The following is a 57671-nucleotide window of genomic DNA, read 5'->3' on the forward strand; positions in this document are numbered from 1 at the left end:
GCCCGGTGATCGAGCACGCCGACGCCCTGGAGGAGGCGGGCCACAGCGTCCTGCGTCTCAACACCGGCAACCCCGCGCTCTTCGGGTTCGAGGCCCCGGAGGAGATCCTCCAGGACATGATCCGGATGCTGCCGAGCGCACACGGCTACACGGACTCGCGCGGTGTCCTCTCCGCGCGCCGCGCCGTCGCCCAGCGCTACCAGACCATGGGTCTGCCCGAGGTCACGGTCGATGACGTCTTCCTCGGCAACGGCGTCTCCGAGCTGGTCTCGATGGCCGTCCAGGCGCTCCTGGAGGACGGCGACGAAGTCCTGATCCCGGCCCCCGACTTCCCGCTCTGGACCGCCGTGACGACGCTGGCGGGCGGCCGTCCCGTGCACTATCTCTGCGACGAGTCCGCGGAGTGGTACCCGGACCTGGCCGACATGGCGTCGAAGATCACCGACCGTACGAAAGCCGTCGTGATCATCAACCCCAACAACCCCACCGGCGCGGTCTATCCGCGCGAGATCGTCGAGGGCATCCTCGATCTCGCCCGCCGCCATCAGCTCATGGTGTTCGCGGACGAGATCTACGACCAGATCGTCTATGACGACGCGGTCCACCACACCGCCGCGGCCCTCGCCCCCGATCTGGTGGTCCTCACCTTCAGCGGGCTCTCGAAGACCTATCGCGTGGCGGGTTTCCGCTCCGGCTGGCTCGTCGTCTCCGGACCCAAGCAGCATGCCCGCAGCTACCTTGAGGGCCTGACGATGCTCGCCTCGATGCGGCTCTGCCCCAACGCGCCCGCGCAGTACGCCATTCAGGCCGCGCTCGGCGGCCGGCAGTCGATCAAGGACCTCACCGCGCCGGGAGGCAGGCTGTACGAGCAGCGCGACCGCGCCTGGGAGAAGCTCAACGAGATCCCCGGGGTCTCCTGTGTGAAGCCGAAGGGCGCGCTGTACGCCTTCCCCCGGCTCGACCCCAAGGTGCACAAGATCCATGACGACGAGCGGTTCGTGCTGGATCTGCTGCTGCGGGAGAAGATCCAGGTCGTGCAGGGAACGGGGTTCAACTGGCCGCGTCCCGACCACTTCCGGATTCTGACGCTCCCTTACGCGGACGATCTCGACGCCGCCATCAGCCGGATCGGCCGCTTCCTGAGCGGCTACCGCCAATGAGAAAAGGAGCGGACCCGGGGGCGTAGCCGGCCCCCGGGCCCTGAGATGCCGCCCATCGGGCACGCCGGCACGTTTAAGAACCCAGGTCAGTGATGAAGTCGCCGCGTCCTGCCTTTGGACCACCGCGCATCGAGCTGCGCAGGCCGGACTTGAACCGGCATTTCGACGTCCGGGGCCTGGGCCCGTTCGATCCGGCGATCGGCGGCGAATGCTGAGTCTGGAGCAAGAGTCTGAGATTGATCGCGGTCTGCCTCTGCCCGTTGGGCTACCGCGGCCCGCCCATCCTTGTGGATGTGCCGCGGGGAGGACTCGAACCTCCACTGGAACCACGCCATCACGACAAGCCTCAGTTTCAGCTTGCGCTCCTCGCGCACCCCGGCCGCCCTCAAGGGCAGGCCGGGGAGTCATTGAGGCTACCCGAACAGGTAGCCGAACACCGCGTCCCCCACCCGCTGGTCGGTGACCTCGGCGCCATTGGCCTCCTCACGGGCGAACTTGACCGCCTGCTGGAGCTTCTCGACCCGGTCGAGCAGCTCGTTCACCCGCCGTGCCGGCAGCGCGCCGCTGAACTTCACCGTGGTCCAGTACCCGACCGGTATGTCCTCGTAGTACACCTCGACCTGGGCCGGGTGCTTCTCGGTCGCCTCGGCCTTCACATGGTTACGGGGGACCTTCTTCGTACGGAGCGTCCGTACCGCCTCCGTCTTCCACGCGTCGGTCGACGGGTCCTGGCTCCAGGACTCCGAGGCGTCGAGGACCGGCAGCTTGCGCACAAAGGTGTTCAGGTCCGTCAGCTGCTTCTCAAGGAAGAGCAGATAGGCCACGGGTACGTCGCTCACCAGCACCCGTCCGTCGACGGTGACATCGGCGCGCGCCGTGCAGTTCGCCCAGTCCTTGGTGGCGGTCACATCGAACAGCCGCGTCAGGGTCTTCGCGGTCTCGCGCAGTACGTCCTCGGCCTTGACCTGGACCCGGGTGGACTCGGGCGGAAGCTGCTCGCCCTCCTCGTCCTTCGTCTGGTACGTACGCGAGATACCGGCCAGCAGCGCCGGCTTCTGGAGGCCGTGATGAGCCGCCGTCAGGTCCTGATGCGCCTTGGACTTGACGCCCTTCTCCACTGCGATGATCTGATTGAGTTTCGCCACAACAGGGACGTTAGCAAGGCGGACACCCGCCATCGAACGAATTACCGGGTCGCCGGACGGCTCCGCGTTCCGTCCGGACGATCGGCCAACTTCTCATAGTTCGATGGGGAGATGGCGGGGCCCGCGCAGCATGGCGTTGCGCCGGTAGGGGGGCGGGTCCTGGAGGAGGCGCGCGGTGCCGAGGCGGGGGATCAGCGCGCCCAGGGCGATCTGGGCCTCGATCCGGGCCAGCGGTGCGCCGTAGCAGAGGTGGATACCGCTGCCGAAACCGAGATGCTGGTTGTCCGGGCGGGCCGGGTCGAAGCGCTCGGGGTCACGGAACCGCTGGGGATCCCGGTTGCCGGCGGCCAGCGCGAGCACGACGGTGGTACCCCTGGGGATGGTGGTGCCCGCGACCTCGATATTGGCGAGGGGGATGCGCTCACGCATGTGGACCGGAGGCTCGTAGCGCAGCAGTTCCTCCACCGCGTTCGGCAGCAGGCCGGGGTCCTGGCGCAGGCGGTCGAGTTGGTCGGGGTGGCGCAGCAGGGTGAGCACCCCGTTGGTGATGAGGTTGACCGTCGTCTCATGGCCGGCGATGAGCAGCAACACGGCCGTGGCCGCCAGTTCCTCGTCGGTGAGCCGCTTGGCCGGGTCCGGCTCGTTGACGAAGGCGGAGAGCATGTCGTCCGTCGGGTGGCCGCGGCGCTGCTCGGCGAGGTCCACGAGGTATCCGCCCATCTCCGCCCGCGCCTTTGAGCCCGCCTGTTCGCGTGGGGTGGAGTCCTCCTCCGACCTGACATCGGCGGAGGCGACGATCGCGTCGGACCATTCCCGGAACAGCGGCTCGTCCTCGCGCGGCACACCGAGCAGCCGGCAGATGACCGTGACGGGCAGCGGGTAGGCGATGTCGTCGACGACATCGATCTGACCGTGATCCTTGAGCGTCTCGATCAGCTCTTCGGTGATCCGGGAGATCTCGCCGCGCATCGCGTCGATACGGCCCGGGCTGTGCGGTGGGCCGAACGGTCGCATGGCCAGACCGCGCAGCCTCTGGTGTTCGGGGTCATCGAGCCGGAGGAACGGCGGCTTCGGCCCGTCCTCGGCCCAGCCACGGGACGGGGCGGTGTGATTGCGGGGGTCCGCGCTGATCCGCGGGTCGTGGAGCAGGGCAGCGATGTCGTGGTACGTGCCGACCAGGTAGCTGCCGTCCTGCTGCCGGGCCACGCCCGCCTCGCGGAGTTCCGCGTACAGCGGGTAGGGGTCGGGGCGGTTGGCGTAGTCGGTGATCCGCTCCAGCAGGTTGTCGACGGCCATGCGGGGGCTCCTTGTGGACGGGCAGGGGACGGCGGGGACAACGGGGACGACGTGGACGGGCAGAGACGAGACGGGAACGGGCAAGGGGCAACGGCGAGGGCGGGGAACGGCGGGTTCAACGGGCGGGCCGCACCACCGTCAGCCGGCGGTCCAGCAGATGACCGGTGAGCGCGACGGTGGGACCGTGGGAAAGCCCCTTGGGGTCAGGCACGTTGGAGGGGACCGGGAACTGGGTCAGCGGCGCGAGACCGTCGGCCGCGCCGGGACCTGGCGGGAACGGGGCGGCGGTCTCGATCAGGTTCTGGTAGTACTCAAGCGACTTGGCCATGTCGACGGTGACCGCGGCGGTCACACGGCCCTGGTAGCCGTAGACCATCGCCAGCCGGCGTTCTTCGAGTGAGCCCTGCGCGATGACCACCTGGTCGGAGAGGGTGGGGACGCCGACGGACTTGATGCTGAGTCCGAACTGGCTCGACCAGAAGACCGGGACCGCGAGGTGCGGCAGCCGCCGCGGCCCGGGGTTGACCATGTTGTGCGCGGCCACCCTGGCCTGCTCGACCGCGTTGCCCCAGTGCTCCAGGGCGATCAGCTGGTACTCGAAGAGCGGATGCGGGAAGCGCGCCACATCGCCGGCCACGAAGACGTCGTCGGTGACGATCCCGTACATGTTGAAGACGCGGCACCCGGCGTCGCAGGCGACCCCGCGCGGGCCGGCGGCCAGCCCGGAATCCGCGATCCACTCCGTGTTGCGCACCGCACCCATGGCGACGACGCACACGTCGGCGTCGACGCGGCTGCCGTCCGACAGGTCCGCACCGGTGAACCGGCCGTTCCCGCGCAGCGCGGTCACCGTCACCCCGCAGCGCAGGTCCACGCCGTGGGCGCGTTGCAGGCCGGCCGCGAGCTTCGCCAGCGTCCCGCCGAGCGCGCCCACCAGCGGCGCGGGGCCGCGTTCCGCGACCGTGACCTCGATCCCCCGCTCCCGGCAGGACGAGGCGATCTCCGAGCCCGTGAAGCCCCCGCCGATCACCAGCACCCTGCGCGGACCGGCGGCCAGCCGCTCGGCCAGGAGAGCGGCGTCGTCGCGGGTGCGCAGGGTGAACACCCCGTCCAGGGCGGCTTCCTCCGGGTTGTGCCAGGGCCGTGCCCGAGTCCCGGTGGCGATCAGCAGCCGGTCGAAGGGCAGTGACTCGCCGTCGGCCAGCAGCACCCGCTTCCCGACGGCGTCGAGCCCGGTGGCACGTACCCCGAGCCGCCACTGTGCCTCCGGGTCCCGGTATGTCGGCAGCCCGGTGGCGTCCGCGGCCACCTTGCCGAGCAGTACCTGCTTGGACAGCGGCGGCCTGTCGTAGGGCGGATGGGTCTCGTCCCCGACCATGGTCAGTGAGCCGGTGAAGCCCTCCTCGCGCAGCGCCTCGGCGGCGCGTAACCCGGCCAGCGAGGCGCCGACGATGACGATCCGCCCGTGCCACAGGTCATCGGGCACCGATACTCGCCTCCTCTCCCACGAGGATGGCCTGGACGGGGCATGCCGCCGCTGCCTGACGTACGCGTTCGAGCTGGTCGTCGGGGATGGTCGGGTCGTACAGCAACGCCTCGTCCCCGTGCAGCTCGAACACCTCCGGCGCGAGAAACACGCACTGCGCGTAGCCCTGACAGCGCGTGAGGTCCACCACCATCCGCATCCCGAGCCGCTCCCTTCAGCGCGCCGGCGTCCAGTCCCTTTCTAGCCGCGGGAAGGACAGGGCGCTCGGCCGACTACGCCACCGGGGTTCCGGCACGGCGCGACGGACTCGGAGGGTTTCCGGAACGGACCACTCGGCTCCGGACGACTGGAATCGGGCGGCTTGACTCCGGGCGGCTGGAATCGGGCGGCTCGGCTCGGGACCGCTCAGAACCGTACGGGCAGCGCGACCAGGCCCCGGGCACGGGTCGAGGGGCGCCACCGCAGTTCCTCGTACGGCACATCGAGCGCCAGCCTCGGAAAGCGTTCCAGCAGCGCGTTGAGCGCGATCTCCGTCTCCAGCCGGGCGAGCGGTGCGCCGAGGCAGTAGTGGATGCCGTACCCGAGAGCCACCTGCCCCGCCGTGTCCCGGTCGAGGTCGAGCCGGTCCGGCTCGGCGCGCAGCGCAGCCAGTTGCTCGGGGTGCCGTAGCAGGGCGCGGACGGCGTTGCCGCGGGATCGGGGGCGATCAGGGCGTCCGTCCGCCGCGCGGTGAACGCCCGGGCGACAAAACGCCGGATACGGGTGTGATCCGGCGGATCCATGTTGAGCAGGTTGGCGTCGAGGGCGGGCGGCAGCCCGAAACCCCGGTAACCCCCGGGCAGCGCACGGCTCTTGTCGAGGGAGAGCCGCGGGTCGGCGAGCAACCGCCGTACGTCCTCGTAGCGCGTGACGATCCAGGCGGGCCGCCCGTCGGGCCCGACGATCCGCTGTACGGGCGCGGTCTCGCGCAGCCTCGCGTACACCTCGTACGGGTCCGCCAGCAGCTCGTTCGTCGGATCGTGGAGCGCCCGCGATGACGCGCCGGATGCGGTGAGTGCCATGATCCCATCCTGAACAGCCCGAAGAGGAACGGCTGTTGACGACGCGTGGCGATGACGGCACCCCGCGTCGCACCGGCCAAGGGCGCCGACCGGCGAGGATCCCTGGATCCTTCCGCTTGGCATGGACCTGCTCATGATCCTCGGCTACGCTCCGGCTGGCACCGCCTGAGAGCGCTCTCAGTCGCCTGCTGTTCCACCCCCACCATGCTGGAACACAGAAGGGCCACATCCCTTGAGACGTACGACAGTGATACGCACCGGTCTGTCCGCACTCCTTCTCCTCGGCACCTGGGCCGCCGCCGGGCTCGCACCGGCCGCCGCGGCCCCCTCGCCCACCGCCGAGGCCCCGGCCTCCGCCGGTCTGCTCACCGCCATGCAGAAGGACCTGGGGCTGACGGAGAGCCAGGCCAAGGCGCGGCTGGCCGCGGAGAAGACAGCGACGGCTGTCGAGAGCAAGGCGAAGCACGTGGCGGGAGCCTCCTACGGAGGCTCCTGGTTCAACCCGGACAGCGGCACGCTGACCGTCACGGTCACCAGCGCTCAGAAGGCCGACGCCGTACGGGCGACCGGCGCGACCGTGCGGCTCGTCGAGCACAGCGCGCGGCAGCTCGACGCGGCCAAGGAGCGGATCGACGAGCTCTCCGCGCCGGCCGGTGTCAGCAGCTGGCATGTAGACCCCAAGGCGAACCGCGTCGTGGTCAATGTCGTCGCGGCGCAGAAGAACGACAACGATGTCCGTGACTTCCTCGACCGCGCCAGGCAGGCCGGCCCCGTCACGGTCAAGGAAACCGCCCAGGCTCCCCAGACCTTCGCCGCGGGCACCGTCGGCGGCGACCCGTACTACACGGGCAACGTCCGCTGTTCCATCGGCTTCTCCGTCCACGGCGGCTTCGTCACGGCCGGCCACTGCGGCCAGGCCGGCGCCTCGGTGAGCGGCTGGGACGGCTCGTACATCGGAAACTTCCAGGGCTCGTCCTTCCCTGACAACGACTACGCGTGGGTGAACGTCGGCAGCGGCTGGTGGACCGTCCCGGTGGTCCTCGGCTGGGGCTCCGTCTCCGACCAGCTCGTCCGCGGCTCCAACGAGGCCCCGATCGGCGCCTCGATCTGCCGTTCCGGCTCCACGACACACTGGCGCTGCGGCAACCTCCTGGCCAAGAACGAGACCGTCAACTACAGCCAGGGCGCCGTCCACCAGATGACCAAGACCAGCGTCTGCGCCGAGGGCGGCGACTCGGGCGGCTCCTTCATCAGCGGCGACCAGGCCCAGGGCGTGACCTCGGGCGGCTGGGGCAACTGCAGCGGTGGCGGCGAAACCTGGTACCAGCCGATCAACGAAATCCTGGGCCGCTACGGCCTGACACTCCACACAGCCTGACCCACTACGAGATGTGACCGCCAACTCCGCCTGCCCGGCGGGAAGATCGGCCCCTGGGGCGGGCGGACACGGCGGCTGTCGAGCCGGGGGTACGGAGCGAGCGCGCGCAGCGGTACGGCGCGGTCGTCCCGTACCCCCGGCTTCGGCCGTTCCGGCGGCTCCCCGGCACGCCACCGCTCCGCGATACCCCTCCGCGTCATCGGCCCAGCAGGGCCGTCAGGGCGCCCACCGGGTCGGTGTCGGGGGTTCCCCGGGGCCACCAGTCCTCTCTGTCCCGGTCCGATTCATACCCGTACCAGAGGGCGTCGCGGCCGAAGCGGAGTTGGAGGGACGGGGTGGAGAGGCGGTTGCGCCAGGGCCGGAAGTGGGGGAAGTCGGCGGCGGCCAGGGCCGGGCGGGCACGGTCGAAGGGGCCGGCGGGCGGGTCCCAGGGCTCTTCCAGTACGGCGAGGCCCGCCAGGCCGCCCTGGCGCCAGGCCGCCACGGCGCGGGCCAGGTCGGTGGGGGTGCGGTCGAGCGCGGTGGCCAGATCCCGGTAGAGGGCGCGGGTGGAGGCGGTCAGCCCGGAGCCGGGATGCGCGGCGGCCAGCCGTACCGCGTCCTGCCAGGGGGTGAGAGCGCCGATCGGGTCGAGGCCGGTGGTCAGGAACGTATGGGCGCGGGCCGCCGCCTCGGTGGCGAGCAGGTCGAGAGCGAGTGGGTCGGGCGCGCCGGGGGTCTGCGGATAGACCGGCGGGCGGCCCGGCTGCGCGGGGACGGGGAACGGCGGCGGCAGCATCGGGCGCGTACGGGGCGCGAGGGCGACGCGCGCCTCGACCGTGGGCATCGGCGGTGCGGCGGTGGTCCGTTCGGCCGCGGAGCGGGTGGCGTTGCGCCAGGTGAGATCGGCCAGCACCTCGTGTTCGCCACGACCGCGCATCAGGAACAGGACGAACGGGTCCTCGTCGAGGAGTCGCGCCGTCTGGTAGCAGAGGGCCGCCGCGTGCTTGCACGGATAGCCGTCGTCCGGGCACGAGCAGTCCGGCGTCAGATCGCCCCCGGTGGGAAGCAGATCCGCGGACGCCGCCAGGGTGTGCGGCATGTCCTTGTCGAGCAGGGCCGCGATGTGGTCGGGGCGGGCCGCGGCGGCGTCCAGAAGATCCTCCCAGCCGGTGTCGTCGAGGGTACGGAGGCGGATCTCCGTACGGTACGGGCGGGGTCTCGAACCGTGGACGTACGCCATGACCCGGCCCGGGGTGACGGTGATCGCGTCGACATGGCCTCCGCCCGCGTAGGCACGGCCGCGCTGGAGGCGGGCCGTGTCGAGCGCGGTGTCCTCCATGGATTCCACCCACGCGTTGCCCCACCAGGTGGTGGCGAAGTCGCCCGAGGCGCCCGGTCGCGGGGGCAGCGCGGGGAACGTACGCCGACGGTCGTCGTGCCTCGGGGCGGGGGCGCGGCGCGGGGTCATGACGGCCTCCGCAGGGAAACCAGATCCGCGAGATCCCGGTCGGTCAGCTCGGTCAGGGCCGCCTCGCCCGAGCCGAGGACCGCGTCGGCCAGCGCCCGCTTGGACGAGAGCAGGTCGGCGATCCTGTCCTCGACCGTGCCCTCCGCGATCAGCCGGTGCACCTGTACGGGCTGGGTCTGGCCGATGCGGTACGCGCGGTCCGTGGCCTGTTCCTCCACGGCCGGGTTCCACCAGCGGTCGAAGTGGACGACATGGCCGGCCCTGGTCAGATTGAGACCGGTGCCCGCCGCCTTGAGGGAGAGGACGAAGACCGGGACCTCGCCGGACTGGAACCGGTCCACCATGCGTTCGCGCTCGGCGACGGGCGTGCCGCCGTGCAGAAGCTGGGACGGGATGGCGCGCGCCGTGAGATGTGCGGAGAGCAGCCGTGCCATCGATACGTACTGGGTGAAGAGAAGGACGGAGCCGTCCTCCGCGAGGATCGTGTCGAGCAGCTCGTCGAGGAGGGCGAGCTTGCCGGAACGGCCGGTGAGCCGGGCCGTGTCCTCCTTCAGATACTGCGCGGGGTGGTTGCAGATCTGCTTGAGGGCGGTGAGCAGCTTCATGATGAGGCCGCGGCGCGCGATGCCCTCGGCCGCCTCGATGGCGGCCATCGTCTCGCGGACGACGGCCTCGTAGAGCGACGCCTGTTCGCGGGTGAGCGCGACGGGGTGATCGCTCTCCGTCTTGGGCGGCAGCTCGGGCACGATCCCGGGGTCGGACTTCCTCCTGCGCAGCAGGAACGGCCGGACCAGCCGGGACAGCCGCTCCACCGCCTCCTCGTTCGCCGCGTCCCTGACGCCGGCGCTCTTCGCGTTCTCGACGTTCTCCACGATCCGCGCGTGCCGGGCCCGGAAAGCCTTGAGCGGGCCGAGCAGCCCGGGGGTGGTCCAGTCGAGCAGCGCCCACAGCTCGGACAGGTTGTTCTCGACGGGCGTGCCCGTGAGCGCGATCCTGGCGGGCGCCGGGATCGTACGGAGCGCCTTGGCGGTCGACGAGAAGGGGTTCTTGACGTGCTGGGCCTCGTCGGCGACGACCATCCCCCAGCCGTGCGCGGCCAGCGCGTCGGCGCTGCTGCGCATCGTGCCGTACGTGGTGAGTACGAAGCCGCCAGGGCCCCCGGCCCCCGGGACCCCGTCCTCCGGAACCCCGTCCCCGGAGTCCTCGTCCCCCGAGACCCCGGCCAGGGTCCGCCCGGCGCCGTGGAAACGGTGTACGGGGACGCCGGGCGCGAACCGGGTGATCTCGCGCTGCCAGTTGCCCAGGAGAGAGGCCGGGCAGACGACGAGTGTGGGGGCGGTGCGGGCCCGGTGCAGATGGAGGGCGATGACCGTGACCGTCTTGCCGAGACCCATGTCGTCCGCGAGACAGCCGCCGAGACCGAGGGAGGTCATCAGGTCCAGCCAGGCGAGACCGCGTAGCTGATAGTCGCGCAGGGTGGCGGCGAGGGCGGGCGGCTGGGCGATCGCGGCGGTGCCGGTGGTGAGACGGTCGCGCAGCGCGGCCAGCGCACCGGTCGGCACCGCTTCCACCGTCTCGCCGTCCACCTCGGCGCTGCCGGTCAGGGCGACGGCGAGCGCGTCGACCGGTTCCAGCAGCCCCAACTCCCGCTTGCGCGCCTTCCGTACGAGGGCCGGATCGACGACGACCCACTGGTCGCGCAGCCGCACGATCGGCCGGTGCGACTCGGCGAGCGTGTCCATCTCCTGCTCGGTGAGAGGGTCGCCGTCGAGCGCCAACTGCCAGTTGAACTTGAGCAGTTCCACGCTGTCGAAGAACGGCGTGCCGTCAGTGGCAGAACCGGGCGCGGGGCGGACGACCGCGGCGGCGGTGAGCGTACGGGCGAGCTCCCTCGGCCAGTGGACGGCGACGCCCGCGGCGGCGAGGCGGGCCGCCCCCGGGCCGAGCAGTTCGTACAGCTCGTCCTCGGAGAGCGGCAGCGCGTCGGGGACATCCCGCTCCAGCAGCCGGGCGAGTGGGGTCCAGACGCGCGCCGCGCGGCGCAGGGCGAGCATGGCGTCGATCCGGGCGCGCGGGCCGAAGCTCTCGTCGCCATGGCCGGCCCAGAGCCCCGAGGCGTCGATGACCAGGGTCGGGTCGGCCAGGCTGTGGATCTGGACGAGAGCGGCCCCGGCCCGCCGGACGATCTGGGACTCATCGGCACCGGGCCCGATGCCGGCGCCCGCGCTACCGCTCGGGCCGGGGGCGGTTTCCTGACCGGGTTGATCGGGTCGACCGGGTTGGCCGGGTTGATCGGGTTGATCAGCTTGATCGAAGAGGTCGTACGCGGAGAGGTCGAGGCGTAGCGAGACCCGTACCCCCGCGTCCATACCCGCCGCCGCCTCCGCCGCCCAGGGCCGGGCGCCCGGCAGATGCTGCGCCTCCCTCGCGGCGAACGGCGCGCCCGCCGCATAGGCCGCCGCGGGCGTACGCGGCAGGGAGTCCGCCACCGCGTCCAGGAACGCCCGCACCAGGGCTTCCGGATCGGGCAGCTGGAGCGGACTCAGATCCGGGACCGGTACGGCATGGGCCTCGGGGGGCATGGCCGCGGCGATGGCTCTCAGCTGTGCGATGTCATCGGCGTCGAGCGGACCGGCACGCCAGGCGTCATGGTCGGACGCGGTGAGCCCCGGCAGCAGTCTGCCCCGCCCGGCCAGCTGGAGCGCGTGCAGCGCGGCGGCGCCCCAGCACGCGGCAGCGGGATGCGCGGCCCTGTCGCGCCGGGCGCGCACCAGCAGCGGGATGGCGTCGGCGACGGACAGCAGCACGGCGGGGACCGTGCGCGTATCGACATCGCCCCCACCGTCCACGCCGTCGGCGCGCTCCCCGCCGTCGTCCCGAAGCCGTACGACCGTCAGCTCCCCTGGTCCGAGCCCGACCGCGCCCGGATCACCCGGACCACCCGGATCGCCGGACTCGCCGAGCGCCGTGCCGGCCTCGGCGAAGGCACCGACGGGCGGCTCACCGTCCGGGGACCAGAAGGCGACCCGGCCCTCGCGCGGCAGTCCGGCGGGCAGGAAGACGGCGGCGCAGCGGGCCAGGACCGCCGGCGCGGCGTGCGCGGACAGAGGGGTGTGGATATGTGCGGATCGCACCACGGTCATCGACTCCCTCCTGTCCGGGGATCACCTCAGGATCTGATTCCTCTGCGAGTCTAGGCCGGGGGTCTGACAGTCGATCTCGATACGACGTTTCCGCAGCTCAGCGTCCGGATCGAGAGCAGGCAGCGGGCAGCAGGCAGCGGGCAGCGGAGCGGGCAGCGAAAAGGACGACCCCACAGCGCCCGACCGCGGGATCGTCCGGTTTCTTGGGTTTCCGAGTGCCGCCGACCGTTGAGGAACAGCCTCAGACGGGCTGCGCGTCCTGCCGCTCCGATGGCTTCTCGTCCAGCGGTGACGCCGACGTGGGTACGGACGGCACCTTGGGCCGCGTGGTGGCCACCGCCTCCGGCGCGGCGGCGGGAGCGGGAGCAGAGGCAGGGGCAGGGGCCGCCTCGGGGTGATCGGCAGCGGAATGGTCGGCTACGGGACGGTCGGCCGCGAGCGACGGAGTCGCCTGTACGGCTCCCGAGACCGCCTGCACGGCCTGTACCGCCTCGGCCGGTGTGGCGCGTTCGAGGAAGCGCAGCAGTTCGACGGGGAAGGGCAGGACGAGTGTCGAGTTCTTCTCCGCGGCGACCGCCACGACCGTCTGCAACAGCCGCAGCTGAAGTGCGGCGGGCTGGCCGGACATCTGCTTGGCCGCCTCGGCGAGCTTCTTGGACGCCTGTAGCTCCGCGTCCGCGTTGATCACTCGGGCGCGGCGCTCCCGGTCGGCCTCGGCCTGGCGCGCCATCGACCGCTTCATGGTCTCCGGCAGCGACACGTCCTTGATCTCGACGCGGTCGATCTGCACGCCCCAGCCGATCGCCGGGCTGTCGATCATCAGCTCCAGGCCCTGATTCAGCTTCTCCCGGTTGGACAGCAGATCATCCAGATCGCTCTTGCCGATGATCGACCGCAGAGACGTCTGCGCCATCTGCGACACCGCGAACCGGTAGTCCTCGACCCGGACCAGCGCTTCCGCCGCGTCGATCACCTTGAAATAGATCACGGCGTCCACGCGCACGGTCACGTTGTCCCGCGTGATGCCGTCCTGGGCGGGCACCGGCATCGTCACGATCTGCATATTGACTTTGTGCAGCTTGTCCACGAACGGAAGGATCGTGGTGAACCCGGGTCCTCGGATTCCTTCCTGCAGCCTGCCGAGGCGGAAGACCACGCCTCGTTCGTACTGCCTGACGACCCGCGCGGCCGCCATCGCGTACAGCCCGCACGCGCATACCGCCGCTATGACAGCAATGACCAGTTCCTCGACCATCTTGGGCCCCCTGACGACGCCGGACCGAGGTGCTATTAACCACGGTATGCCTTGTACGACCGGGGGTCGAGAAGCGCGCGTCGGGAAGATACCGGCGCGTAGACACCGGACGGCATAGCCCGCCCGGCCGCGCATCTGGTGCCGCCGTCCCGGGGATCCGGCAGTGTGACCAGCAGGCTCATCGTGACCAGCAGGCTCATCCGCACCCCACCCCCACCTTCCCGGTCACCCGCCTTCCCGGTCACCCACCCTCCCCAGGCATCCACACCCCCACACCCCCACACCCCCACACCCCCGCACCCCCGCACCCCGCGACCGCGCACTCAGCACAGACGAGGACCCGCTCATGTCCGTGACCCATCACCGGCGCCTCGGCATCGCTGCCGGGGCCGCGTTCCTGACCGTCACCGTCGCGGGCTGCTCCGGCCTCGGCCGGAACGCCGTGGGAACGATGTCGTACGACACCCCGCGCGGCCGGCACGTCCAGGTCTCCAACCCCCTGGTCACGGGCTGTCACCGGCTCGCGCCCGGCGGTGCCGTCTCGGCCACGAACCGCACCCTGGTCGACTTCGTGATGTACGGGACGCCCGACTGCACGGGCAAGGGCACCACGTACCTCGCCACCACGCTCTCCGATGTGATCGCCCCCGGGGAAGGACCGTGGCGCAGCTACACGATCGTGCACTGACGCCGGGCGCGGGCCGCCACATGGGGTCAAAAGCCACAAACCCGGGTAGGGGGGCTCGTGGGGGCGTATGGGATGGGGGCGTATGGGAGGTGGAGAGTCATGCGCACCGGGAGTGAGCCTGTCACCGCACGCAGTCCGCTGCGGACCCGGTTCTGGCTGAGCGTATGGGGCCTGATCTGGACCGCCTTCGGAACGGCGGCGTTCGCGATCACTGGGCGCTTCGGGTGGGCACTCGCCTGCGGCGTGCTGCTGCTGATCGTCCTCACGAATCTGGTTCTGGTCGTGCGGCACCTCAGACAGGGGTCGCGCTATCAGCCGGGGAGGGACGTCCCGCCGTACGAGCCGGGGCGCCATGGCTCGGATCCGGACCGCGAGCGGAGTCTCGACCATGATCTCGGCAGTCGTGTCCGCGAGTGGATGCGGGAGCCGGACCCCGCGCAGCGCGGCGGCCGTGCCCGCCATCACAGCGCGCACGGTCATCACCCATGACCGGCACCGGCACCGGCACGCACCGGCACCGTACGACGGTCAGTCGTCGGCCCGCGGCTCCGCGTCGAACTGGGCCGCCTTCACATACTCCGGCTTGGGATCCAGCGCCGCCGCCAGCCTGAAGTGGCGTTTCGCCTGCTCGGGCCGGCCTGAGCGCTCATAGGTACGGGCCAGCGCGAAGTGGGCGAACGCGTTGTCCGGCTCCCGCTCCAGCACCAGCTCGAATTCGAGCTCCGCGGGCCGCAGTTGAGCGGCGGCGAAGAAGGCGCGGGCACGCAGCAGCCGGGCCGCGGTGTTCTCCGGATGGGCCGCGATCACCGAGTCGAGCAGCTTCACGGCCCCGCGCGGATCCCGCGCGGCGAGAAGCTGCTCCGCCGCGCGATAGTCGATGACGTGGGTTTCCGGACTCTCGGGCACGGTCGCATCCTTCCCTAGCTGCGCGCGTTCAACGCCGTGTATGACGACGCTATTCCTCATATCGGCCCGCGCCGCTGGTCACCTCCCCGTCGCGGCGCGGTCCCTCAACGTCTGCCACACCCGCTTGACCTGCGGTTCCAGCAGCTCCAGCGGACCGTCGTTGTCGATCACGACATCCGCGGCGGCGCGGCGCCGCTCGCGGGTCGCCTGGGCCGCCATGCGCTTGCGTGCCTCGGTTTCGGCCATTCCCCGCAGCCGTACGAGCCGGTCGAGCTGGGTCTCCGGCGAGGCATCCACGACGAGGACCACGTCATACAGCGCCGTCATGCCGTTCTCGACGAGGAGCGGCACATCGTGCACCACGATCGAGTCGGGTCCGGCCGCCTTCTCCAGTTCGGCGGAGCGTGCGCGGACCAGCGGGTGCACGATCGCGTTCAGCGCCCGCAGCCGGTCCGGATCGCCGAAGACGATCCCACCGAGTTTCGGCCGGTCGAGGCCGCCGTCCGGAGTCAGTACCTCCGGCCCGAACTCGGCCACCACGGCCGCGAGACCGGGCGTCCCCGGCTCCACCACATCGCGTGCGATCCGGTCGGAGTCGATCAGCACCGCTCCATAACTGGTCAACAGGCGCGAGACCTCGCTCTTTCCCGCACCGATTCCGCCCGTGAGTCCCAACCTCAGCATGCGGTCAGCCTAGACGGACCAGGGCCGGGACAGGACGGGTACCCGGATGGGCCGCCGGGACGGGTGCCTCAACAGCGAGCGGCCGTACGGCTCCCGAGGGAGTCCGTACGGCCGCTCGCCCCTGACTCGGGCCGGCCGAGCACCCGGCCCGGACAGGGCCTACGCGCCGCCCTCGCCCTCCCGCTCCGCGAGGAACTTCTCGAACTCGCGGCCGATCTCATCCGCGGACGGCAGTTCCGCGGGCTCGGCGACCAGGTTGCCGCGGGTCTCCGCGCCCGCGATCGCGTCGTACTGGTGCTCAAGCCCCTGCACCATCGTGACCAGCTCTTCGTCCCCCTCGCCCAACTGCCGCTCGATCTCGGTCTGGGTGCGCTGCGCCTCCGTACGGAGCGAGTGCGCGACGCTCGGCAGCACCAGGCCGGTCGCGGCCGTGATCGCCTCCAGGGCGGTCAGCGCCGCGTCGGGGTAGGAGGACCTGGCGACATAGTGCGGTACGTGCGCGGCGACCCCGAGTACATCGTGGTCCGCCTGCATCAGCCGGTACTCGACCAACGACTCGGCGCTGCCCGGGACCTGCGCCTCGTCGAACGGGCTGCGATGGCCCGGCATGAGGTCGGTGCGGTTGCCGTGCGGGGTCACACCCACCGGGCGGGTATGCGGAACGCCCATCGGGATGCCGTGGAAGTTGACCGAAAGACGCACACCGAGGCGCTCGACGATCTGCCGTACGGCGGTCGCGAATCGCTCCCACTCCACATCCGGCTCGGGGCCGGACAGCAGCAGGAAGGGTGCGCCGGTGGCGTCCTGTACGAGCCGTACATCGAGCGTCGGCGTCTCGTAGTCGGCCCAGCGGTCGCGCCGGAAGGTCAGCAGCGGGCGCCGTGCGCGGTAGTCGACCAGCCTGTCGTGGTCGAAACGGGCCACCACCTGATGGGGCAGCGACTCCAGCAGGTTCTCGACGATCTGGTCGCCGGTCTCACCCGCGTCGATATAGCCGTCGAAGTGGTACAGCATGACCAAGCCCGCCGACTCCTGCGCCAGTGCCATGTCGACGACGGCGAGGCCCTTGGGCTCCCATTCGTACAAACCCTGCGGATCAAGCACGATTACCGCTCCTCCTCGTGTTCATAACGAAGAACGCCCCACAGGGCGCGGGCATTCCCCGCCCCCCGCTGGGCTAACCCCGCGACGCGACACTCACGCGTGGGCCGTGGCGGCACCCCCGGCATTCATGTTCACATTCCTGAACATCCCCGAACATCCCTGAACGTCCCTGAACATCCGTACGGAGCCGCCCAGTTCACACCCGCAGCCCATCACGACCGTCAACTACGGCTTCTGAGGAGGCTTTGGTCCAGACCTTGACATGCCCAAGACGCGTCCCTACCGTCACGGGGCAGCGGTCATGTTCATGGACTCGACCATCGTCCAGATAAGGGAACAGATCCGCCAGGCTCGTACCTCATCGGACCTCAATGGGAAGGCTCCCCCCATGCGCATCCGTACGCTGCTTCCTGCTCTGCTGACCCCGCTGCTCGCCACCGGCTCGCTGTCCCTGCTCGTCGCCCCGACCGCCGGGGCCGCGCCCGCCGGCGCCGCCGCGGTCATCCAGGTCTCGACCGCGGCCCAGCTCAAGTCGGCCCTCACCGCCGCGCGTCCCGGCGATACGATCCAGCTCGCCGACGGCACGTACCAGGGGAACTTCAAGGCGACGACGCCCGGCACCTCCGGCTCCCGTATCACCCTCACCGGTTCGTCCGCCGCGATCCTCACCACCGGCGGCGGGGGGTACGGCCTGCACCTCAACGGGGCCGGCTACTGGACCGTCAAGGGCCTCACCGTCACCAACGCACAGAAGGGCATCGTGACGGACGGGGCCAACGGGGTCGTCATCGACTCCGTGACCGTGCACAACCTGGACATGGAGGGCGTGCACTTCCGCCAGTCCAGCAGCGACGGCGTCCTGAAGAACTCACGGATCTACAACACCGGCAACGACGGCCGGGGCATGGGCGAGGGCGTGTACGTCGGCAGCGCCAACACCCGGTCCGACCGCAGCGACAACGCGCAGATCCTCAACAACACCATCGGCCCGGACATCGGCGGCGAGAACATCGACATCAAGGAAGGCACCACCGGCGCGCGCGTCATCGGCAACACCTTCGACGGCAGCGGCCTCACCGGCGCCAACTACGACGACTCCTGGGTGGACGTCAAGGGCAACAACGTCCTCGTCGAGGGCAACACCGGCAAGAACACGACCAACAACGGCTATGAGACGCACACCCAGCAGAGCGGCTGGGGCTGCGGCACGGTCTTCCGCTCCAACACCTCGGATCTGCGCGGCTCCTCGGGCGCCAACCAGCTCGCCATCAATGTCACCAACAACAGTTCGAGCTGCCGTACCACCGTCTACGGCAGCAACACCGTGACCGGCGGCAAGGGCCTGACGAACATCACCGTCACCCCCTGATCCACCGCCCCCGGATCCCGCCGCCCCACCACCCGCTCCTCACACGTCCACGCACGCGTAAGGCCCGCTCCCCCGAGGGGGAACGGGCCTTACGTTCAGCTACCTACGCTGCCTACGAACGGGACCGGAGCGTCAGCTCTGGCCACCGGCCAGCTTCTCGCGAAGGGCGGCCAGCGCCTCGTCCGACGCCAGGGCGCCGGAGTTGTCCGCGGACTCCGAGGAGTACGAGCCGCCACCGGAGGCGGCCGGAGCGCTGCCCCCGCCGGCGGGCGCGGCAGCACCCTCGGCAGCGGCGGCCTCGTCGGCCTCGCGGGACTTGATGACCTGGGCCTGGTGCTGCTCGAAGCGCTGCTGCGCCTCGGCGTACTGGCCCTCCCACGCCTCACGCTGGGTCTCGAAGCCTTCGAGCCAGTCGTTGGTCTCGGGGTCGAAGCCCTCGGGGTAGATGTAGTTGCCCTGGTCGTCGTAGGACGCGGCCATGCCGTAGAGCGTCGGGTCGAACTCGACCGAGGCCGGGTCGCTGCCGAAGGACTCGTTGGCCTGCTTCAGCGAGAGGCTGATGCGGCGGCGCTCCAGGTCGATGTCGATGACCTTGACGAAGATCTCGTCGTTGACCTGGACGACCTGCTCCGGGATCTCCACGTGGCGCTCGGCCAGCTCGGAGATGTGCACCAGGCCCTCGATGCCCTCGTCGACACGGACGAACGCGCCGAACGGAACGAGCTTGGTGACCTTGCCCGGGACGACCTGACCGATCTGGTGCGTCCTGGCGAACTGCTGCCACGGGTCTTCCTGCGTCGCCTTGAGCGACAGGGAGACACGCTCGCGGTCCATGTCCACGTCGAGCACCTCGACGGTGACTTCCTGGCCGACCTCGACAACCTCGGAGGGGTGGTCGATGTGCTTCCAGGACAGCTCGGAGACGTGCACGAGACCGTCGACGCCGCCGAGGTCCACGAACGCGCCGAAGTTGACGATCGAGGAAACGACGCCGGAGCGGACCTGGCCCTTCTGCAGGGTCGTGAGGAAGGTCTGGCGGACCTCGCTCTGGGTCTGCTCCAGCCAGGCACGGCGGGACAGGACCACATTGTTGCGGTTCTTGTCCAGCTCGATGATCTTGGCTTCGAGCTCCTTGCCCACGTAGGGCTGGAGGTCACGGACGCGGCGCATCTCGACGAGGGAGGCCGGCAGGAAGCCACGGAGGCCGATGTCGAGGATGAGACCACCCTTGACAACCTCGATGACGGTGCCGGTGACGATGCCGTCCTCTTCCTTGATCTTCTCGATCGTGCCCCAGGCGCGCTCGTACTGCGCACGCTTCTTGGACAGGATGAGACGGCCTTCCTTGTCCTCCTTCTGGAGAACCAGGGCCTCGATCTCATCGCCCACGGCGACGACCTCGTTGGGGTCGACGTCGTGCTTGATCGAAAGCTCGCGGGAGGGGATGACGCCTTCGGTCTTGTAACCGATGTCGAGCAGGACCTCGTCCCGGTCGACCTTCACGATGACGCCGTCGACGATGTCGCCGTCGTTGAAGTACTTGATCGTCTCGTCGATCGCGGCGAGGAAGGCTTCCTCGTTACCGATGTCGTTGACCGCAACCTGCGGGGTGGTGGCGGTGGTCTCGGTGCTGCTCGTCATGTGGGAAAGGGCTCCGGTGCGGACAGTGAGTCGTAGGTACTGCTACGCCGTGAGCCTGTATCGCCTCTGCAGAAGCCGGACAGCCAAGGAAGCGCCGGCCCCGGACAGTAGGGAAAGCGCCTCGACAACCGAGGGAACTTACATACAGATGCGAGCGCGGCTGCTACGTCTGAGGCGCGCAAGCCCGCAGCGCAACCTTTAGCATACGGGGGCAGCCGGGCACGGTCAATGCGCGAAGGCGCACACCCGGGGCGGAACTTCTCATACCCGGCACAACAAGCGTTCCATGAGGCCAGGACGGCCCCATACCGACTCCTCGCACACTACGACGACGGACACGATGATCCAAGAGCACGTACCCGAAACCGTTCGCGAAACCGCTGACGAGACCGCTGACGGGACCGCTTTCGAAGGCGCCACCGCCGCGCCCGGAGGCGCGCCCGGTGCCGAGCCCGGCGCCCCGTCCGAAGCCGAGCCCGAAGCCGAGCCCGAGGCGACACGCCGCGACAGCGGGGCCACGGAGAGCAGCCGGGCCAACCGCGGCTGGTGGGACCGGAACGCGGACGACTACCAGATCGAGCACGGCACCTTCCTCGGCGACGACCGTTTCGTCTGGTGCCCCGAAGGGCTCGACGAGGTGGAGGCCGGCCTGCTGGGCCCCCTGGAGTCCCTGCGGGGACTGGACATCCTGGAGATCGGGGCGGGCGCGGCGCAGTGCTCGCGCTGGCTGGCGGCGCAGGGCGCGCGCCCGGTGGCGCTCGATCTCTCCCACCGCCAGCTCCAGCACGCGCTGCGGATCGGCGAGGGCCGTTCGCTGAGCTTCCCGCTCGTGGAGGCGGACGCGGGAGCGCTGCCGTTCCGGGACAGCTCCTTCGATCTGGCCTGCTCCGCCTATGGCGCCATTCCCTTCGTCGCCGATCCGGTGGGGGTGTTCCGCGAGGTACGGCGCGTGCTGCGGCCGGGCGGACGCTGGGTCTTCTCCGTCACGCACCCGGTCCGCTGGGCGTTCCCTGACGAGCCGGGGCCCGAGGGCCTGTCGGTCGCGGCCTCGTACTTCGACCGCACGCCGTATGTGGAGCAGGACGAGGAGGGCCGCGCGGTCTATGTGGAGCACCACAGGACGGTCGGTGACCGGGTGCGGGACGTGGTGGCGGCCGGGTTCCGGCTGATCGATCTGGTCGAGCCGGAGTGGCCGGCCTGGAACACCCAGGAGTGGGGCGGCTGGTCCCCGCTGCGGGGGAACCTGATCCCGGGCACGGCGATCTTCGTCTGCGTACGGGACTGACCGAGAGACCGAGAAGCCGGGGACGGACCGAGGAGCCGAGGGACCGAGGGACCGAGGGACCGAGCAGGGGCCGTACGGGGTCGTCCGCGCGTACGACCCCGTACGACACTGTGCGGGTGATCCGCGACGACATCCTCGGCAGTCTGCCCGTACACACCGCCGTCCCCGCCCTGGAGCGAGCCCTCGACGAGCACGGGTGCGCGGTGCTGTGCGCGCCTCCGGGGACGGGCAAGACGACGCTGGTGCCGCTGGTGCTGGCGGGGCTGCTCGGGGACGGCTCCGGGCCACGGCCGGTACGCCGCGTGATCGTCGCCGAGCCGCGCCGGATCGCCGCGCGTGCGGCGGCCCGCCGGATGGCCTGGCTGCTCGGGGAGCGGGTCGGGGAGCGCGTGGGGTTCACGGTGCGCGGGGAGCGCGCGGTGGGGCGCGCGACGGTGGTGGAGGTGGTGACCACCGGGGTGCTGCTCCAGCGGCTCCAGCGGCTCCAGCGCGACCAGGAGCTGGCCGGGGTCGATGTGGTGATCCTCGACGAGTGCCATGAACGGCATCTGGACGCGGACACGGTGGCCGCGTTCCTGCTGGACGTACGGGCCGCGCTACGGCCGGAGCTGCGGCTCGTCGCCGCGTCGGCGACGACCGACGCGGCCGGATGGGCGCGGCTGCTGGGAAACGCGCCGGTGGTGGAGGCGCGGGGCGTGTCGTATCCGGTGGAGGTGGTCTGGGCGCCGCCCGGCACACCCGTACGGCCACCGCACGGGATGCGGGTCGATCCCGCGCTGCTCACGCACGTGGCGTCGGTGGTCCGGCGGGCGCTGGCCGAACGGGACGGTGATGTGCTCTGCTTCCTGCCCGGTGTGGGGGAGATCGGCCGGGTGGCGGGGCTGCTGGGGGACGCGGCGGCCGAGATCCTCCAGGTGCATGGACGGGCGTCGGCCGCCGCGCAGGACGCGGTCCTGGCGGGATCGGCGGGCTCGGGCGGCCGTCGCGTCGTACTGGCCACGGCGGTGGCCGAATCGAGCCTGACGGTCCCGGGCGTACGGATCGTCGTGGACGCGGGGCTGGCGCGCGAGCCGCGTACCGACCACGCGCGGGGGCTGAGCGCGCTCACGACCGTACGGGTGTCGCAGGCGGGCGCGCGGCAACGGGCGGGACGGGCCGGGCGTGAGGCGCCCGGCACGGTCTACCGCTGCTGGACGGAGGCCGAGGACACCCGGCTGGCCCGCTTCCCCTCTCCCGAGATCAAGGTCGCGGATCTGGCGGCGTTCGCGCTCCAGGCCGCGTGCTGGGGCGACCCGTCGGCAGCGGGCCTGGCGCTGCTCGACCCACCGCCCGCCGGAGCGCTGGCGGCGGCGCGATCCGTACTGGTGGCGATCGGCGCGGTGGAAAGGGCGGACCGGGACGGGGACAGATACGGAGACGGGGGCGAGGACGGGAGCGGGTACGGGGACGGGGACGGGCGCAGCGGCGGGCGGGTCACGGAGCGGGGCGTACGGATGGCCAGGCTCGGGCTGCACCCCCGGCTGGCCCGCGCCCTGCTGGACGGCGCGCCCGAGGTGGGCACGCGGCGGGCGGCCGAGGTGGTGGCCCTGCTGAGCGAGGAGCCGCCGCGCGCGTACGGCGACGATCTCGCGGCGGCGTGGCGTACGGTCCGCCGGGGCGAGGACGGTTACGCGGCGCGCTGGCGCCAGGAGGTACGGCGGCTGGAGCGCGCGCCGGAACTGACCGCGTCCGCCGGACGCCGGGGTAACGGGTCGACCGGGTCTACCGGTTCGACCGGGTCCGACGACGCCGTCGCCGGGCTGATCGCCGCGCTCGCCTTTCCCGAGCGCGTGGCGCGGGCCCGCGGCGAGGGCGCCTGTCTCATGGTGTCGGGCACCGGCGGCGAACTGGGCGAGGGCTCCCGGCTGCGCGGCGCGCCCTGGCTGGCGGTGGCGGTCGCCGACCGTCCCGCCACGGCCGCTTCCGCGCGGGTACGGCTCGCCGCGGTCATCGACGAGGAGACCGCGCGGACCGCGGCCGGCCGGCTGCTGGTGGCGGGCGAGGAGGTGCGCTGGGAGGACGGCGATGTCGTCGCCAGGGAGGTGGAACGGCTCGGTGCGGTCGAGTTGTCCGTGCGTGCCCTGCGAGCGCCGGACGGCCGGCTGGTGCGTGCGGCGCTGCTGGACGGGCTGCGCCGCGAGGGGCTCGGGCTGCTGCACTGGACCCGGGACGCGCGGGGGCTGCGCGACCGACTGGACTTCCTGCACCGGGAGTTGGGCGGCGGCTGGCCCGATGTCTCGGACGCCGCGCTGCTGGCACGCGCGGACGCGTGGCTGGAGCCGGAGCTCTCCAGGGCCCGGCGCCGGTCGGATCTCGGTCGGCTGGACGCGGGACAGGCGCTGCGCCGGCTGCTGCCCTGGACGACAGGCGAGGCGGCGCGGCTGGACGAGCTGGCGCCGGAACGGATCGAGGTGCCGAGCGGTTCGCGAGTACGGGTGGAGTACGGCGGGCCGCAGCCCGTACTGGCCGTGAAGCTCCAGGAGTTGTTCGGTCTGCGCGAGACCCCGCAGGTCGCGGGGGTGCCGGTGCTGGTGCATCTGCTGTCCCCGGCGGGCCGGCCGGCGGCGGTGACGGCGGATCTGGCGTCCTTCTGGCGCGAGGGCTATCGCGCGGTACGGGCGGAGCTGCGGGGCCGCTACCCGCGCCATCCCTGGCCGGAGGACCCCTCGACCGCGGTGCCTACGCGCCGTCTGAACCAGCGGCGTTGAGCGCGGACGCGCCGCCGCCCTCCGGCGGATCGCGCGGAGGGCGGCGGCGTTCGGTGCCTCTCAGGTCCAGGGCTTACGGGGTGTCCGCCGGCGGGGCGGTGACCTTCAGCTCGACGGTCAGCGTCGCGCCGCCCTCGGTCTCGATACGGAGCAGGAATGTGCCTGTCGTGTCGTCCGCGTAGATCTTCGGGAGCTGGAGGGCACCGTCGGCGTCCGTCTTCAGCTCCGTCAGCTCACGGAGCGGTTCGCCGTCCGCGTCCTTGAAGTAGGGCCCGTCGGCGCTCGGGGCGGAGCCGCCCACGGCCGTGATCACGGCGGTCGCGGCGACATCCGACGCGGCTTCCCCCTGGTAGGTGGCCTTGACCGAGACCTGGTCCTCGAACGCCGTGCCGGACTCGGCCGTCAGCTCCTTGTCGCCGGTCCTGGTGAGTCCGTCCGCCTGGCGGGCCGTGACCGACGCGGCGTACTCGACGTCCGCGACGCCCTTGACGTCCACACTGGCCCGGATCGCGAACTCGCCGGTCTGCTCGCCCGCTTGGACGGGCGGGGCGGTCGCCGTGCCGTCCTCGCCGGTGCTGAGGGTCAGCGCGGACTTGCCGGACACGAAGCGGGCGTCGGTGTCGCCGACGATCTCGAACCGCACCGGGACGTCCGCGACGGGCTCGCCTGCCGCGTCCACGGCGCGTACCGAGGTCCGCTCCGTGAACTGGCTGCCCGCCATGGCCGTGAGCGTGCCCGTGTCGGTCTTCTCGATCCGCTTGACGACGGGCTTCGGGGCGGGCGTGGTGGGCGGGGCGGGCGGGGTGGTGGAGCCGCCGCCCGGCTTGGTCGGGCCGCCACCCGGGGTGGACGGGCCGGTGCCGGGAGGGGTCGGGTCGCTGGGCTTGGGCGGCTTCGGCGTGTCGGGGCTCGGCGGCGGGGTCGGGCTGGGCGAGGGGCCCGGGTCGGCGGGGCCGGTGCCGACGGGCAGCACGCCCGTACCGTCCGGGACCTCGTGCGTGCCCTTGTTGTAGTACTCGAACCAGGTCAGGACGGTGGTCAGATACTCCTGCGACTGGTTGTAGCTGAGGATCGCCCGACGGAGATCGGCGTCGACGGACAGATCGCGGTCCGCGTGGCAGAGGTACTCCCCCGCCGCGAGCGCCGCGTCGTAGATGTTGCTGGGGTCCTTACGGCCGTCGCCGTTGGCGTCCCGGCCCCAGGTCGCCCAGGTGGACGGGATGAACTGCATCGGGCCGACCGCGCGGTCGTGCGTGGAGTCGCCGTCGTACTCGCCGTTGTCGGTGTCGGAGATATTCGCGAAGCCGATGCCGTTGAGCACCGGACCGAGGATCGGCGACGTCGTGGTGCCATTGGCGTCCACCCGGCCGCCGCGCGCCTGGCCCGACTCGACCTTCCCGATGGCGGCGAGCAGTTGCCAGGGCAGATTGCAGCCGGGCTTGGTCTCCGCGAGGGACTGCTCCGCCTGCTTGTACGCGGCCAGCACCGAGGCCGGTATGCCCGCTTCCGCCGGGCCTGTACCGATGGCCGGCAGATCGATCGAGGTGCCGGGCTTGTCGGGCGTGGTGAGCGGTGGAAGCTCGGTGTAGTACGGGGAGTTGCCGGTGGCCGACGAGCCGGCGGGCGGGTTCGCGTCGGCGGCCGACTGGGCACCGCCCGCGTCGGGGGGGATGGCGCCCGGTGCTTGGGAAGCGGAGAGGGCCGCGATCGCGGCGGCGGCCACCGCGGTGGTGGTCGCTCCTCTGCGCAAGCGCCTGCCGAATAGCGCGGACATATGTCTGGCCCCTCCCGTGGTCGGCTGTTCGCGCTCCCCGCGCGAGGACTCAGGCGACCCTATGTCAACTCCTCGCCCCAGCACACCGGTCCGTGACCGCTTTTCACCAGTTCGCCACCTGTGAGTCGCCCTGATGCCCGAAGAGCCCTCACCAAGGGCACCTCGGGCATCATCGTCAGGGCATCGCCGGTCCCGCGTCCGTCCCCGGCACCGCCCGTCAGTGCGCCGCCGACTCCCAGTCCCCGCCCACGCCCACCGACACATCCAGCGGCGCGCGCAGTTCGACCGCCGTCGACATCTCGCGGCGCAGCAGCTCCTCCACCGGCTCGCGCTCGCCCGGCGCGATCTCCAGGACGATTTCGTCATGGACCTGGAGGAGCATCCGGGAGGTCAGTCCCGCCTCGGCCATCGCGCGGTCGACCTTGAGCATGGCGACCTTGACGATGTCCGCCGCGGTGCCCTGGATGGGGGCGTTGAGCGCCATCCGCTCGGCCATCTCCCTGCGCTGCCTGTTGTCGCTGTTGAGGTCCGGGAGATAGCGGCGGCGGCCGAGCATCGTCTCCGTATAGCCGGTGGCCCTGGCCTCCACGACCGCGCGCTGCAGATAGTCCCGTACGCCCCCGAAGCGCTCGAAGAACGTGTCCATCAGGGCGCGTGACTCGGCCGCCTCGATGTTCAGCTGCTGCGAGAGCCCGAACGCCGAGAGACCGTAGGCCAGTCCGTACGACATCGCCTTGATCTTGCGGCGCATCTCGGGGTCGACCGCGGACTTCTTCACCCCGAACACCTGGGAGGCGACCGTCGTGTGCAGGTCCTCGCCCGAGGTGAAGGCCTCGATCAGCCCGGCGTCCTCGGAGAGATGGGCCATCACCCGCAGTTCGATCTGGCTGTAGTCGGCCGTCATCAGCGACTCGTACCCCTCGCCCACGACGAAGCCGCGCCGGATCGCCCGGCCCTCGTCGGTGCGGACCGGGATGTTCTGCAGATTGGGGTCGGTGGAGGAGAGCCGGCCGGTCGCCGCCACCGTCTGGTTGAAGGTGGTGTGGATGCGGCCGTCGGCCGCGATCGTCTTGATCAGGCCCTCGACCGTCACCCGCAGCTTCGCCTGTTCACGGTGGCGCAGCATGATCACCGGCAGTTCGTGCTCGGTCTGGGCGGCCAGCCAGGCGAGCGCGTCGGCGTCCGTCGTATAACCGGTCTTGGTCTTCTTCGTCTTGGGCAGGCCCAGCTCACCGAAGAGGACTTCCTGGAGCTGCTTGGGCGAGCCGAGGTTGAACTCATGGCCGACGGCGGCGTGCGCCTCCTTCACGGCCTGTTGCACGGCGCCCGCGAACTGCTGCTCCATGGCCTCCAGATGGGCGCGGTCGGCGGCGATGCCGTGCCGCTCCAGCCGGGCGAGCAGCTCGGAGGTGGGCAGCTCCACGTCCTGGAGCAGTTCGGTGGCACCGACCTCGCCCAGCCGCTCGGTGAAGGCGTCACCCAGATCGAGGACGGCGCGGGCCTGTGCCATCAGCGCCTCGGCCTCGGCCTGCTCGTCGGTGCCGAACGCGAGCTGTCCGTCGGCGGTGGCCGGGGCCAGCTCCCTGCCCAGATATTCGATGGCGAGCGTGTCGAGCGCGAAGGAGCGGCGGCCCGGCTTGACCAGATAGGCGGCGAGGGCGGTGTCCATCGTGACGCCGCCGACCCGCCAGCCGTGCTCGGGGGCGACACGCATCGCGCCCTTCGCGTTGTGCATGACCTTGGGCCGGGCCTCGTCGGCGAGCCAGGCCGCGAAGGCCCCTTCGTCGGACTCGTCCAGCTGGGTCGGATCGAACCAGGCCGCCGCGCCGCCGGCCGCGGCGAGCGCGACCTCGCTGACGCTGCCCGTACCCAGCGACCAGGTGTCGGCCGTGGCGACACCGAGCGGCTGCGCGCCGTGCTCCGCGAGCCAGGGCGCCAGCTCGCCCGAGGCCAGCACCGAACCGTCCAGCTCCACCCCGGCGGCCGGCGCCGGGGCCTCGTCCTCGGCGGCGCCGGGATCCACCGCGAGCAGCCGCTCGCGCAGGCTGGGGTTACGGATCTCCAGAACCTCCAGCACGCCGATCAGGGCCGTACGGTCGTACGGGGCGCGCTCCAGCTCCTGCGGGGTCTTGGGCAGCTCGACATCGCACGACAGCTCCGTGAGCCTGCGGTTGAGCTTGACCGACTCCAGATGGTCCCGGAAGTTCTGTCCGGCCTTGCCCTTCACCTCGTCGGCGCGCGCGACCAACTCGTCGAACGAGCCGAACTGGTTGATCCACTTCGCGGCGGTCTTCTCACCGACGCCCGGGATACCGGGGAGATTGTCGGACGGGTCGCCGCGCAGGGCCGCGAAGTCCGGGTACTGCGCCGGGGTCAGTCCGTACTTCTCCTGGACCTTCTCCGGGGTGAAGCGGGTCAGTTCGGAGACACCCTTGGTGGGGTACAGCACCGTCGTGTGCTCGCTGATGAGCTGGAACGAGTCCCGGTCGCCGGTGACGATCAGCACCTCGAAGCCCGCGGCCTCGGCCTGGCGGGCGAGCGTCGCGATGACATCGTCCGCCTCGAACCCCTCGATCGCGAACCGGTCGGCGCGCATCGCGTCCAGCAGCTCGCCGATCAGCTCGACCTGCCCCTTGAACTCGTCGGGCGTCTTGGAGCGGTTGGCCTTGTACTCCGGGAACTCCTCGGAGCGCCAGGTCTTGCGGGACACGTCGAAGGCGACGGCGAAATGCGTGGGCGACTCGTCACGCAATGTGTTCGCCAGCATCGACGCGAAGCCGTAGATGGCGTTCGTCGGCTGGCCGGTCGCGGTCGTGAAATTCTCCGCGGGCAGCGCGAAGAACGCCCGGTACGCCAGGGAGTGCCCGTCCATGAGGAGCAGGCGAGGACGGTTGTCTGCGGTCTTCTTCGATGCTGTCTCAGCCACGTACCCGATCCTGCCACGTCGCACTGACAATCCCGGCCGCGCCGACCGTCCGCGACGGCCCCGTACCCGCGTCGCCCCGGCCTCATCCGCCCTCCGCGCGTGACGAGTCAGACATGGGCCGGACGTATCGTGGCCACAGAGGCGTGAGATGATTGTCTACTGTAGACAATCGGATTCAGCCTCACTGAGTTCATAGGAGAGCGTGATGGCCAGCAAGCCGCCGGCAGGCGATCCGGTACAGGATTCGCCGCAGGTCAAGGCCCCCAAGCACGCCGCGGCGGGAATTCCCGCGGTCGCGCATTCCCTGCTCATCTCACACCAGCAGATGGGTACGCGCCGCACCGCGCGGACGCTCCTGAAGGTCAACCAGAAGAATGGTTTCGACTGTCCCGGCTGCGCCTGGCCCGAGGGCGACCACCGGCACACCGCCGAGTTCTGCGAGAACGGCGCCAAGGCCGTCGCGGAGGAGGCGACCGTCCGCAGGGTCACTCCGGAGTTCTTCGCCGAGCACCCCGTGTCGGATCTCTTCGAGCGGAGCGGCTACTGGCTCGGCCAGCAGGGCCGGATCACGCACCCCATGTATCTGCCCGAGGGCGCCGACCAGTACGAACCCATCAGCTGGGAGCGCGCCTTCGCGATCATCGCCGAGGAGCTCAACGCCCTAGCGTCACCCGACGAGGCCTGCTTCTACACCTCGGGGCGCACCAGCAACGAGGCCGCGTTCCTCCTCCAGCTCTTCGCGCGCGAGTTCGGCACGAACAACCTGCCCGACTGCTCGAACATGTGCCATGAGTCCTCCGGTTCCGCCCTCTCGGAGACCATCGGCATCGGCAAGGGCAGCGTCTCCCTCGACGACATGCACCAGGCCGATCTGATCATCGTCGCGGGCCAGAACCCGGGCACCAACCACCCCCGGATGCTCTCCGCGCTGGAGAAGGCCAAGGCCGCCGGTGCGAAGATCATCTCGGTGAACCCGCTGCCCGAGGCCGGTCTGGAACGGTTCAAGAACCCGCAGACCCCGCTCGGCATGATCAGGGGCGCCGCCCTCACCGACCTCTTCCTGCAGATCCGTATCGGCGGCGACCAGGCGCTGTTCCGGCTGCTCAACCGGCTCGTCCTGGAGACCCCGGGCGCCATCGACGAGGCGTTCATCGAGGAACACACCCACGGGTACGAGGAGTTCAGGGCCGCCGCGCTCGCCGCCGACTGGGACGAGACCCTTGTCGCCACCGGTCTGCAGCGGGCCGAGATCGAGAAGGCCGCCGAGATGGCCCTCGCCTCGAAGCGCACCATCGTCTGCTGGGCGATGGGCCTGACCCAGCACAAGCACTCCGTGCCGACCATCCGCGAAGTCGTCAACTTCCTGCTGCTGCGCGGCAACATCGGCCGCCCCGGCGCGGGGGTCTGCCCGGTGCGCGGACACTCCAATGTGCAGGGCGACCGCACGATGGGCATCTTCGAGCGGCCCGATCCGGCCTTTCTCGACCGCCTTGACCAGGAGTTCTCCATCACCTCGCCCCGCCACCACGGTTACGACGTGGTGCGCTCCATCGAGGCGATGCGCGACGGCGACGCCAAGGTCTTCTTCGCCATGGGCGGCAACTTCGTCGGGGCGACGCCCGACACCGAGGTCACCGAGGCCGCGATGCGCCGAACGCGGCTGACGGTGCATGTGTCCACCAAGCTCAACCGCTCGCACGTGGTGACCGGCGTACGCGCGCTGATCCTGCCCACGCTCGGCCGTACCGACAAGGACATCCAGGCCGGCGGCAAGCAGATCGTCACCGTCGAGGACTCCATGGGCATGGTGCACGCCTCGCGCGGCAATCTGCCGCCCGCCGGCCCCCATCTGCTCTCCGAGCCCGCCATCATCACCAACATGGCGCGCGCCGTCCTCGGCCCCTCCTCGACCACGCCCTGGGAGGACTTCGAGAAGGACTACGCGAACATCCGCGACCGGATCGCGCGCGTCGTCCCCGGCTTCGAGGACTTCAACGCGCGGGTCGCCCGCCCCGGCGGCTTCGAACTGCCGCACGCGCCGCGCGACGAGCGCCGCTTCCCCACCGCCACCGGCAAGGCCAACTTCACCGCCGCACCCGTGGAGTACCCCAGACTGCCCGAGGGGCGGCTGCTGCTCCAGACGATGCGCTCGCACGACCAGTACAACACCACCATCTACGGTCTTGACGACCGCTACCGCGGTATCAAGGGCGGTCGCCGCATCGTCATGGTCAACCCCGACGACGCGCGCGAACTCGGCCTCGTCGACGGCGCGTTCACCGACATCGTCAGTGAGTGGAAGGACGGTGTGGAGCGCCGGGCCCCGGGCTTCCGGGTGGTGCACTACCCGACCGCCCGCGGCTGCGCCGCCGCCTACTACCCGGAGACCAATGTGCTGGTGCCGCTCGATGCCACGGCCGATACGAGCAACACCCCGACGAGCAAGTCCGTCGTGGTGCGCTTCGAGTAGCGGAGGGAACCGGCGGGGCCAGGACGGGGGCTAAGCGTTCGCTCAGTCATCTGATATGCAGGACGGTGCACAGAGCACGTACGTCACGTACTCCGCGTACGTCACGTACTTCGTACGCCATCACCGCAGCCGATCGGAGCCGGGCCCATGGGTGAGCAGCCCTCCACGAAGTTCCCTCAGGAGATCATCGACGAGTACGCCGCGCTCGGCGTCGACCTGCCCGCGCTCTTCTCCGCGGGCCATCTCGGCACCCGCATGGAGGTGCGGATCGTCGAGGCCGCCGCGGAACGCGTCGTCGGCACCATGCCGGTGGAGGGCAACACCCAGCCGTACGGACTGCTGCACGGCGGCGCCTCCGCCGTTCTCGCCGAGACCCTCGGCTCCATCGGCGCCATGCTGCACGGCGGCACGAGCAAGGTCGCGGTGGGCGTGGACCTCAACTGCACCCACCACCGGGGCGTACGGAGCGGACTGGTCACGGGCGTCGCCACCCCCGTCCACCGCGGCCGGTCCACCGCGACCTACGAGATCGTCATCACCGACGAGCGGGACAAGCGGGTCTGCACCGCGCGGCTGACCTGTCTGCTCCGCGACGCGGAGGCGGACGCCGCGCCGAACGAGAACGTGTAGCGAGGATCCCGCCTTCCGCTGCCACGAGGGCGCGTACGGGAATGCCCGTACGCGCCCTTGTACATGCCCGGAGCACCGCCTACTCTGCGCCCATGACCACGGCCGGACAGTGCGGGCGCCGCCCGGCCGCCCGATGCTCGCTCGCACTCTGCGCCGCCCTCCTCGGCGGCGCGCTGGCCGGTTGCGGCGGTGGCGGGGCGGCCGTCCCCGACCCGGACGCCACCCCCGCGGCACACCGCACCACCCCGGCCGAGCTCTGCACCGCGCTCGTCTCGTACTGGGCGAAGGAAGCGCTCAAGGGCTCCGAGTGGGCAGGGCTCGACTGGGAACAGAAGGGGCTGTCCAATGAGCAGTACGCCATCCACGAAGAGGTCGTGGCCGCGGCGCGCGCCGAGCGGACGAAGCACGGCGACGCGGCGGCACAGGCTCTGATCGACCGCAGGACCGCGGCACGGTGCGCCGCCATGAACGGCGCCACCGGCAGCTCCGAGAATTGGCGCGAATCGGACTGGACACGGTCCGGACAACGCCTCGGAACCCCCGTCCGACATCACGCTGTGTAACAATCAAGTGAACGAGGACTCTCACACTGCCCGCACAGACACCCCCGCTGCCCGCTTTCCCGCCCTCCCGTGCCCGATTGAGCGGTCAGCACCAAAATGGGCCCAAGTACCTTAGCGGAACTGGGCGTTCTCACCATGTGGTCGTTTTGGGAAAGCGCGGAAACGCCCCATTTGCCCCAGCTGTGGCCGCCAAGCGTTGGCCCGGGCATAACAAGACAGTCACATCCTTCGCGCACCACTCCACGAGTCCCTCACCTGCGCTTAGAGTCACGGCCAGTCACCGCGCCGCCAGGCACGCACCCCAGTGCGCTCCACGCGACTGAACCCGTGTCCCGGCGAACGCGAACGGCACCTCAGCAGAGGAGGCCGCGCCAGGGAAAGGATTCATCGTGCGACACCGTTCCTTGCTCATCCTCACCACCGTGATCACCACGGGAGCGCTCACACTCACCGCTTGTGGTTCTCGCGACGAAGGCAAGAGCACCGGCGCGAGCGACAAGATAACCGTCGTCATCGGTGTCGACGCGCCGCTCACCGGTTCGCTGTCCGCGCTCGGCCAGGGCATCAAGAACTCGGTCGACCTCGCCGCCAAGACCGCGAACAAGACCAACGAGGTCCCCGGCGTCGAGTTCAAGATCGAGGCCCTCGACGACCAGGCCGTCCCGGCCTCCGGCCAGGCCAACGCCACCAAGCTCGTCGGCAACAAGGACGTCCTCGGCGTCGTCGGCCCGCTGAACTCCGGCGTCGCCCAGTCGATGCAGGGTGTCTTCAACTCCGCCGAGCTCCTCCAGGTCTCCCCCGCCAACACCAACCCGTCGCTGAGCCAGGGCGACAACTGGGCCAAGGGCGATCTGAAGCGCCCCTTCGCGTCGTACTTCCGCACGGCCGCCACGGACGTCGTCCAGGGCAAGTTCGCCGCGCAGTACTACTACAACGACGCCAAGAAGCGGAAGGTCTTCGTCGTCGACGACAAGCAGACCTACGGCGCCGGCCTCGCCTCCATCTTCTCCGAGGAGTTCAAGCGCCTCGGCGGCACGGTCGTCGGCACCGACCACGTCACGGTCAAGGAGACCGACTTCTCCTCCACCGCCGACAAGGTCAAGGCCGCGGGCGCGGACTCCGTCTACTTCGGCGGCCAGTACCCCGAGGGCGGACTGCTCTCCGACCAGATCAAGAAGACGGGCGCCAAGATCCCCACCATGGGTGGCGACGGCATCTACGACCCGAACTTCATCTCGGCCTCCGGTGAGTCCAACGACGGTGACTTCGCCACCTCCATCGGCTACCCCGTGGAGAAGCTCGACACCGCCAAGAAGTTCATCGCCGACTACGCGGCCGAGAACTACAAGGACCCCTACGCGGCCTACGGCGGCTACTCCTACGACGCCGGCTGGACGATCATCCAGGCCGTCAAGGCCGTCGTCGCCGCCAACGACGGCAAGCTCCCCGACGACGCCCGCAAGCAGGTCGTCGAGGCCACCAGCAAGGTCAGCTTCGACGGGGTGACCGGCAAGGTCTCCTTCGACGAGTACGGCGACACCACCAACAAGCAGCTGACCGTGTACAAGGTCGAAGGCGGCGCCTGGAAGGACGTCAAGAGCGCCACATTCGAGGACTGACCTCCCGGACAACAGCCCCCACACCACGACCGGACCGCGCGAGGGCGCAACAGCGCCCTCGCGCGGTGTCATATCCGACACGCTCATCGGAGGCCCTGCGGTGAACGAACTGCCGCAACAGCTGGCCAACGGCCTTGCCCTCGGTGCCCTTTACGGCTTGATCGCCATCGGGTACACCATGGTCTACGGCATCGTCCAGCTCATCAACTTCGCCCATGGCGAGATCTTCATGATCGGGGGCTTCGGTGCCCTCACCACCTACACCTGGCTCCCCGGCGGAACCTCCCTGCTGGTGGCGATCCCGCTCATGATCATAGGTGGCGCCATAGCCGCGGTGGCCGTGGCCACCGCCGCCGAACGCTTCGCCTACCGCCCCCTGCGCGGAGCGCCCAGGCTCGCGCCGCTGATCACCGCGATCGGCCTGTCCATCACACTGCAGCAGCTCGTCTGGGCCTTCTACCCCGATGCCAAGAAGGCCGTCAGCTTCCCCGAGTTCAAGGGTGAGTCCTTCCAGCTGACGGACAACCTCTACATCCAGCGGGCCGACGCGTTCATCTTCGTCCTCGCCCCCCTGTGCATGCTCGCCCTCGGACTCTTCGTCTCCAAGAGCCGCAGCGGACGCGCCATGCAGGCCACGTCCCAGGACCGGGACACCGCCAAGCTCATGGGCATCAACACCGACCGCATCATCGTGATGGCCTTCGCCATCGGCGCCGCCTTCGCCGCGGTCGCCGCGGTCGCCTACGGACTCGACAAGGGCCAGATCAACTTCGAGATGGGCTTCCTCCTCGGACTCAAGGCGTTCACCGCAGCCGTCCTCGGAGGCATCGGCAATATCTACGGAGCCATGGTCGGCGGCGTCGTGCTCGGCCTCGCCGAAGCCATGTCGATCGCCTACATCGAGGAAATCCCCGGCATGCAACAGCTCGGCGGCGGCGCCTGGGCCAACGTCTGGGCGTTCGTACTTCTCATCGTCGTACTCCTCGTCAGGCCACAGGGCCTGCTCGGTGAGCGCGTCGCGGATCGGGCGTGAGAACTATGACCGACACAGCCTCCTCCCGCACCACGCGGCTGCGCGCGCTCGCCCTCGCCGGCGGCATCGCCACCGTAGCCAGCACGTTCCTCTCCTGGACCTACACCACCGAGTTCCCCGGCGACCTCACCGTCTACGGCTACCCGGGCGGCCTCCAGCTCCTCACCCTCACCGCCGGACTGCTCACCGCGCTCTTCGCGCTCTCCGCACTCGGCGTCAAGGGCCTGCGCTGGCTCACCCCCACCGGCTCCACCAAGGCGCTCCAGCTGCTCGCCCTCGGCGGCCTGGCCACCACCTGGTTCACCGTCATCGCCATCGCGGTCGAACTCGGCGGAGTCGTCAACCTCGAACCCGGCGGATTCGTCGCGGCCGTCGTCACCGTCATCCCGGTCGTCGCGGCCTTCCTGCTCCCCGACGACACCCGCAAGGCCACACGGCCCAAGGAACTCCCCTCCTGGGCAGAGATCCTGATCATCGTCGCCGCGTTCGCCATCGGGCTCTTCGTCTTCACCTACGGCATCGACACCGAGTACGCCGAACTCTTCACCGGCTTCCTGCTCACCGTCGGATTCACCGCCACCGCGCTCTTCAAGGCCGGCCTCATCGCCCGCCTCAACGGGCTCACCGCCAAATACCGGATGATCGCCGTCTCGGCCGCGTTCGTCGCCGCCGCGGCCTTCCCCTTCACCCAGAGCACCGACCAGTTCACCCTGATCGCGGTCAACATCCTCATCTTCGCGACCGTCGCCCTCGGACTGAACATCGTCGTCGGCCTGGCCGGCCTGCTCGACCTCGGCTACGTCGCGTTCCTCGGCGTCGGCGCCTACACGGCGGCCCTCGTCTCCGGAACCACCGCGTCCGTCTTCGACATCCACTTCCCCTTCTGGGCCGCCGTCCTCACCGGCGCCGTCGTCTCGCTGGTCTTCGGCGTCCTCATCGGCGCACCCACCCTGCGACTGCGCGGCGACTACCTCGCCATCGTCACCCTCGGCTTCGGAGAGATCTTCCGTATCGCCGTCGGCAACCTCGACGGCGTCTCCGGCCCCCGCATCACCAACGGCCCCAACGGTGTCCCGAACATCCCCGACCTCAACTTCTTCGGGTACAACTTCGGCGAATCCCACACCGTCCTCGGCATCGAACTCGGCTCCTACGCCAACTACTACCTGCTGATGCTGCTCGCCATGATCCTCGTGGTGATCGTCTTCAGCCGGGCGGGCAACTCCCGCATCGGCCGCGCCTGGGTCGCCATCCGCGAGGACGAGACCGCCGCCACCGCCATGGGCATCAACGGCTTCCGCGTCAAACTGATCGCCTTCGCCCTCGGCGCCACCCTCGCCGGCCTCGCCGGCACCGTACAGGCGCACGTCCAGCACACCGTGGTCCCCGAGATGTACGTCTTCGCCGGACCCGTACCGCCGAACTCCGCCTTCCTGCTCGCCGCCGTCATCCTCGGCGGCATGGGCACCATCACCGGCCCCCTCATCGGCGCCTCGCTGCTCTACCTCATCCCGGCGAAGCTCCAGTTCCTCCAGGACTACCAGCTCCTCGGCTTCGGAATCGCGCTCATCCTCCTCATGCGCTTCCGCCCCGAAGGGCTCATCGCCAACCGGCGCGCACAGCTCGAATTCCACGAGACCGACCAGCTCGACGTACCCGACGACAAACCCGGCGCGGGCGTCAGCACCGCCAAGGCGGGGGCGTGAACGATATGACCACCACGACCACGAGCACCCGGACCACCGTGCTCGACGCCAGCGGCGTCACCATGCGCTTCGGCGGACTCACCGCCGTACGCTCCGTCGACCTCCAGGTCAGCAGCGGCGAGATCGTCGGCCTCATCGGCCCCAACGGCGCCGGCAAGACCACCTTCTTCAACTGCCTCACCGGGCTCTACGTACCCACCGAGGGCAGAGTCAGCTACAAGGGCACCGTCCTGCCGCCCAAACCCCACCTGGTCACCCAGGCGGGCATCGCGCGCACCTTCCAGAACATCAGGCTCTTCGCCAATATGACCGTCCTGGAGAACGTCCTCGTCGGACGCCACACCAGGACCAAAGAGGGCCTCTGGTCCGCACTCCTGCGCGGCCCCGGCTTCAAGAAGGCCGAAGCCGCCTCCCATGAGCGCGCCATGGAACTCCTCGAATTCATCGGCCTCCAGGACAAGGCCGACCACCTCGCCCGCAACCTCCCCTACGGCGAACAGCGCAAGCTCGAAATCGCGCGCGCCCTCGCCAGCGACCCCGGCCTGCTGCTCCTCGACGAGCCCACAGCCGGAATGAACCCGCAGGAAACCCGCGTCACCGAAGACCTCGTCTTCGCCATCCGCGACCAGGGCATCGCCGTACTCGTCATCGAGCACGACATGCGCTTCATCTTCAACCTCTGCGACCGCGTCGCCTGTCTCGTCCAGGGCGAGAAACTCGTCGAAGGCACCGCGGAAGTCGTCCAGGGCGACGAACGCGTCATCGCCGCCTATCTCGGCACCCCCTTCGACGGCGCGCCCGGCGCCGAGGAAGTCGCCGAAGTCGAGGCGGCCGAAGCGGACGCGCAGGGCGACACCAGCACCACCGGTTCGGAAGGGGACGCGAAGTGACCGCACTCCTGGAGGTCGAGGACCTCAAAGTCGCCTACGGCAAGATCGAGGCGGTCAAGGGCATCTCCTTCAGCGTCGAAGCCGGCCAGGTCGTCACCCTCATCGGCACCAACGGTGCGGGCAAGACCACCACCCTGCGCACCCTCTCCGGACTCCTCAAGCCCTCCGGCGGGCGCGTCACCTTCGACGGGAAGCCCCTCTCGGGAATCCCCGCGCACAAGATCGTCGCGCTGGGCCTCGCCCACTCCCCCGAAGGCCGGCATATCTTCCCCCGGCTCACCATCACGGAGAACCTCCAGCTCGGAGCGTTCCTCCGGACCGACAAAGCCGGTATCGAGAAGGACATCCAGCGCGCCTACGACCTCTTCCCCATCCTGGGCGAACGACGGAAGCAGGCCGCGGGCACCCTCTCCGGCGGCGAACAGCAAATGCTCGCCATGGGACGCGCGCTGATGTCCCAGCCCAAGCTGCTCATGCTCGACGAGCCCTCCATGGGCCTCTCCCCGATCATGATGCAGAAGATCATGGAGACCATCGTCGAGCTGCGCCAGCAGGGCACGACGATCCTGCTCGTCGAACAGAACGCCCAGGCGGCGCTCTCACTCGCCGACCAGGCCCATGTCATGGAAATCGGCAAGATCGTCCTCTCCGGCACCGGACAGGACCTGCTGCACGACGAGTCCGTACGCAAGGCGTATCTGGGCGAGGACTGACCCCGCGCGGGCACCGCGTGAAACACCTCAGGAGGCCCGCCCCGAGCGAAACGGGGTGGGCCTCCTGACGTACGTACGTACACACCGGCCGCGGGGCCGCCGACGGCCGGGGCCGGTCCGGCGGACCGGCCCCGGGGGCCTACTGGCCGCCCTTCGCCGCCTTCTTCTCCGCCGCGTCCTCGATGACCGCCTCCGCCACCTGCTGCATCGACATCCGACGGTCCATCGACGTCTTCTGGATCCACCGGAACGCCGCCGGCTCCGTCAGCCCGTACTGCGTCTGCAACACCGACTTCGCGCGGTCCACCAGCTTCCGCGTCTCCAGCCGCAGCGTCAGATCCGCGACCTCCCGCTCCAGCGTCTTCAGCTCCGTGAACCGCGACACCGCCATCTCGATGGCCGGCACCACATCACTCTTGCTGAACGGCTTCACGAGATACGCCATGGCCCCCGCGTCCCGCGCCCGCTCCACCAGATCCCGCTGCGAGAACGCGGTCAGCATCAGCACGGGCGCGATGGACTCCGCCGCGATCCTCTCGGCCGCGGAGATCCCGTCCAGGACGGGCATCTTCACATCCAGGATCACCAGATCCGGCCGATGCTCCCGCGCGAGCTCGACGGCCCGCTCACCGTCTCCGGCCTCGCCGACGACCGAATAGCCCTCTTCCTCAAGCATCTCCTTGAGATCGAGACGGATCAGTGCCTCGTCCTCGGCGATGACGACACGTGTCGTCAGCGGCGGAACATGCGACTTGTCGTCATCGTCGACGGGCTGGGGCGACTCGGGGGCGGTCACGGGGGCTCCTCGTTCCAGACAGGGTGCTGCTCCCCATGAGCCTACCGAGCTGCGGTAAAGTAGGCCCGAGCGGGGGACCCTAATCCCTTGCATTCTCAGGCCCCAGTACTCCAACTGGTTAGAGAGGCCGCTCTCAAACAGCGGACAGTGTGGGTTCGAATCCCACCTGGGGCACTTTCCTTCGATTCCAAAGGTCGCGCGGGAACGCGCCGCGACCGCGTGTTACTTCGGACTGTCGTCCTCGCCGATGTGGTGTACGCGCACCAGGTTCGTGGAGCCCGCGACACCCGGCGGGGAGCCCGCCGTGATGACGACGATGTCGCCCCTGTCGCAGCGGCCGATCTTCAGCAGATGGTCGTCCACCTGCGCGACCATCGCGTCCGTCGAGTCGACGTGCGGGCCGAGGAAGGCTTCCACACCCCAGGTGAGGTTCAGCTGGGCGCGGGTGGCCGGGTCCGGGGTGAAGGCGAGCAGGGGGATCGGGGAGCGGTAGCGGGAGAGGCGCTTGACCGTGTCGCCGGACTGGGTGAAGGCGACCAGGAACTTCGCGCCGAGGAAGTCGCCCATCTCCGCCGCCGCGCGGGCCACCGCGCCGCCCTGGGTGCGGGGCTTGCTGCTCTCGGTGATCGGGGGGAGGCCCTTGGCCAGGAGGTCTTCCTCGGCGGCCTCGACGATACGGCCCATGGTCTTGACCGTCTCGATGGGGTACTTGCCGACGCTGGTCTCGCCGGAGAGCATCACCGCGTCCGTGCCGTCGATCACCGCGTTGGCGACGTCGGAGGCCTCGGCTCGGGTGGGGCGGGAGTTGTCGATCATCGAGTCGAGCATCTGGGTGGCGACGATGACCGGCTTGGCGTTGCGCCTGGCGAGCTTGATGGCGCGCTTCTGGACGATCGGCACCTGCTCCAGGGGCATTTCGACGCCGAGGTCGCCTCGGGCGACCATGATTCCGTCGAACGCCGCGACGATGCCGTCGATGTTCTGGACGGCCTGCGGCTTCTCGATCTTGGCGATGACGGGGACCCGTCGGCGCTCCTCGTCCATGATGCGGTGGACGTCGTTGATGTCGTCCCCGCTGCGTACGAAGGAGAGCGCGATGACATCGGCGCCGACGCGCAGCGCCCAGCGCAGGTCCTCGATGTCCTTGTCGGAGAGCGCCGGGACGGAGACGGCCACGCCGGGGAGGTTGAGGCCCTTGTTGTCGGAGACCATGCCGCCCTCGATCACGAGGGTGTGGATGCGCGGTCCGTCGACGGAGGTGACTTCGAGGGTGACCCTGCCGTCGTCGACGAGGATGCGCTCCCCGGAGCTGACGTCGGCGGCGAGTCCCTCGTAGGTGGTGCCGCAGGTGTGGCGGTCGCCTTCGAGGGGTTCGACGGTGATGGTGAATTCATCGCCGCGTTCAAGGAGTACGGGGCCTTCGCGGAACCGGCCGAGGCGAATCTTCGGACCTTGAAGGTCGGCGAGGATTCCGACGCTCCGGCCGACCTCTTCCGCGGCTTCCCGTACGCGCTGGTAGCGCTCCTCGTGCTCGGCGTAGGTGCCGTGGCTGAGGTTGAGTCTGGCGACGTCCATTCCGGCTTCGACCAGTGCCTTGATCTGGTCGTACGAGTCGGTGGCGGGCCCCAGGGTACAGACGATCTTTGCTCGGCGCATATATCGAGAGTAGGGCTTACCGACCGGTAGGGATTTGGCGCCGCATGACGACTCAACAACCTTTACATGAAGGGTTATTGACAAGGCTTGAATGGGCGCGGTGGCGCTCCTATGAGCATTTCTTCGGCGTCAAATCGGGGGGCGTCATCGTGAAGCGCGCGTTCACCTGCGCGTAGACGGTCTGGCGCTGTGGTTCGAGGTCGAGCACGGGCGCCGCGTCGGCCGTTTCGGTGGCTCCGTAGCCGCTGCGGCTGCGGAGACCGCCGGGCGCGGGCGGCAGGCCGTACGCGGCGGTGTTCTCCGCGCCGAGGTCGGCCAGCTCGACCAGGGCGGCGAGCCGGGCGCCGAGGGCTTCGGCGTACTCCCGGGCGCGCTGGACGGCTTCCCGTACGGCCTCGCGCCGGGCGTCGCCGTGGGCCGGCGAGTCGGGGCGCAGGGCCCACCAGGGTCCGCTGACCTCGGTCAGTTCGAGGTCGGCGAGTCGGGTGGTGAGTTCACCCAGAGCAGTGAAGTCGGTCAGTTCGGCGGTGAGATGCACCCGGCCGTGGTACGCGCGGACGCGCTCGCCACGGCCGTGTTTGGTGAGTTCTGGGCTGATGGAGAACGCCCCGGTCTCCAGTTTCTCGACGGCGTCGCCGTAGGACTTGACGAGTGCGAGGACTTCTCCGTTGCGGCGGGTGAGGTCGTCGAGGGCGGTGCGCCGGTCGGTGCCGCGCGCGCTGACCGCGATGCCGATTCTGGCGATCTCCGGGTCGACCTCCAGCCGTGCTTCGCCGCGGACGGCGACCCTCGGCGTCTCGGGGGTGCCGTAGGGCGCGGCGGGGGATGGTGTGTCGGCGGTGGTCACGGGCGGCTCCCTCGTGGAACGGCTACGGCTACGGCATCGGCATCAGGTCCACTGTCGCACCCGGGTACGACAGTCGGGTGCGACAACCGGGTGCGACAACCGGCAGTCATCTGATCGCAACCCTGTGGGGGTGTTGCCGACGCCTCGTCTGAGCCACAATCTACGCGCGTTGTGCACGTATCGAGTTGTGCACGTATCGACGCGATGTCCCGAGTGAGAGAAGAGAAGGAAATGCCGCTGAACCGTAGGACGTTCCTGGGCAGCTCGGCTGCCGTCGGCGCGGGTGCCGCGCTGGTGGGCGGGGCGACGATACCGGCGGAGGCCACCGGCCATGCTCATGGTCCCGCCCATGGACGTCCGCAGAAGCGGTACTCGTTCACCGTGCTGGGAACCACCGATCTGCATGGCAATGTCTTCAACTGGGACTACTTCACCGACAAGGAGTTCGACGACGCCGCCCACAATGATGTCGGGCTGGCGAAGATCTCCACGCTGGTCGACCGGATCCGTAAGGAGAAGGGCCGCCACAACACGCTGCTGATCGACGCGGGTGACACCATCCAGGGCACTCAGCTGTCGTACTACTACGCCAAGGTCGACCCGATCACCGCGAAGCGCGGTCCGGTCCATCCGATGGCGCAGGCGATGAACGCGATCGGCTATGACGCGGCGGCGCTCGGCAACCACGAGTTCAATTACGGAATTCCGGTGCTGCGGAAGTTCGAGGAGCAGTGCCATTTCCCGCTGCTCGGTGCCAACGCGCTGGACGCGAAGACCCTGAAGCCGGCTTTCGCGCCGTATGTGATCAAGAAGCTGCGGACGCCGCACGGCCGTGATGTGCGGGTGGCCATCCTCGGGCTGACGAACCCCGGCATCGCGATCTGGGACAAGGCGAACGTCCAGGGCAAGATGACGTTCCCGGGTCTGGAGGAGCAGGCCGCGAAGTGGGTGCCGAAGCTGCGTTCGATGGGCGCGGACGTGGTCATCGTCTCCGCGCACTCCGGTACGAGCGGAACGTCCTCGTGGGGCGATCAGGTGCCGTATGTGGAGAACGCCGCGACGCTGGTGGCGGAGCAGGTGCCGGGGATCGACGCGATTCTCGTCGGGCACGCGCACGCCGAGATCCCGGAGCGCCGGGTGGTCAACAAGAAGACGGGCAAGGACGTCGTCCTGTCCGAGCCGCTCAAGTGGGGCCAGCGGCTGACGCTCTTCGATTTCGATCTGGTGTGGGAGCGGGGCTCCTGGACGGTCGAGAAGGTCGGCTCGCAGGTCCTGAACTCCAACACGGTCCCCGAGGACAAGAAGATCACCGGGCTGCTCTCCGATGAGCACCGCAAGGTCGTGGCGTATGTCAATCAGGTGATCGGTACGTCCACGGCCCCCATGTCCACGGTCGACGCGCCGTGGAAGGACGAGCCGATCATCGATCTGATCAATCATGTGCAGACGGAGACGGTGAAGGCGGCGCTGGCGGGCGGCGAGTGGGCGGCGCTGCCCGTGCTGTCGCAGGCGTCGTGTTTCTCGCGTACGGCGGCGATCCCGGCCGGCAATGTGACGATCAAGGACGCGGCGGGGCTGTACCCGTTCGAGAACACGATGGAGGCGCGGCTGCTGACCGGCGCGCAGATCAAGGCGTATCTGGAGTTCTCCGCGCGGTACTACGTGCAGACGGCGGCGGGTGCGCCGGTGGACACGTCGAAGCTGACGAACGCCGACAACACGCCGGACTACAACTACGACGTGGTGTCCGGGCTGACGTACGACATCGACATCGCGAAGCCGGCCGGGTCGCGGATCGTGAACCTCAGGTTCGAGGGCAAGGATCTGGACCCGGCGGCGAAGTTCGTACTGGCTGTCAACAACTACCGGGCGAACGGCGGCGGTAACTTCCCGCATGTGGCCGCCGCGCAGCAGCTGTGGGCCAATTCGGACGAGATCCGCAACACGATCATCGGGTGGGTGCAGTCGGCGGGCACGGTCGACCCGGCGACGTTCGCCTCGGTGGACTGGAAGCTGACGCGGGACGGCACGCCGGTCTTCTGACCGGTCGCGTCACCTTTCCCCGCGTACGTCTTCTCTCCGCGTACGTCTTCTCCTCGCGTACGTCTTCTCCCCGCGTACGCCGGCCTCGGTCAACGTACTTCGGTGAGCGGGACCAGACCCCTCGGTGCGGGCACCGTGCGGGTCCGGTCCCGTCCGTCGAGTCCGAAGCTGGTGAACGCGGTACGCCGGGGCAGGGGGTAGGACTCCTTCCCGGTGAGGTGGTTGAGGATCGTGGCGCTGCGCCAGGCCGCGAGCCCGAGGTCGGGCGCGCCGACGCCATGGGTGTGCCGTTCGCCGTTCTGGACGTAGACGGAGCCGCTGACTCCGGGGTCCAGGATCATCCGGTGGTGCTGGTCGATCCGGGGGCGTCCTGAGCTGTCCCGGCGCATGTACGGGTCGATTCCGGCGAGGATCCGGTCGAGGGGGCGCTCCCGGTAGCCGGTGGCGAGGACGACGGCGTCGGTGGTGAGCCGGGACCTGGACGCCTGCTGGGCGTGTTCCAGATGGAGTTCGACCTTCGTCGTGGCGACGCGTCCCGCGGTACGGACGGAGACGCCCGGCGTGAGGACGGCGTCGGGCCAGCCGCCGCCCAGGGTGCGCCGGTACAGCTCGTCGTGGATGGCGGCGATGGTGTCGGCGTCGATGCCCTTGTGGAGCTGCCACTGCCGGGGGATCAGATCGTCGCGTACATGCTCGGGCAGGGCGTGGAAGTAGCGGGTGTAGTCGGGGGTGAACTGCTCCAGGCCGAGCTTGGAGTACTCCATGGGCGCGAAGGCCTCGGTGCGGGCCAGCCAGTGGATCCGCTCGGCTCCGGTGGGCCTGGCGCGCAGCAGGTCGAGGAAGATCTCGGCGCCGGACTGTCCTGATCCGATGACGGTGATGTGCCCGGCGGCGAGCAGCCGGTCGCGGTGGTCGAGGTAGTCGGCGGAGTGGATGACCGGCACGGCCGGCGCTTCGACGAGTGGTTTGAGCGGCTCGGGGATGTACGGCTCGGTGCCGATGCCGAGCGCGATGTGACGGGCGTGGGCGCGGCCGAGGGCTTCGACCTCGCCGTCCTGGTCAAGTTGGGTGAAGTCGATTTCGAACAGGTCGCGTTCGGGGTTCCAGCGGACCGCGTCGACCTGATGGCCGAAGTGGAGTCCGGGGAGCTGTTCACTGACCCAGCGGCAGTACGCGTCGTACTCGGCGCGCTGGATGTGGAAGCGCTCCGCGAAGTAGAAGGGGAAGAGCCGGTCGCGGGCCCGCAGATAGCTGAGGAAGGACCAGGGGCTGGCGGGGTTGGCGAGGGTGACCAGGTCGGCGAGGAAGGGGACCTGGAGGCTGGCGCCGTCGATGAGCAGGCCGGGATGCCAGCGGAAGAAGGGGTTCTGGTCGAAGAAGGTGGTGGCGAGTCCGCCGCGGATTCCGTCGGCGAGGGCGGCCAGGGAGAGATTGAACGGGCCGATGCCGACACCCACCAGGTCGCAGGGCTGGTTGAGGTCGGTTGGCTGGGCGATCATCGGCGGGTGCTGCCTTCCACGAGTCGGGCACCCGGGGGGTCCGGGGGTCGGAGTTGGTGCCTACGGAGCACAACGAGCTCACCCGCGTGGAGTATTGGCGCCCGGCGAACGACGCCGGAAGTCGGCTGAAAACGCTCGTGGATCCGGCGTGCGCGACGCGTGTGAGCGTGTAGGCGTACGCCGGATCACGAGCGGCCCCGGACGAGTAGGTCCTGGTCCGGGGCCGGCGGTCGGGTGGTCAGGAGCCGGTACGGACCCGCAGCGCCCGGTGCAGGTCGTCGAGCTGGTCGACGAGCTTGCGGCGCAGCGCCGGGATCATCTCCGCGGTGTCCAGGCACGTCCGGCCGAGCCGCAGCGACTCCTCGTCGACCGCGTACATCGGGAAGGCGTAGCGGCCCGCCGCGTCGGCGATGGCCGGTCCGCGCCGATCGGCGAGCGCCACGGCGTCGGCGTAGTAGCGCGGCACGTACTCCCGTACCAGCGTGGCCTGTTCGGGCTGCCAGAAGCCCTGGGCGGTGGCGGTGAAGAGGTAGTTGGAGAGGTCGTCGGTCTCGAAGAGCCGCGCCCACGCGCGGGCCTTGGCCCCGGGGTCGGGCAGGGCGGCGTGGCAGCGGGCGGCGCCTTCCTGGCCGGTGGCGCTGGGGTCGCGTTCGAGTTCGGCGTCGATGGCCGTGGGGCCGACGGCGCCGAGGACGGCGAGCCGGTTGAGAACACGCCAGCGCAGTTCGGGGTCGAGCTCGGGGCCGCCGGGAACACTGCCGGATTCCAGCCATTCCTGGAGGGTGTCGGGCTGGGTGGCTGCGTCGATGAAGTGGCGTACGGCGGTGAGGCGCAGCCCGGGGTTCTCGCCGTCCTCGGTGCGGCGGATCAGGTCCCGGGAGATCGCGGTGAGGGTGGCGAGGGCGACCGGGCGGTCCGTGTCGGACAGATAGCGGTCGGTGATCTGGACGGCGGCGAAGTCCAGGACGCCCTGGACGACGGCGAGGTCCGTCTCCCGTGGCAGCTGGACACGGGCGGCGTCCAGATAGGCGGTGGGGGCGAGGTCGCCGTCGCGGACCATGTCGCGGGCCGCGTTCCAGACGACGGCGCGGGTCAGCGGATCGGGGATGCCGGAGAGGGCGCGCAGGGCGGTGTCCCAGGACGCGGCGTCGAGCCGGACCTTGGCGTAGGTCAGGTCGCCGTCGTTGAGAACGACGAGGGCGGGGCGGCGGCCGGGCGCGGTGACGGGCGCGGTCAGCGGAAGGTCGAGTTCGAGCAGGTCGCGCCGGATCAGCCGGGCCGGTTCCGCGGGGTCGGCGTCGTACGCCCCGACGGTGACGCGGTGTGGGCGGCTGCCGTCGCGTACGACGTCGAGGGTCCAGCCGGTGCCGCTGCCGCCCTCGGTGCCGGTGTCGGAGATCCGCGGGGTGAGGGTGTCGACGCCGGTCGTGCGCAGCCACTGCCCGGCCCAGGCGTGTACGTCACGGTCGGTGGCGTCGGCGAGGGAGTCGATGAAGTCGGCGAGGGTGGCGTTGGCGAACTTGTGCCGGGCGAAGTGGGTGTTGATGCCGGCGAGGAAGTCCTTCTCGCCGAGCCAGGCGACGAGCTGACGCAGCGCGGAGGCGCCCTTGGCGTAGGAGATGCCGTCGAAGTTGAGCAGCGCGGAGGCGGTGTCGGGGACGGCGTCGGGGTCCGGGGCGACGGGGTGGGTGGAGGGCCGCTGGTCGGCGTCGTACCCCCAGGATTTGCGGCCGATGGCGAAGTCGACCCAGGTGTCCGTGCCCCACTTTCTGGGGGGATTCCCCCCAGACCCCCCGAGGGTGGCTTCGGTGAGGGTCTGGTAGCCCATGTACTCGGCGAAGGACTCGTTCAGCCAGATGTCGTCCCACCAGGCCAGGGTGACGAGGTCGCCGAACCACATGTGGGCCATCTCGTGGGCGATGACCATGGCGCGGGTCTGGCGTTCGGTGTCGGTGACGGCGGAGCGGTAGATGAACTCGTCGCGGAAGGTGACGAGTCCGGGGTTCTCCATCGCGCCGGCGTTGAACTCGGGGACGAAGGCCTGGTCGTACGAGTCGAAGGGGTACGGCTCGGTGAACTTCGCGTGGTACCGGTCGTAGCAGGCGCGGGTGATGTCGAGGATCTCGTCGGCGTCGGCGTCGAGGTAGGGCGCGAGGGAGCGCCGGCAGTGGATACCGAACGGCAGTCCGGCGTGTTCGGTGCGTACGGAGTGCCAGGGGCCCGCGGCGATCGCGACGAGATAGGTGGAGATGAGCGGGGTCGCGGCGACGGTCCAGTGGCGTCCCTCGGTCCGCGTGGCGACACCGTTGCCGAGGACGGTCCAGTCGTCGGGCGCGGTGACGGTCAGCTCGAAGACGGCTTTGAGATCGGGCTGGTCGAAGGCGGCGAAGACGCGCTGGACGTCGTCCATGAACAGCTGGGTGTAGACATAGGTCTCACCGTCGGCGGGGTCGGTGAAGCGGTGCATGCCCTCGCCGGTACGGGAGTACCGCATCGCGGCGTCGACGCGCAGCTCGTGCTCCCCGGGGGTGAGCCCGGTGAGCGGGAGCCGGTTCTCGACGAGCGCGGCCGGGTCGAGGGGCCGGCCGTCGAGGGTGACGGAGCGCAGGGTGTCGGGCTTGAGTTCGACGAAGGTGTCTCCGGCGGCCAGGGCGGTGAATGTGATGACCGTGCGGGAGTCGAAGGTGTCCTCGCCGGTGGTCAGATCGAGTGCGATCGTGTACCGGTGGACATCGAGGAACTGGGCTCGGGTCTGCGCTTCGTCGCGCGTCAGTACGGACATGGGGGCCATGCTGCCTGATCCGCCGCGAGCGGCGCATCAGGGTTCATTGCGCTCTGAGCGCACGTGCGGCGGGGCCTCAGCCGGTGCTGTCCCGTGTCTCGCCCGCGATCGTCTCGTGGTGTCTGATCACCTCGGCGATGATGAAGTTGAGGAGCTTCTCGGCGAAGGCCGGGTCCAGTCTGGCGCTCTCGGCGAGTTCCCGGAGCCGGGTGATCTGGCGGGATTCGCGGGCCGGGTCGGCGGGCGGGAGCTGGTGTCGGGCTTTGAGTACGCCGACCTGCTGGGTGCATTTGAAGCGCTCGGCGAGCATATGGACGACGGTCGCGTCGATGTTGTCGATGGACTCGCGGAGGCGGTTCAGTTCGGCCCACACCGCCTCGTCAACGCCGTGCCGGTCGGTTCCGGGGTCACTCGTGGTCATGGTCGAGCAGCGTAGATGAGCGCGGCGCGATGGTCGGCGGATGATCAGGATGCGGGATCTCGTTGCTCCAGCCGCCGGGGACGGCGCGCGCCTGCTGGTCGCGGAAGCGGATGGGCGGGATACCGACGCGACGGGTGAACAGCCGCGAGAAGTACGCCGGGTCGTCGTACCCGACGCGCCGGGCGACCGCCGCCACGGGCAGCTCCGTCGCGGCGAGCAGCTCCTTGGCACGGCCGAGGCGGATGCCCAGCAGATAGTCCTTGGGGCTGCACCCGGCGGCCCTGCGTACGGCCGTGCGCAGTTCGGCGGGGGTCATACCGTGCCGGGCGGCGTGTTCGGCGACCGAGAGCGTCCGGCAGGCGTCGCGGGCCAGCGTCCGGAGGACCGGGTCGCCCTCGGCGTCGGTGTCGGCCCGCGCCCGCCGCAGCGCGACGAGCAGTTCGTGGACGGCGGCGCCGGTCTCGACTTCGTGCAGCGGGTTGCCCCGGCGCGCGGCGCGGGCGATTCGCGCGATGGCCGCCCGTGCGCCCGTCGCGTCGGAGAGCGGTACGACGGGCCGGTCCGGCTCTATGTAGCCGAGTTCCGTGTAGGTGGCGGTGGCGGGTCCGGTGAAGTCGACGAAGCTCTCGTCCCAGCCGTGCTCCTCGTCGGGTCCGTAGTGATGGGTGGTGCCGGGTGTCAGCCAGAGCAGCGCGGGCGCGCTGACGGGGGTGCGCGGCCCGTCGGCCGCGCGGAACCAGCCGCTGCCCGCGCTGATCACGACGGCCACATGGTGATCGAGGGTGCGCGGCCCGACCGTCGGCAGAAGGCCGTGCTGGAGCCCGACGCCGAGGCAGACCAGCCCGAGCCGGTGGTGGACCGGGCTGGGGGTGAAGTACCGCATCCAGGTGTGATACATCCGCTCCCACCTCATCTGTTCCTCGGCATCTGTTCCTCCGCCACCGCCGGTCGCGCGGTTGCGTCAGCTTCGTCCAAACAGAGGCGATCTTTGTCCATGGACCGTGCCACCGCCAGAGGGAGAGGGTGAGCCACGGGACATGAGCCACGGGACATGAGAGCCGCGGGGGCATGAGCCACGGAACGGAAGAGCGGGGACGGTGACTGAGTCGGTGGCTGAGTTCAAGGTGGGGGACGAGGACTTTCTGCTGGACGGACGGCCGGTGCGGCTGCTCTCCGGGGCGCTGCACTACTTCCGGGTCCATGAGGAGCTGTGGGGCCACCGGCTCGGGATGCTGCGCGCCATGGGCCTCAACTGTGTCGAGACCTATGTCCCGTGGAATCTGCACGAGCCCGAGCCCGGCCGCTACCACGATGTGACCGCGCTCGGCCGGTTCCTGGACGCGGCGCGCGAGGCGGGGCTGTGGGCGATCGTGCGGCCGGGCCCGTACATCTGCGCCGAGTGGGAGAACGGCGGGCTGCCGCACTGGCTGACCGGCCCGCTGGGCGCCCGGGTACGGACCGGGGACACCGGATATCTGACCCATGTGGAGCGGTGGTACCGCGAGCTGCTTCCCCAGGTCGCCGAGCGCGAGATCGGCCGGGGCGGTCCGGTGATCATGGTGCAGGTCGAGAACGAGTACGGGAGTTACGGCTCCGACCGGGACTATCTGGCCCGGCTGACCGAGCTGACCCGGGCCTGCGGGATCTCCGTACCGCTGGTGACCTCCGACGGCCCCGAGGACCATATGATCACCGGCGGTTCGGTCCCCGGGCTGCTGGCGACGGTCAACTTCGGCTCGGGCGCCCGAGCCGCCTTCGAGACGCTGCGCGGGCACCGCCCCGACGGGCCGCTGATGTGCATGGAGTTCTGGTGCGGCTGGTTCGACCACTGGGGCGCCGGGCATGTCGTACGGGATCCGTCGGAGGCGGCCGGGGCGCTGCGCGAGATCCTGGAGTCCGGCGCGTCGGTCAATGTGTATATGGCGCACGGCGGTACGAACGTCGCGGGCTGGGCGGGCGCCAACCGGGCCGGTGAGCTGCACGACGGCGCGCTGCGGGCCGACATCACCTCGTACGACTACGACGCGCCCATCGACGAGGCGGGCCGGCCGACGGAGAAGTTCTGGCGGTTCCGCGAGGTGCTGGCGGACTACCGGAGCGGCCCGCTGCCCGAACTGCCGCGGCCACGCCCCGCCCTGGCCGATCCCGTACACGCCGGGTTCACCTCGTGGGCGCCGCTGGACGAGGTCATGGAGCGACTCGGCGGACCGGAGTCGGAGACGGCGCTGCCGCCCACCTTCGAGGAGCTGGGCGTGGACCGCGGTCTGGTGCGCTACCGGCTGGAGGTGACCGGTCGCCGGTCGCCCCGGGCGCTCACGCTCGCCGGGCTGCGCGATCTGGCCGTGGTGTACGTGGACGGGGTACGGGCGGAGGTCCTCGACGGGGAGAGCCCGACCCTAGCGAAGCCGGTGGCCGGGCCCGCGTCCGTCGAGATCTGGGTGGAGTCGCTCGGCCGGGTCAACTACGGGCCGCGCCTCGGCGAGTCCAAGGGCATAACGGGCGGGGTACTGCACGAGCGGCAGTACCTGCACGGCGTACGGTCCCGGGGGCTGCGTCTCGACGCGTTCGACGACGCGCGGGCGGTGGCGGAGCTCCCGTTCCGCGCGCCGGACGGCGAGGCGGGACGGGGGCCCGACTCGGGACGGGGGCTCTATCGCGCCGCCTTCGAGGTCGCGGGCGCGGGCGACGCCCGGCTCACGCTCCCCTCCTGGGCCCGGGGCTTCGTCTGGGTGAACGGCACATGCCTGGGCCGCTACTGGTCGCGGGGCCCGCAGGAGTCGCTGTATGTGCCAGGTCCGGTGCTGCGCGAGGGCGGCAACGAGGTGTGGGTGCTGGAGCTGGAGGCCGCGGGCGAGCCGTACGTACAGCTCGCCACGTACTAGCCACCCACGGGGGCCGGTCCCGGCGGGGCGCCCGGGACCGGCCCCCGTCACCGGCTCATGCCTCCCGCACCTCGAACGCGTCCAGCGTGAACTCCGCCGTCCCGTCGCCGCCCGTCCTGCGCAGCCCGACCCACGCCTCGCCCCGCTCCGGCGCGGTGAACTCGTAGCTCAGTACGGTCGGTTCGGTCGCGACGGGCAGCGCCGCCCGCGCCAGCTCCCGTTCCGCCGGCTCGTCCACGGCCGTGACCCAGGCGTACTGGCCCGCCTTCTCGTTCTCGTACCGGAACGAGACCCGGTAGCGCCGGCCCGGCGCGAAGCGGACGGTGTGCTGGACGGTCCGGTAGACCAGTCCCCCGTTCTCGCCGCGCGACTTGAGCGATTCGGTGCCGTCGATGACATCGTCGATCGCCTTGCCGTTCCAGCCGCGCTGAGTGAACGGCGCGTGCCGCTGCGCGATATGCGTACGGGGGTCGGTGGCGCCGCCCGCGTCCCCCTTCACGAAGACGCCCCACCCCTGCGGCACCCGCTGGAAGTCCTCGAAGGCGAGCGTGCCCGGCTTGACGGTCGGCCGGGCGCGGACGATCCGTACGTTGTCGAACCGCACCCGCGCCCCGCCCTCCGCCGCGCGCAGCGTGAGCCGGACCGGGCCGCCGCCCTCCGGGACGGTGAAGTACGTGAACATCCGCTGGAAGCGGCTGCCGTGCTTGCGGTCCGCGGCGACGTAGTTGCCCGCGGTGGAGCTGTCGGTCCAGTTGACGGCCGTGACGCCGTCGGCGGTACGGACCTCCAGGGCGGCTCTGCGCCGGAGCCCGGCCGTCTCACCGACCTCGACCTGTACGGACGCCGCGTACGCGCCGGGCGCGAGCCGCTCCAGACGCTGGCCGACCGCCGCCGCCGCGCCCGCGCCGATCACCAGTTCGTAGTCGCCGAGCGCGCTCCGTTCCACGGTGGCCGGGCCGCTGACGGTCCAGCCGTCCAGCGAGCCGGAGTGGAAACCCGGGTCGTGCAGCGGGGTGGCCTGGCCCCAGTCCGGGTCCGCCGGGTGCTGCCGGACCCGGCTCCGGTACAGCACGTACGGCTGTCCCGCCTCGGCGTCGAGCGTCACCCGGCCGTCCCGTACCGGTAGGTCACGCACATGGACCCGGCCCTGGTCGGTGAGCCGGTACAGGGCGACCTTCGACAGCCCCGCCCAGCCGCGCGGCAGCCGCCAATCGCCGCTGCCGCCCGCCGGGTTGTAGTGGTAGAGCCTGTCCGGGTCGGTGGCCCGGCGCGGCTCCCAGGGCAGCAGATAGCGTCCGCCCTCGTACACGACCCGTCCGTCGGTCGTGATGCGGCGGGTGCCGTCCGCGTCGGAGACGACGGTCCGTGTCGGTCCGGAGAGCCGGATCTCGTGGTCGCTCCAGCGCGCGATGGGATACGCCTGGAGGTATTTCGCGGGAAGGGAGTGCGTCCAGATCAGCCGGTAGAAGTCCGTCCAGTCGGTCTTGCCGACCCAGCCCTCGAAGTTGCCCGTGCGCGGGATGCCGAGCAGCGTCGGCCACTTGTCGGCGAAGACGTCCTTCTGGTGGTTGCGCAGGAAGCGGATCAGCTGGGAGTTGATCCCGCGCGAGGTGTCGCCGCCGTAGTCGGTCTCGGTCGCCCAGTGCGCCCAGAGCGACGAGCGCTCCAGGCCGTGGCCCCATTCGGTGGTGATCTGCCAGCCCTGCTCGCGCAGTGCGCGCTGGAGCCGGTCGGAGTTCCAGCCGGACTCCCGGAAGACATCGATATAGAGGGTGTTCAGCGCGGGATCGGTCTGGTCGCGCAGATCCTGGAAGCGCTTGACGATGTCACCGGAGACCAGATCGCGGCGGGCGTCGATGCGGTAGCTCTGGTCGAGCCAGTCCCACTGTTCGTCGTTCTTGTCCACGAGCGTCTCGGAGAAGGCGTGGGCGACGGGGTAGGACTCGGTGGCGTTGACATGCACCCCGAAGTCGCTCTGCCACTTCTTTCCCTCCCTGACCAGGGTGTTGAGATCGTCGAGGCCGCCGGCGCGGTGGTTGTAGTTGCCCGCGTAGTCGGGGTGCGCCGAGTCGTGTCCCTCCGACTGATAGCCCTTGAGCAGGGTGTACTGCCGCAGCCCGTCCGTGGCCAGCGAGATCCGCTTGACCTGGTCGAGGGTGGCCAGGAACGGATTGGTGGCCTGGCTGGCGAAGTTGAACGGGATGTGCGGGACGACCCGCAGATGCTGCCGGTCGGCGCCGAGCGGGCTGACCATGATGTCGCGGAAGGCGGTGGCCACGTCCTGCCAGTCGACCACGCGGTCGGCGCGCCCGTCACCGTCTTCGGCGTCGTCACGTGTACGGGTGACGATCACGGTGGCGTAGGGCAGCGGTTCGGTGGCCTCCACGGGTGAGGTCGCCGCGCGGTGGGTCCACTGCCCGCACCGCAGCCGCCCTTCCGTCACACCGTCGTCGGCGCGTACGACGCGATGCCAGAGCCGGCCGTTGTCCCAGGTGGCGCCCGGGGTGTCGGCGGGCCGGTCGTAGACGGTGTTGGTCTCGACCGCGCCGCCGAGCCGGTCGTGCACCACCACGGCGTAGGCGCAGCCCGCCGACGCGCGTTCCGGGGTGTCCGCGGTGATCGCGGTCAGGGTGTCGCCGCTCTTGGCCTTGTCCAGCTCGACGCGCGCGGTGAGCAGTACGGCGCCGGGCTGGTCGGCGCGTACGGACAGCAGCGCCAGTCCTGGCAGTTCCAGGGTCCCCACGCGCAGGGCGGGTGTGTCGGCGATCCGGGTGACCCGCCAGTCGACGCGCCATCCGGAGACCGCGATCTCGATGTCGATCTCGGTGCCGCCGTCGAAGGCGAGGGTATACGCGATCCGGCCGCTCCCGCTCCGCGCCTTCCGGGTGCGCACCATCGGGGTGCGGTCCGTGCCGTCGATCCGTACGGAGGTGACCGGGTCGCGCTGCCCGTGGAGCTGGGCGCCGGTCTCCCGGTCGGTGTACGAGACGACGCGCGGGAAGCCGCTGTCGACCCGTACGTCCAGCTCCCGGGAGCGCAGTACGGTCCCGGTCCCCGGTACCGCGCCGGACGACGGGCCGGCGGCGAGCCCGGGGGACGCGCCGAGGGCGACGCCGGCGCCCGCGAGTGTGGTGGCGGCGACGACGGTTCTGCGGCGGGGGCCGCGCTCTGCTGCGTTGACGTGCACGCTCGCTCCTCTTCGTTCACGGATTCGACAGACGGATGGGGGGATCCGTGCACGTCAATCTCCGTCGGAAGGTGCGAGCGCGCCCATGGACAAAGGCGGGGCAGGTGTTGGACTAACGCGTCCGGCCACCTGCCCCGCCCCGAGGTCCTACGGCGTCATGTCAGAGAGTCGACGCGGCCGAGGCGATCTGGGAGGCGAAGGTCGAGACCTCGGTGTAGACACCGGGGTAGTTGGGCCGGGCGCAGCCGTTGCCCCAGCTCACGATGCCGACCTGGATGAAGGCTCCGGCGCTGTCCTTGCGGAACATCGGACCGCCCGAGTCACCCTGGCAGGTGTCCGTGCCGCCCTGGGGGAAGCCGGCGCAGATCTCCTCGCCCGTTATGATCTCGCCGCCGTACGACGAATTGCAGCTGGCGTCGGAGACGAACGGAACGGTGGCCTTGAGCAGGTAGCGCTGCTGGGCGCCGCCCTCGGTGGCCGCACCCCAGCCGGCGACGGTGAAGTTGCCGTTGTTGTACGCCGTGGTGGTGGCGATCTTCAGCGTCGGCAGGTTGATGGGCGCGGCGAGCTTGATCAGCGCCCAGTCCTTGCCCGCGCCGTTGTAGCCGGGGGCCTGGAGCACCTTGGTGGACTTGACCTTGATGGCGCTGGTGCTCTGGAGGTCGACGACACCGGCGGTGGCGGTGATGCTCGTGTTGTTACCGGATCCGCTCACACAGTGCGCGGCGGTCAGCACGACGGTCGGCGAGTACAGCGCGCCACCACAGCCCATGGAGAGCCGGACCATGAAGGGGAATTCGCCCTGAGCGGCGCGGGTGCCACCGACGACGGGCGGTGCGAGCGGCGCCGCGGCCTGGGACTTGGGCGCGACCGGCGCGGGCGCGGCGGAGGCGGACGACGGCTGGAGGCTGATGGCGGCGAGCACGACCGCACCGGCGGCGGCGGTTCTCTTGAGAACACCCAGAATGCTCAACAGTCTGCCTTTCATGGGGGGTTTGAGGGATTCGCGTCCTGGGCGGGCTCCGGTCAACGCGCGTCGCACGGCGCTGGCATGAGCCCGACAAGAAAGCGTGATCCGGATTATGCGGAGGGGATCAGCCACGCCACAAGAACCTGCTTCCAGCCATCCAGCAGGGACATTTGTCAGCCACTGTCCTGTGACCGGACGCACCGTCCGATCACAGGACGCACCGTCCGCCGGTCAGACAGGGCGTCCACCGATCAGACGCGCCGTCCGCTGAACGGACGTGCGCCGCCGGGCACGACCCTCCGGCGCCCAGCGTGCGCCCGTACAGTTGAGGCGAGCGGGCTCGGCCGTCCCGCGCGGGGGACCGGACGCGGGACGCAGGGGGTACGGACGTGACGAACGGCGGCGAGGTCCAGCACGGCTATCCGCACCTCGACACGGCGCGCGCGGCCATCACGGCGCTCTACCGACGGCTCTCGGCCGACGGAATCCGCGCGTACGCCGCCAGCGTGGCCCCCGCCGATGTCGCCTTCTCCGATGTGGACGATCTGTATCTGGGCACCCAGCGCGTGGCGCACGCCCTGGTCCAGCAGCTGCGGCTGCCGGACGCGCGCGTGATCGTGAGCTTCCGCGACATGGAGCACGCGGCGAATGTCGAGCTGACCGCCGGGCCCGAGTACTTCGTCGAGCTGAACAACCGCTTCCGTACCCACCGCAGGGACATCGGCGCCGCCCTCGCCCACGAGATCACCCATGTCCTGCTGCACCGTCTCGGCCTCTCCTTCCCCGGCACCCACGACAACGAGATCCTCACCGACACCGCCACGACCTATCTCGGCGCCGGCTGGCTGCTTCTGGACGCCTACCGTGAGGACCGCGATTCCAGCCAGAAACTCGGCTATCTCACCCCCGAGGAGTTCGGCTATGTGCTGGCCAAGCGCGCGCTCGTCTTCGACGAGGACCCCCGGATCTGGTTCACCAGCCCGCAGGGGTACACGTCGTATACGAAAGGCAGGGCGCAGTCGCTGCGTGACGAGCAGCAGCCGCCGCTGACGACCGCCGGCTGGTCGGGCCGACACCGTTACGCCAAGGACCGCCGTTACGCGATGGACCACCCGGGCTTCGCGCCCGCTCCCGCCACGCCGTACGCGCCGTACGCCTTCGAGCACCTGGCGGACGGTCTGAGGGTCTCGTTCCCGTGTCCCACCTGCCTCCAGCGCATCCGGGTGCCGGTCCGCGGCCGGGTACGGGCGCGGTGCGGACTGTGCGGGAGCGTGCTGGACTGCGACACCTGAGCGGGGCCCGGACGAGTGGGTCCGACGTCCCGTGTCCCCCGTATCCCGGACGACGGCGGAACGCGGGCGAACGTAGGGTCGAAGCATGACGAATGAGCCGACGACGGGCGCGGGCGTCGACGAGCTGTTCGCGGCGGTGGGCGGCGGCGCCGCCGACACGGTGGTACGGCTGCTCCGCGCCGGTGTCTCCGCCGAGTCGACCGACGAGACCGGCGAAACGATCCTCTACCGCGCGGCGGTCAGCGATGTGCCGGGCCTGGTACGGCTGCTGCTCACGGCGGGCGCCGACCCCCGCAGGGCCAGCGGCCGGGACGGCGGCGATCTGCCGCTGTGCGGGGCGGCCTGCGGCGGGCACACCGAGGTCGTCCGCGCGCTGCTCGCCGCAGGCGCGCCGCCCGATGGCCGCGAGGAGTTCGGTTTCACGGCGGTCGCCTGGGCGGTCGTGCAGGGCTTCGCGGACACCGTCGAAGCGCTGCTGGAGTACGGCGCCGACCCCGATCTGCCGGGCCCCGGCGGCGAGCCGCCCCTGCTGCTCGCCGCCCGCCGCGGCTCCGCGCCCGCCGTGCGGGTCCTGCTCCGCTACGGCGCGGGCGCACCCGACGGCGTCCACGCGAGGACGCGCGACACGGCGCTCGCCGAGGCACGGCGCTGGCTGGCCCGCGATGTCGAACAGGAGCTGCGGGCCGGACTGCTGACTGCCTACGGCGACGGTTACGAGACGGTGGTGCGCCGGATCGAGGAGGACGGCTCGGAGACCGTCATCGTCGAACTGCTGCGGGACGGCGAGCCGGTGGCCGGCCGCGAGCAGCAGACCGGGCACGCGGCCGTCGCGACGATACTCGAAGCGGATCTGGGGATTCCGACGCCGTACGAGGAGCTGGCGGCGCGGGCCCTGCGCTGCGGGGACCCCGGCCGGGACGACTGGACGGAGTCGGTGTCCGCGCTGTGGCGGCGCGGTGACGAGGAGACGTTCCAGGCCGCCGCCGCGTGGTGCGTGAGTGACGAGCCGCTGCGACGGGCCTTCGCCGCCGATGTGCTGGCGCGGCTGGGCGCGGCGGACGGGGAGACTCCGTTCGCCGCCCGCGCGGTGCCGCTGCTGCGCGAGCTGTCCCGGCGGGCCGTGGAACCGGAGCTGGTCCGCGCGGTCGTGGTGGCTCTCGGCCAGTACGGGGAT

40 protein-coding genes, 1 tRNA gene and 2 pseudogenes (2 of these 43 cut by a window edge) are annotated in these 57671 nt (G+C 70.3%); 20 read left to right on the forward strand and 23 right to left on the reverse strand.

The features are described 5' to 3' along the window. A protein-coding gene (locus tag AB0M67_RS03450; protein WP_365742142.1) for a pyridoxal phosphate-dependent aminotransferase crosses the window boundary here: on the forward strand, nt 1-1160 show its 3' portion. 52 nt of this gene lie to the left of the window's left edge; only the last 1160 of its 1212 coding nucleotides appear in the window; the start codon falls outside the window, past its left edge; the stop codon is at nt 1158-1160. Between the two features lie 413 nt (nt 1161-1573). Here the strand turns inward: AB0M67_RS03450 and AB0M67_RS03455 are convergent, their stop codons facing one another. From AB0M67_RS03455 to AB0M67_RS03475, 5 genes and pseudogenes are all read right to left on the reverse strand, one after another. Then, the gene (locus AB0M67_RS03455; RefSeq protein ID WP_249950676.1) at nt 1574-2305 is read right to left on the reverse strand and encodes a hypothetical protein; all 732 of its coding nucleotides are present in this window, start codon (nt 2303-2305) and stop codon (nt 1574-1576) included. 93 nt (nt 2306-2398) lie between these two features. Further along, nucleotides 2399-3601 (reverse strand): cytochrome P450, encoded by a 1203-nt coding sequence (locus AB0M67_RS03460; protein ID WP_365742145.1) that lies wholly within the window; start codon nt 3599-3601, stop codon nt 2399-2401. 115 nt (nt 3602-3716) lie between these two features. Beyond that, the gene (locus AB0M67_RS03465) at nt 3717-5087 is read right to left on the reverse strand and encodes an FAD-dependent oxidoreductase (protein ID WP_365742147.1); all 1371 of its coding nucleotides are present in this window, start codon (nt 5085-5087) and stop codon (nt 3717-3719) included. Next, complete coding sequence (locus AB0M67_RS03470) at nt 5077-5286, reverse strand: ferredoxin (protein ID WP_365742149.1); 210 nt, start codon at nt 5284-5286, stop codon at nt 5077-5079. Before AB0M67_RS03470 ends, AB0M67_RS03465 begins: the two co-directional genes overlap by 11 nt. Before the next feature lie 206 nt (nt 5287-5492). Beyond that, nucleotides 5493-6148: pseudogene (locus AB0M67_RS03475) on the reverse strand (hypothetical protein). Nucleotides 6149-6380: 232 nt separating this feature from the next. Here AB0M67_RS03475 and AB0M67_RS03480 point away from each other — a divergent pair. Then, nucleotides 6381-7526, forward strand: coding sequence for a S1 family peptidase (locus AB0M67_RS03480; protein WP_365742151.1), 1146 nt, complete (start codon nt 6381-6383; stop codon nt 7524-7526). A 196-nt stretch (nt 7527-7722) separates the two neighbouring features. Here the strand turns inward: AB0M67_RS03480 and AB0M67_RS03485 are convergent, their stop codons facing one another. The 3 genes from AB0M67_RS03485 to AB0M67_RS03495 form a co-directional block, all read right to left on the reverse strand. Further along, the gene (locus AB0M67_RS03485) at nt 7723-8976 is read right to left on the reverse strand and encodes an SWIM zinc finger family protein (protein ID WP_365742153.1); all 1254 of its coding nucleotides are present in this window, start codon (nt 8974-8976) and stop codon (nt 7723-7725) included. Beyond that, nucleotides 8973-12119, reverse strand: a complete 3147-nt coding sequence (locus AB0M67_RS03490) for a DEAD/DEAH box helicase (RefSeq protein ID WP_365742154.1) — start codon at nt 12117-12119, stop codon at nt 8973-8975. The genes AB0M67_RS03485 and AB0M67_RS03490 overlap by 4 nt, the downstream gene beginning before the upstream one ends. Before the next feature lie 241 nt (nt 12120-12360). Beyond that, nucleotides 12361-13374: a slipin family protein gene (locus AB0M67_RS03495; protein WP_365742156.1), complete on the reverse strand. Its 1014-nt coding sequence runs from the start codon at nt 13372-13374 to the stop codon at nt 12361-12363. Nucleotides 13375-13720: 346 nt separating this feature from the next. Between AB0M67_RS03495 and AB0M67_RS03500 the strand changes: the two genes are divergently transcribed. Both AB0M67_RS03500 and AB0M67_RS03505 read left to right on the forward strand, forming a co-directional pair. Then, on the forward strand, nt 13721-14062 hold the full coding sequence (locus AB0M67_RS03500; RefSeq protein ID WP_365742158.1) for a hypothetical protein: 342 nt from the start codon (nt 13721-13723) through the stop codon (nt 14060-14062). A 99-nt stretch (nt 14063-14161) separates the two neighbouring features. Beyond that, a pseudogene (locus AB0M67_RS03505) lies at nt 14162-14413 on the forward strand (DUF6343 family protein); the annotation flags it as partial. 177 nt (nt 14414-14590) lie between these two features. On the opposite strand, the gene AB0M67_RS03510 reads toward AB0M67_RS03505, so the two are convergent. The 3 genes from AB0M67_RS03510 to AB0M67_RS03520 all read right to left on the reverse strand — a co-directional run bounded on the left by AB0M67_RS03510 (nt 14591) and on the right by AB0M67_RS03520 (nt 16756). After that, complete coding sequence (locus AB0M67_RS03510; RefSeq protein ID WP_365742160.1) at nt 14591-14968, reverse strand: tetratricopeptide repeat protein; 378 nt, start codon at nt 14966-14968, stop codon at nt 14591-14593. A gap of 78 nt (nt 14969-15046) precedes the next feature. Continuing rightward, nucleotides 15047-15652 carry a dephospho-CoA kinase gene (gene coaE, locus AB0M67_RS03515; RefSeq protein WP_365742162.1) on the reverse strand — a complete coding sequence of 202 codons (606 nt, stop codon included), beginning with the start codon at nt 15650-15652 and terminating at the stop codon, nt 15047-15049. 159 nt (nt 15653-15811) lie between these two features. Beyond that, nucleotides 15812-16756, reverse strand: coding sequence for a PAC2 family protein (locus tag AB0M67_RS03520; RefSeq protein ID WP_030353625.1), 945 nt, complete (start codon nt 16754-16756; stop codon nt 15812-15814). Between the two features lie 388 nt (nt 16757-17144). On the opposite strand from AB0M67_RS03520, the gene AB0M67_RS03525 reads away from it, so the two are divergent. Beyond that, nucleotides 17145-18125, forward strand: coding sequence for a sheath polysaccharide-degrading enzyme (locus AB0M67_RS03525; protein ID WP_365742164.1), 981 nt, complete (start codon nt 17145-17147; stop codon nt 18123-18125). Between the two features lie 132 nt (nt 18126-18257). Here the strand turns inward: AB0M67_RS03525 and rpsA are convergent, their stop codons facing one another. Further along, the gene (gene rpsA / locus AB0M67_RS03530) at nt 18258-19766 is read right to left on the reverse strand and encodes a 30S ribosomal protein S1 (RefSeq protein WP_030353622.1); all 1509 of its coding nucleotides are present in this window, start codon (nt 19764-19766) and stop codon (nt 18258-18260) included. A gap of 340 nt (nt 19767-20106) precedes the next feature. Between rpsA and AB0M67_RS03535 the strand changes: the two genes are divergently transcribed. Together AB0M67_RS03535 and AB0M67_RS03540 are read left to right on the forward strand one after the other, a co-directional pair. After that, the gene (locus tag AB0M67_RS03535; protein WP_365742165.1) at nt 20107-21051 is read left to right on the forward strand and encodes a class I SAM-dependent methyltransferase; all 945 of its coding nucleotides are present in this window, start codon (nt 20107-20109) and stop codon (nt 21049-21051) included. Nucleotides 21052-21167: 116 nt separating this feature from the next. Beyond that, nucleotides 21168-23798 carry an ATP-dependent helicase C-terminal domain-containing protein gene (locus tag AB0M67_RS03540; RefSeq protein WP_365742167.1) on the forward strand — a complete coding sequence of 877 codons (2631 nt, stop codon included), beginning with the start codon at nt 21168-21170 and terminating at the stop codon, nt 23796-23798. Between the two features lie 73 nt (nt 23799-23871). Here the strand turns inward: AB0M67_RS03540 and AB0M67_RS03545 are convergent, their stop codons facing one another. After that, entirely contained in the window at nt 23872-25572 is a 1701-nt protein-coding gene (locus AB0M67_RS03545; protein WP_365742169.1) for a lytic transglycosylase domain-containing protein, read from the reverse strand. 217 nt (nt 25573-25789) lie between these two features. Next, on the reverse strand, nt 25790-28498 hold the full coding sequence (gene polA, locus AB0M67_RS03550) for a DNA polymerase I (RefSeq protein ID WP_365742171.1): 2709 nt from the start codon (nt 28496-28498) through the stop codon (nt 25790-25792). A gap of 205 nt (nt 28499-28703) precedes the next feature. Here polA and AB0M67_RS03555 point away from each other — a divergent pair, with 205 nt between their 5' ends. From AB0M67_RS03555 to AB0M67_RS03590, 8 genes are all read left to right on the forward strand, one after another. After that, nucleotides 28704-30968 (forward strand): FdhF/YdeP family oxidoreductase, encoded by a 2265-nt coding sequence (locus AB0M67_RS03555; protein WP_365742173.1) that lies wholly within the window; start codon nt 28704-28706, stop codon nt 30966-30968. A gap of 147 nt (nt 30969-31115) precedes the next feature. Beyond that, the gene (locus AB0M67_RS03560) at nt 31116-31598 is read left to right on the forward strand and encodes a hotdog fold thioesterase (RefSeq protein ID WP_365742175.1); all 483 of its coding nucleotides are present in this window, start codon (nt 31116-31118) and stop codon (nt 31596-31598) included. A gap of 92 nt (nt 31599-31690) precedes the next feature. After that, the gene (locus AB0M67_RS03565; RefSeq protein ID WP_365742177.1) at nt 31691-32161 is read left to right on the forward strand and encodes a hypothetical protein; all 471 of its coding nucleotides are present in this window, start codon (nt 31691-31693) and stop codon (nt 32159-32161) included. A 389-nt stretch (nt 32162-32550) separates the two neighbouring features. Continuing rightward, complete coding sequence (locus tag AB0M67_RS03570) at nt 32551-33780, forward strand: branched-chain amino acid ABC transporter substrate-binding protein (protein ID WP_365742178.1); 1230 nt, start codon at nt 32551-32553, stop codon at nt 33778-33780. A gap of 100 nt (nt 33781-33880) precedes the next feature. Then, on the forward strand, nt 33881-34813 hold the full coding sequence (locus AB0M67_RS03575) for a branched-chain amino acid ABC transporter permease (protein ID WP_365742180.1): 933 nt from the start codon (nt 33881-33883) through the stop codon (nt 34811-34813). Between the two features lie 5 nt (nt 34814-34818). Continuing rightward, nucleotides 34819-36519, forward strand: a complete 1701-nt coding sequence (locus AB0M67_RS03580) for a branched-chain amino acid ABC transporter permease (protein ID WP_365742182.1) — start codon at nt 34819-34821, stop codon at nt 36517-36519. Between the two features lie 5 nt (nt 36520-36524). Beyond that, nucleotides 36525-37409 carry an ABC transporter ATP-binding protein gene (locus AB0M67_RS03585; protein ID WP_365742847.1) on the forward strand — a complete coding sequence of 295 codons (885 nt, stop codon included), beginning with the start codon at nt 36525-36527 and terminating at the stop codon, nt 37407-37409. Further along, nucleotides 37406-38122: an ABC transporter ATP-binding protein gene (locus AB0M67_RS03590; RefSeq protein ID WP_365742184.1), complete on the forward strand. Its 717-nt coding sequence runs from the start codon at nt 37406-37408 to the stop codon at nt 38120-38122. The genes AB0M67_RS03585 and AB0M67_RS03590 overlap by 4 nt, the downstream gene beginning before the upstream one ends. A 139-nt stretch (nt 38123-38261) precedes the next feature. On the opposite strand, the gene AB0M67_RS03595 is transcribed toward AB0M67_RS03590, so the two are convergent. Then, nucleotides 38262-38918, reverse strand: coding sequence for a response regulator (locus AB0M67_RS03595; RefSeq protein WP_365742186.1), 657 nt, complete (start codon nt 38916-38918; stop codon nt 38262-38264). Nucleotides 38919-39017: 99 nt separating this feature from the next. On the opposite strand from AB0M67_RS03595, the gene AB0M67_RS03600 reads away from it, so the two are divergent. Further along, a tRNA-Leu gene (locus AB0M67_RS03600) sits at nt 39018-39092 on the forward strand. A gap of 48 nt (nt 39093-39140) precedes the next feature. Here the strand turns inward: AB0M67_RS03600 and pyk are convergent. Further along, nucleotides 39141-40574 carry a pyruvate kinase gene (gene pyk / locus AB0M67_RS03605; RefSeq protein ID WP_365742188.1) on the reverse strand — a complete coding sequence of 478 codons (1434 nt, stop codon included), beginning with the start codon at nt 40572-40574 and terminating at the stop codon, nt 39141-39143. A 109-nt stretch (nt 40575-40683) separates the two neighbouring features. Further along, a complete protein-coding gene (locus AB0M67_RS03610) occupies nt 40684-41421 on the reverse strand; it encodes an SIMPL domain-containing protein (protein ID WP_365742190.1) in 738 nt (245 codons plus the stop codon). Nucleotides 41422-41652: 231 nt separating this feature from the next. Here AB0M67_RS03610 and AB0M67_RS03615 point away from each other — a divergent pair, with 231 nt between their 5' ends. Further along, nucleotides 41653-43464: a 5'-nucleotidase C-terminal domain-containing protein gene (locus AB0M67_RS03615; protein WP_365742192.1), complete on the forward strand. Its 1812-nt coding sequence runs from the start codon at nt 41653-41655 to the stop codon at nt 43462-43464. 89 nt (nt 43465-43553) lie between these two features. On the opposite strand, the gene AB0M67_RS03620 is transcribed toward AB0M67_RS03615, so the two are convergent. From AB0M67_RS03620 to AB0M67_RS03635, 4 genes are all read right to left on the reverse strand, one after another. Continuing rightward, nucleotides 43554-44963 (reverse strand): SidA/IucD/PvdA family monooxygenase, encoded by a 1410-nt coding sequence (locus tag AB0M67_RS03620; RefSeq protein WP_365742194.1) that lies wholly within the window; start codon nt 44961-44963, stop codon nt 43554-43556. A gap of 238 nt (nt 44964-45201) precedes the next feature. After that, the gene (pepN, locus tag AB0M67_RS03625; RefSeq protein ID WP_365742195.1) at nt 45202-47745 is read right to left on the reverse strand and encodes an aminopeptidase N; all 2544 of its coding nucleotides are present in this window, start codon (nt 47743-47745) and stop codon (nt 45202-45204) included. Nucleotides 47746-47821: 76 nt separating this feature from the next. Continuing rightward, the gene (locus tag AB0M67_RS03630) at nt 47822-48166 is read right to left on the reverse strand and encodes a chorismate mutase (protein ID WP_365742197.1); all 345 of its coding nucleotides are present in this window, start codon (nt 48164-48166) and stop codon (nt 47822-47824) included. Further along, complete coding sequence (locus tag AB0M67_RS03635) at nt 48153-49064, reverse strand: AraC family transcriptional regulator (protein ID WP_365742199.1); 912 nt, start codon at nt 49062-49064, stop codon at nt 48153-48155. The genes AB0M67_RS03630 and AB0M67_RS03635 overlap by 14 nt, the downstream gene beginning before the upstream one ends. Nucleotides 49065-49275: 211 nt before the next feature. Here AB0M67_RS03635 and AB0M67_RS03640 point away from each other — a divergent pair, with 211 nt between their 5' ends. Beyond that, a complete protein-coding gene (locus AB0M67_RS03640) occupies nt 49276-51048 on the forward strand; it encodes a beta-galactosidase family protein (RefSeq protein WP_365742201.1) in 1773 nt (590 codons plus the stop codon). 55 nt (nt 51049-51103) lie between these two features. Here the strand turns inward: AB0M67_RS03640 and AB0M67_RS03645 are convergent, their stop codons facing one another. Together AB0M67_RS03645 and AB0M67_RS03650 are read right to left on the reverse strand one after the other, a co-directional pair. Further along, nucleotides 51104-54235 carry an endo-alpha-N-acetylgalactosaminidase family protein gene (locus AB0M67_RS03645; protein ID WP_365742202.1) on the reverse strand — a complete coding sequence of 1044 codons (3132 nt, stop codon included), beginning with the start codon at nt 54233-54235 and terminating at the stop codon, nt 51104-51106. Nucleotides 54236-54395: 160 nt separating this feature from the next. Next, complete coding sequence (locus tag AB0M67_RS03650) at nt 54396-55223, reverse strand: serine protease (RefSeq protein ID WP_365742204.1); 828 nt, start codon at nt 55221-55223, stop codon at nt 54396-54398. 371 nt (nt 55224-55594) lie between these two features. Between AB0M67_RS03650 and AB0M67_RS03655 the strand changes: the two genes are divergently transcribed. Continuing rightward, nucleotides 55595-56497, forward strand: a complete 903-nt coding sequence (locus AB0M67_RS03655) for a hypothetical protein (protein ID WP_365742206.1) — start codon at nt 55595-55597, stop codon at nt 56495-56497. A gap of 85 nt (nt 56498-56582) precedes the next feature. Continuing rightward, nucleotides 56583-57671: the 5' portion of an ankyrin repeat domain-containing protein gene (locus tag AB0M67_RS03660; RefSeq protein ID WP_365742208.1), read on the forward strand. It continues 441 nt past the right edge of the window; the window shows 1089 of its 1530 coding nt (coding positions 1-1089); the start codon lies at nt 56583-56585; its stop codon lies off the right edge, out of view.

Source organism: Streptomyces sp. NPDC051662 (assembly GCF_040681655.1).
In the GTDB taxonomy this organism is placed as follows: domain Bacteria; phylum Actinomycetota; class Actinomycetes; order Streptomycetales; family Streptomycetaceae; genus Streptomyces.

Coding starts and splice junctions, on each gene's coding strand:
- AB0M67_RS03460 (WP_365742145.1), bottom strand. CDS start 3,601: ATGGCCGTCGACAACCTGCTGGAGCGGATCACCGACTACGCCAACCGC.
- AB0M67_RS03470 (WP_365742149.1), bottom strand. CDS start 5,286: ATGCGGATGGTGGTGGACCTCACGCGCTGTCAGGGCTACGCGCAGTGC.
- AB0M67_RS03485 (WP_365742153.1), bottom strand. CDS start 8,976: ATGACCCCGCGCCGCGCCCCCGCCCCGAGGCACGACGACCGTCGGCGT.
- AB0M67_RS03490 (WP_365742154.1), bottom strand. CDS start 12,119: ATGACCGTGGTGCGATCCGCACATATCCACACCCCTCTGTCCGCGCAC.
- AB0M67_RS03495 (WP_365742156.1), bottom strand. CDS start 13,374: ATGGTCGAGGAACTGGTCATTGCTGTCATAGCGGCGGTATGCGCGTGC.
- AB0M67_RS03500 (WP_365742158.1), top strand. CDS start 13,721: ATGTCCGTGACCCATCACCGGCGCCTCGGCATCGCTGCCGGGGCCGCG.
- coaE (WP_365742162.1), bottom strand. CDS start 15,652: ATGCTGAGGTTGGGACTCACGGGCGGAATCGGTGCGGGAAAGAGCGAG.
- AB0M67_RS03525 (WP_365742164.1), top strand. CDS start 17,145: ATGCGCATCCGTACGCTGCTTCCTGCTCTGCTGACCCCGCTGCTCGCC.
- rpsA (WP_030353622.1), bottom strand. CDS start 19,766: ATGACGAGCAGCACCGAGACCACCGCCACCACCCCGCAGGTTGCGGTC.
- AB0M67_RS03535 (WP_365742165.1), top strand. CDS start 20,107: ATGATCCAAGAGCACGTACCCGAAACCGTTCGCGAAACCGCTGACGAG.
- AB0M67_RS03545 (WP_365742169.1), bottom strand. CDS start 25,572: ATGTCCGCGCTATTCGGCAGGCGCTTGCGCAGAGGAGCGACCACCACC.
- AB0M67_RS03555 (WP_365742173.1), top strand. CDS start 28,704: ATGGCCAGCAAGCCGCCGGCAGGCGATCCGGTACAGGATTCGCCGCAG.
- AB0M67_RS03560 (WP_365742175.1), top strand. CDS start 31,116: ATGGGTGAGCAGCCCTCCACGAAGTTCCCTCAGGAGATCATCGACGAG.
- AB0M67_RS03565 (WP_365742177.1), top strand. CDS start 31,691: ATGACCACGGCCGGACAGTGCGGGCGCCGCCCGGCCGCCCGATGCTCG.
- AB0M67_RS03580 (WP_365742182.1), top strand. CDS start 34,819: ATGACCGACACAGCCTCCTCCCGCACCACGCGGCTGCGCGCGCTCGCC.
- AB0M67_RS03585 (WP_365742847.1), top strand. CDS start 36,525: ATGACCACCACGACCACGAGCACCCGGACCACCGTGCTCGACGCCAGC.
- pyk (WP_365742188.1), bottom strand. CDS start 40,574: ATGCGCCGAGCAAAGATCGTCTGTACCCTGGGGCCCGCCACCGACTCG.
- AB0M67_RS03615 (WP_365742192.1), top strand. CDS start 41,653: ATGCCGCTGAACCGTAGGACGTTCCTGGGCAGCTCGGCTGCCGTCGGC.
- AB0M67_RS03620 (WP_365742194.1), bottom strand. CDS start 44,963: ATGATCGCCCAGCCAACCGACCTCAACCAGCCCTGCGACCTGGTGGGT.
- pepN (WP_365742195.1), bottom strand. CDS start 47,745: ATGTCCGTACTGACGCGCGACGAAGCGCAGACCCGAGCCCAGTTCCTC.
- AB0M67_RS03630 (WP_365742197.1), bottom strand. CDS start 48,166: ATGACCACGAGTGACCCCGGAACCGACCGGCACGGCGTTGACGAGGCG.
- AB0M67_RS03635 (WP_365742199.1), bottom strand. CDS start 49,064: ATGTATCACACCTGGATGCGGTACTTCACCCCCAGCCCGGTCCACCAC.
- AB0M67_RS03650 (WP_365742204.1), bottom strand. CDS start 55,223: ATGAAAGGCAGACTGTTGAGCATTCTGGGTGTTCTCAAGAGAACCGCC.